Annotated in this window: 47 protein-coding genes, 2 tRNA genes and 2 pseudogenes (2 of these 51 only partly in view); 34 read left to right on the top strand and 17 right to left on the bottom strand. The window is 42.8% G+C overall.

Translation table 11 applies throughout. The annotated features are described in order from the left end of the window. The 10 genes from nadD to ACSUPM_RS01420 form a co-directional block, all read left to right on the top strand. Positions 1-313: the final stretch of a nicotinate (nicotinamide) nucleotide adenylyltransferase gene (gene nadD, locus ACSUPM_RS01465; RefSeq protein WP_101211641.1), read on the top strand. 569 nt of this gene lie to the left of the window's left edge; the window shows 313 of its 882 coding nt (coding positions 570-882); its start codon lies off the left edge, out of view; it ends in the stop codon at positions 311-313. 131 nt (positions 314-444) lie between these two features. Next, positions 445-858, top strand: coding sequence for a ribosome silencing factor (rsfS, locus tag ACSUPM_RS01460; RefSeq protein WP_037025541.1), 414 nt, complete (start codon positions 445-447; stop codon positions 856-858). A 231-nt stretch (positions 859-1,089) separates the two neighbouring features. Continuing rightward, a complete protein-coding gene (locus ACSUPM_RS01455; protein WP_101211642.1) occupies positions 1,090-1,851 on the top strand; it encodes an MOSC domain-containing protein in 762 nt (253 codons plus the stop codon). 156 nt (positions 1,852-2,007) lie between these two features. After that, positions 2,008-3,369 carry an APC family permease gene (locus ACSUPM_RS01450; protein ID WP_025651910.1) on the top strand — a complete coding sequence of 454 codons (1,362 nt, stop codon included), beginning with the start codon at positions 2,008-2,010 and terminating at the stop codon, positions 3,367-3,369. A 54-nt stretch (positions 3,370-3,423) separates the two neighbouring features. Continuing rightward, on the top strand, positions 3,424-4,305 hold the full coding sequence (locus tag ACSUPM_RS01445; RefSeq protein WP_436880119.1) for an N-acetylmuramoyl-L-alanine amidase: 882 nt from the start codon (positions 3,424-3,426) through the stop codon (positions 4,303-4,305). Positions 4,306-4,676: 371 nt separating this feature from the next. Next, positions 4,677-5,423 carry a pyridoxine 5'-phosphate synthase gene (locus ACSUPM_RS01440; protein ID WP_436880118.1) on the top strand — a complete coding sequence of 249 codons (747 nt, stop codon included), beginning with the start codon at positions 4,677-4,679 and terminating at the stop codon, positions 5,421-5,423. A gap of 39 nt (positions 5,424-5,462) precedes the next feature. Then, positions 5,463-6,215, top strand: coding sequence for a type 1 glutamine amidotransferase (locus tag ACSUPM_RS01435; protein WP_436880117.1), 753 nt, complete (start codon positions 5,463-5,465; stop codon positions 6,213-6,215). A gap of 15 nt (positions 6,216-6,230) precedes the next feature. Further along, a complete protein-coding gene (locus tag ACSUPM_RS01430) occupies positions 6,231-6,434 on the top strand; it encodes a hypothetical protein (RefSeq protein WP_436880116.1) in 204 nt (67 codons plus the stop codon). A 137-nt stretch (positions 6,435-6,571) separates the two neighbouring features. Further along, entirely contained in the window at positions 6,572-8,692 is a 2,121-nt protein-coding gene (locus tag ACSUPM_RS01425; protein ID WP_436880114.1) for an ATP-dependent nuclease, read from the top strand. Further along, complete coding sequence (locus ACSUPM_RS01420; RefSeq protein ID WP_436880113.1) at positions 8,682-10,496, top strand: UvrD-helicase domain-containing protein; 1,815 nt, start codon at positions 8,682-8,684, stop codon at positions 10,494-10,496. The genes ACSUPM_RS01425 and ACSUPM_RS01420 overlap by 11 nt, the downstream gene beginning before the upstream one ends. Positions 10,497-10,743: 247 nt before the next feature. On the opposite strand, the gene ACSUPM_RS01415 is transcribed toward ACSUPM_RS01420, so the two are convergent. Further along, a complete protein-coding gene (locus ACSUPM_RS01415; protein WP_201617181.1) occupies positions 10,744-10,926 on the bottom strand; it encodes a hypothetical protein in 183 nt (60 codons plus the stop codon). A gap of 151 nt (positions 10,927-11,077) precedes the next feature. Continuing rightward, positions 11,078-15,109 (bottom strand): phosphoribosylformylglycinamidine synthase, encoded by a 4,032-nt coding sequence (gene purL, locus ACSUPM_RS01410; protein WP_436880112.1) that lies wholly within the window; start codon positions 15,107-15,109, stop codon positions 11,078-11,080. A 377-nt stretch (positions 15,110-15,486) separates the two neighbouring features. Between purL and ACSUPM_RS01405 the strand changes: the two genes are divergently transcribed. Both ACSUPM_RS01405 and ACSUPM_RS01400 read left to right on the top strand, forming a co-directional pair. Continuing rightward, on the top strand, positions 15,487-15,981 hold the full coding sequence (locus tag ACSUPM_RS01405; protein WP_025651904.1) for a pyridoxamine 5'-phosphate oxidase family protein: 495 nt from the start codon (positions 15,487-15,489) through the stop codon (positions 15,979-15,981). A 386-nt stretch (positions 15,982-16,367) separates the two neighbouring features. Continuing rightward, complete coding sequence (locus ACSUPM_RS01400; protein WP_101211649.1) at positions 16,368-16,862, top strand: pyridoxamine 5'-phosphate oxidase family protein; 495 nt, start codon at positions 16,368-16,370, stop codon at positions 16,860-16,862. Positions 16,863-16,961: 99 nt separating this feature from the next. On the opposite strand, the gene ACSUPM_RS01395 is transcribed toward ACSUPM_RS01400, so the two are convergent. Beyond that, positions 16,962-17,756 carry a hypothetical protein gene (locus tag ACSUPM_RS01395; RefSeq protein WP_101211650.1) on the bottom strand — a complete coding sequence of 265 codons (795 nt, stop codon included), beginning with the start codon at positions 17,754-17,756 and terminating at the stop codon, positions 16,962-16,964. A gap of 284 nt (positions 17,757-18,040) precedes the next feature. After that, positions 18,041-18,721, bottom strand: a complete 681-nt coding sequence (pgsA, locus tag ACSUPM_RS01390; protein WP_025651901.1) for a CDP-diacylglycerol--glycerol-3-phosphate 3-phosphatidyltransferase — start codon at positions 18,719-18,721, stop codon at positions 18,041-18,043. Positions 18,722-19,369: 648 nt separating this feature from the next. Here pgsA and ACSUPM_RS01385 point away from each other — a divergent pair. Further along, positions 19,370-19,801 (top strand): hypothetical protein, encoded by a 432-nt coding sequence (locus ACSUPM_RS01385; protein ID WP_025651900.1) that lies wholly within the window; start codon positions 19,370-19,372, stop codon positions 19,799-19,801. Between the two features lie 128 nt (positions 19,802-19,929). Here ACSUPM_RS01385 and ACSUPM_RS01380 read toward each other — a convergent pair whose 3' ends face one another. Next, positions 19,930-21,087, bottom strand: a complete 1,158-nt coding sequence (locus tag ACSUPM_RS01380) for an NAD(P)/FAD-dependent oxidoreductase (RefSeq protein WP_436880111.1) — start codon at positions 21,085-21,087, stop codon at positions 19,930-19,932. A 232-nt stretch (positions 21,088-21,319) separates the two neighbouring features. After that, on the bottom strand, positions 21,320-23,281 hold the full coding sequence (gene acs / locus ACSUPM_RS01375; RefSeq protein WP_436880110.1) for an acetate--CoA ligase: 1,962 nt from the start codon (positions 23,279-23,281) through the stop codon (positions 21,320-21,322). Positions 23,282-23,719: 438 nt separating this feature from the next. On the opposite strand from acs, the gene ACSUPM_RS01370 reads away from it, so the two are divergent. Together ACSUPM_RS01370 and ACSUPM_RS01365 are read left to right on the top strand one after the other, a co-directional pair. Next, positions 23,720-25,036 carry an NAD(P)/FAD-dependent oxidoreductase gene (locus tag ACSUPM_RS01370; RefSeq protein ID WP_350588300.1) on the top strand — a complete coding sequence of 439 codons (1,317 nt, stop codon included), beginning with the start codon at positions 23,720-23,722 and terminating at the stop codon, positions 25,034-25,036. 176 nt (positions 25,037-25,212) lie between these two features. Further along, positions 25,213-26,274 (top strand): pirin family protein, encoded by a 1,062-nt coding sequence (locus tag ACSUPM_RS01365; protein ID WP_350588299.1) that lies wholly within the window; start codon positions 25,213-25,215, stop codon positions 26,272-26,274. A gap of 125 nt (positions 26,275-26,399) precedes the next feature. Here the strand turns inward: ACSUPM_RS01365 and ACSUPM_RS01360 are convergent, their stop codons facing one another. Then, positions 26,400-27,503 (bottom strand): alkene reductase, encoded by a 1,104-nt coding sequence (locus ACSUPM_RS01360; RefSeq protein ID WP_025651894.1) that lies wholly within the window; start codon positions 27,501-27,503, stop codon positions 26,400-26,402. 508 nt (positions 27,504-28,011) lie between these two features. Here ACSUPM_RS01360 and ACSUPM_RS01355 point away from each other — a divergent pair. Then, a complete protein-coding gene (locus ACSUPM_RS01355) occupies positions 28,012-29,055 on the top strand; it encodes a hypothetical protein (RefSeq protein ID WP_436880109.1) in 1,044 nt (347 codons plus the stop codon). Between the two features lie 140 nt (positions 29,056-29,195). Here the strand turns inward: ACSUPM_RS01355 and ACSUPM_RS01350 are convergent, their stop codons facing one another. Next, positions 29,196-30,002, bottom strand: a complete 807-nt coding sequence (locus ACSUPM_RS01350) for a DUF3592 domain-containing protein (protein WP_350588297.1) — start codon at positions 30,000-30,002, stop codon at positions 29,196-29,198. Between the two features lie 249 nt (positions 30,003-30,251). On the opposite strand from ACSUPM_RS01350, the gene ACSUPM_RS01345 reads away from it, so the two are divergent. From ACSUPM_RS01345 to ACSUPM_RS01335, 3 genes are all read left to right on the top strand, one after another. Continuing rightward, the gene (locus ACSUPM_RS01345) at positions 30,252-31,271 is read left to right on the top strand and encodes a lipoate--protein ligase (protein ID WP_025651891.1); all 1,020 of its coding nucleotides are present in this window, start codon (positions 30,252-30,254) and stop codon (positions 31,269-31,271) included. A 220-nt stretch (positions 31,272-31,491) separates the two neighbouring features. Further along, the gene (locus tag ACSUPM_RS01340) at positions 31,492-32,640 is read left to right on the top strand and encodes a PAAR domain-containing protein (RefSeq protein WP_025651890.1); all 1,149 of its coding nucleotides are present in this window, start codon (positions 31,492-31,494) and stop codon (positions 32,638-32,640) included. Continuing rightward, positions 32,621-33,097, top strand: a complete 477-nt coding sequence (locus ACSUPM_RS01335) for a hypothetical protein (RefSeq protein ID WP_436880108.1) — start codon at positions 32,621-32,623, stop codon at positions 33,095-33,097. The genes ACSUPM_RS01340 and ACSUPM_RS01335 overlap by 20 nt, the downstream gene beginning before the upstream one ends. Positions 33,098-33,234: 137 nt before the next feature. Here the strand turns inward: ACSUPM_RS01335 and ACSUPM_RS01330 are convergent, their stop codons facing one another. Continuing rightward, the gene (locus ACSUPM_RS01330) at positions 33,235-34,182 is read right to left on the bottom strand and encodes an IS256 family transposase, variant Zn-binding type (protein ID WP_436880307.1); all 948 of its coding nucleotides are present in this window, start codon (positions 34,180-34,182) and stop codon (positions 33,235-33,237) included. Positions 34,183-34,731: 549 nt separating this feature from the next. Between ACSUPM_RS01330 and ACSUPM_RS01325 the strand changes: the two genes are divergently transcribed. The 3 genes and pseudogenes from ACSUPM_RS01325 to ACSUPM_RS01315 form a co-directional block, all read left to right on the top strand. Beyond that, a complete protein-coding gene (locus ACSUPM_RS01325) occupies positions 34,732-35,118 on the top strand; it encodes a tetratricopeptide repeat protein (RefSeq protein WP_436880107.1) in 387 nt (128 codons plus the stop codon). Positions 35,119-35,163: 45 nt separating this feature from the next. Continuing rightward, positions 35,164-35,316: pseudogene (locus ACSUPM_RS01320) on the top strand (SEL1-like repeat protein); the annotation flags it as partial. A 72-nt stretch (positions 35,317-35,388) separates the two neighbouring features. Then, positions 35,389-35,505 (top strand): annotated as a pseudogene (locus ACSUPM_RS01315) (tetratricopeptide repeat protein); the annotation flags it as partial. A 168-nt stretch (positions 35,506-35,673) separates the two neighbouring features. On the opposite strand, the gene ACSUPM_RS01310 reads toward ACSUPM_RS01315, so the two are convergent. After that, positions 35,674-36,876, bottom strand: coding sequence for a serine hydrolase domain-containing protein (locus tag ACSUPM_RS01310; protein WP_436880106.1), 1,203 nt, complete (start codon positions 36,874-36,876; stop codon positions 35,674-35,676). A gap of 165 nt (positions 36,877-37,041) precedes the next feature. Here ACSUPM_RS01310 and ACSUPM_RS01305 point away from each other — a divergent pair, with 165 nt between their 5' ends. Beyond that, complete coding sequence (locus tag ACSUPM_RS01305; RefSeq protein WP_101211664.1) at positions 37,042-37,800, top strand: lysozyme inhibitor LprI family protein; 759 nt, start codon at positions 37,042-37,044, stop codon at positions 37,798-37,800. Between the two features lie 110 nt (positions 37,801-37,910). On the opposite strand, the gene ACSUPM_RS01300 is transcribed toward ACSUPM_RS01305, so the two are convergent. Both ACSUPM_RS01300 and ACSUPM_RS01295 read right to left on the bottom strand, forming a co-directional pair. Beyond that, positions 37,911-38,867: a hypothetical protein gene (locus tag ACSUPM_RS01300; protein ID WP_201578293.1), complete on the bottom strand. Its 957-nt coding sequence runs from the start codon at positions 38,865-38,867 to the stop codon at positions 37,911-37,913. A gap of 151 nt (positions 38,868-39,018) precedes the next feature. Next, complete coding sequence (locus ACSUPM_RS01295) at positions 39,019-41,154, bottom strand: FAD-dependent oxidoreductase (protein WP_436880105.1); 2,136 nt, start codon at positions 41,152-41,154, stop codon at positions 39,019-39,021. Between the two features lie 460 nt (positions 41,155-41,614). Between ACSUPM_RS01295 and ACSUPM_RS01290 the strand changes: the two genes are divergently transcribed. Then, positions 41,615-43,279: an AMP-binding protein gene (locus tag ACSUPM_RS01290; protein WP_436880104.1), complete on the top strand. Its 1,665-nt coding sequence runs from the start codon at positions 41,615-41,617 to the stop codon at positions 43,277-43,279. 258 nt (positions 43,280-43,537) lie between these two features. Here the strand turns inward: ACSUPM_RS01290 and ACSUPM_RS01285 are convergent, their stop codons facing one another. The 4 genes from ACSUPM_RS01285 to hemA form a co-directional block, all read right to left on the bottom strand. Beyond that, complete coding sequence (locus ACSUPM_RS01285; RefSeq protein WP_201577323.1) at positions 43,538-43,957, bottom strand: DUF6691 family protein; 420 nt, start codon at positions 43,955-43,957, stop codon at positions 43,538-43,540. A gap of 98 nt (positions 43,958-44,055) precedes the next feature. Next, the gene (locus tag ACSUPM_RS01280; RefSeq protein ID WP_173239535.1) at positions 44,056-44,493 is read right to left on the bottom strand and encodes a YeeE/YedE family protein; all 438 of its coding nucleotides are present in this window, start codon (positions 44,491-44,493) and stop codon (positions 44,056-44,058) included. Between the two features lie 287 nt (positions 44,494-44,780). After that, positions 44,781-45,917 (bottom strand): aminotransferase class V-fold PLP-dependent enzyme, encoded by a 1,137-nt coding sequence (locus ACSUPM_RS01275; protein ID WP_201577325.1) that lies wholly within the window; start codon positions 45,915-45,917, stop codon positions 44,781-44,783. 330 nt (positions 45,918-46,247) lie between these two features. After that, entirely contained in the window at positions 46,248-47,645 is a 1,398-nt protein-coding gene (gene hemA, locus ACSUPM_RS01270; RefSeq protein WP_025651876.1) for a glutamyl-tRNA reductase, read from the bottom strand. 533 nt (positions 47,646-48,178) lie between these two features. On the opposite strand from hemA, the gene ACSUPM_RS01265 reads away from it, so the two are divergent. The 3 genes from ACSUPM_RS01265 to ispE all read left to right on the top strand — a co-directional run bounded on the left by ACSUPM_RS01265 (position 48,179) and on the right by ispE (position 51,839). Beyond that, complete coding sequence (locus ACSUPM_RS01265; protein WP_436880103.1) at positions 48,179-50,020, top strand: tetratricopeptide repeat protein; 1,842 nt, start codon at positions 48,179-48,181, stop codon at positions 50,018-50,020. Between the two features lie 179 nt (positions 50,021-50,199). Continuing rightward, positions 50,200-50,844, top strand: coding sequence for a lipoprotein insertase outer membrane protein LolB (lolB, locus tag ACSUPM_RS01260; RefSeq protein ID WP_101211672.1), 645 nt, complete (start codon positions 50,200-50,202; stop codon positions 50,842-50,844). Between the two features lie 50 nt (positions 50,845-50,894). Next, positions 50,895-51,839: a 4-(cytidine 5'-diphospho)-2-C-methyl-D-erythritol kinase gene (gene ispE, locus ACSUPM_RS01255; RefSeq protein WP_227523229.1), complete on the top strand. Its 945-nt coding sequence runs from the start codon at positions 50,895-50,897 to the stop codon at positions 51,837-51,839. Positions 51,840-51,850: 11 nt separating this feature from the next. Here the strand turns inward: ispE and ACSUPM_RS01250 are convergent, their stop codons facing one another. Then, positions 51,851-52,756 carry a hypothetical protein gene (locus tag ACSUPM_RS01250; RefSeq protein WP_025651872.1) on the bottom strand — a complete coding sequence of 302 codons (906 nt, stop codon included), beginning with the start codon at positions 52,754-52,756 and terminating at the stop codon, positions 51,851-51,853. Positions 52,757-53,057: 301 nt separating this feature from the next. On the opposite strand from ACSUPM_RS01250, the gene ACSUPM_RS01245 reads away from it, so the two are divergent. From ACSUPM_RS01245 to ACSUPM_RS01215, 7 genes are all read left to right on the top strand, one after another. Beyond that, a tRNA-Gln gene (locus ACSUPM_RS01245) sits at positions 53,058-53,133 on the top strand. Positions 53,134-53,298: 165 nt separating this feature from the next. Next, positions 53,299-53,374 (top strand) — tRNA-Gln (locus ACSUPM_RS01240). A 110-nt stretch (positions 53,375-53,484) separates the two neighbouring features. After that, complete coding sequence (locus tag ACSUPM_RS01235) at positions 53,485-54,432, top strand: ribose-phosphate pyrophosphokinase (RefSeq protein WP_025651871.1); 948 nt, start codon at positions 53,485-53,487, stop codon at positions 54,430-54,432. A 322-nt stretch (positions 54,433-54,754) separates the two neighbouring features. Beyond that, positions 54,755-55,444: a 50S ribosomal protein L25/general stress protein Ctc gene (locus ACSUPM_RS01230; RefSeq protein ID WP_025651870.1), complete on the top strand. Its 690-nt coding sequence runs from the start codon at positions 54,755-54,757 to the stop codon at positions 55,442-55,444. Between the two features lie 205 nt (positions 55,445-55,649). Continuing rightward, on the top strand, positions 55,650-56,231 hold the full coding sequence (gene pth, locus ACSUPM_RS01225; RefSeq protein WP_025651869.1) for an aminoacyl-tRNA hydrolase: 582 nt from the start codon (positions 55,650-55,652) through the stop codon (positions 56,229-56,231). Positions 56,232-56,390: 159 nt separating this feature from the next. Next, positions 56,391-56,771 (top strand): aspartate 1-decarboxylase, encoded by a 381-nt coding sequence (panD, locus tag ACSUPM_RS01220; protein WP_025651868.1) that lies wholly within the window; start codon positions 56,391-56,393, stop codon positions 56,769-56,771. 169 nt (positions 56,772-56,940) lie between these two features. Beyond that, positions 56,941-57,671 carry the 5' portion of a calcium/sodium antiporter gene (locus ACSUPM_RS01215; RefSeq protein WP_436880102.1) on the top strand. The gene runs 247 nt beyond the window's last position, so 731 of the gene's 978 nt are visible here — the first part of the coding sequence; it begins with the start codon at positions 56,941-56,943; the stop codon falls past the right edge of the window.

Raw genomic sequence — 57,671 nt, 5'->3', positions numbered from 1 at the left:
TACAGAGCTTGTGATACCGCCTACTCGACATTTAACAGACAGTCCTATCTTGAAAAGCAGTCATCAAGGTCGCATCTATCTAGACATGCGTCCTGTCTTAGCCATATCGAGTACACAGTTACGCCAGCAGCTACAGCAGGCTGCCCATCAAGTAAATATATTGCCCGCTGCCGAAACGCAAATCACATCTATACCGCCAATAAATGATATCATTAGCAATACTGAATTCAATCCATTCGCTAAATGGCTAAATCCTGCTGTTTATCAATATATTATTGCCCATCAGCTATATTCTGCTGCTCAATTCCGTTAAAATCGCCTTATCTTTGTTTTTTTGTCTATCCTATCTCCATACATCACTGCCTATATCGGTTCAGTGCGAGATGGCAAATTGACGATTGACCCCTTTATTTTTAATATTTACGATTTAAGAGATTACATTTTATGATCAACACCATGAATGACGAACGCTTGCAAGAGTGTTTAACCCTTGTCCAAAGCGCTCTAGATGATATGAAAGCGAAAAACATTACCGTAATGGATGTCGAGAGCTTAACTGACGTAATGGAGCGCATCGTCATCGCTGACGGTACGTCTAAGCGCCATGTGCGCGCGATGGCTGATAGTGTCGGCGCTGAAGCCAAGCAAGCAGGCTTTATGCCACTTGGTCGCGAAGGCGGCATCGACTCTGACTGGACATTGATTGATTTGGGCGCTGTGGTCGTGCATATGATGACCCCGCAAGCGCGTGAATTCTATGACTTAGAAGGTCTATGGTCATCGCCTGAGCAATTGGCTGAGCTGGTCGCCACGCCGCGTGAAAAGAAAACAGCCGGTCGCCGCAATAAAAACAAATGATAGTGTTTATTACCTAATCAATAGAAAATGCAAAACCAAAAAGACCAGATACTTATTCTGGTCTTTTTTTATTTAAATTTTAGATTGTTGATAAACTCTAAAGCACTGATAAATTTTAAAATACTAAAACCGTATAATCAGATAAATGATTAGGCTAAGATAATACTCGTCATGACTCCCAACAATGACATCGCCATACCTCTAGTAAACCCCTATAGATTAGGAAAATTCATGAGCATACAATCCTTTAGCCAAAAAAATACCTCTGATTTTAACCAGCCTCTACCACTGCATATTGCCAACCTCACCTGCGTCCGTGCTGGCAAAGCCATGCCATTCGCCCGTGAACAGATGAGCGCTATCGACAAAGCGCCAATCAAAGCGCCCGTTACCGTCAACTTTATGGGCTTAAGCACCGATGAACAAGCTGACCGACGCCATCATGGTGGTCCGCTAAAAGCCGTGCATCAATTACCCATCGCTACTTATGACAAGATTAACGCTGAGTTTGGCTTAAAGGTGCGTATCGGTACTTTAGGGGAAAATCTGACGACCGAAGCGGTGAATGGTTTGCCAGAGATGGATGAATCGACTGTTTGTATTGGAGACGTCTATCAGTATGGGCAATATGATCAAGACAAAAAAGACAGTGAAGAAAGCGTGCAGTTACGCATCGTCCAACCACGACGACCTTGCTACAAAATCAATGACCAAATCGGACAGTTCACCAAAGTACCCAATATCGCTGCATGGGTGACTAAGCAAGGTATCGCTGGCTGGTACTTTCAAGTGGTACGTGATGGGCTGATTGACGCTGACTTGCCTGTCTATCTCATCGAACGTCCTTATCCGTTTGCCACCCTTGAAGCACTGTGGCAACTGTCGAACTCAAAAGAAAAATTTGACGCAGATGTCATTGAGCCATGGCTTGCGATTGAGTACTTGGAAGATAGCTGGAAAACCGTTTTGGCTAAAAAAATTCAAAAGGATTGAGAAAGCATTGCTCAGAAAAAACCGTTATGATGACTTTCTTATTTAGAATCGATAATTCTTACGCCCTCATAATGACAGCAAGGTTTTTCATGTCCCAAACTCATTTTATAATCAGCGGTATTTCGCTCTCATTTTCTAATAATCAAGGAGGATTATATGAGCGACAAGACTGAAAGTATCAGCTACCTGCAAGCGATTGCGATTAGCGTCGGCGCGATTATCGGCTGGGGTGCTTATGTCATGCCGGGCGATTTATTTTTGCCGCAGTCGCAGCTGTTAGGCTCTTCTGTTGCCATTATCATTGGTACGTTGGCCATTTATATGGTGGCGCGCGCTTATATTAATTTACTGACCCAAACGCCAGAGAACGAATCGGGCGGTATCTATTGGATTGAGAAGTATCTTAATAGAAAACACGCCTATGTTTATGGCTGGGGCGTGGCAATAGGCTATATCTCCATCGTCGCGCTCAATATATCAGCCGTTGCCTTGCTGTTAAGATATCTGCTACCGAGCAGCTTACAAATAGGCTATTTGTACACGATTGCTGGTTGGGAGGTCTACGCCAGCGAGGTGTTCCTATGTAGTGCCGCTATCATTTTATTCAGCTATATCAACTTAAAGGGTGTGCGCGTCGGGGCGAAAATCCAATTATATATCGCCCTATTTATGATTCTGTCGGTCAGCGCGCTATTTTTCGCCTCGCTTTGGGCGACGCCAACGACACAAGCATTTTTGCCCACGGATATGCAAAGTAGCTCGATCACCAGTTTGGCATGGTTGCCTATTCTGGCGGTGATGCCGTGGGCGTACGTCGGCTTTGAGACCACACCGCAGATATCCAAAGCGATTAGCGACTCAAAAACCAAGACCAAAAGTATCATCTTAATCTCGCTAGTCGCTGGTGTTTTGTTCTATTTTTTGATCAATTACTTTACCGCCCTCAATATGAACTTTGATTATCAAGCGATTAAAGACAGCAATTGGGCGACAGGTGAAGGCATAGACAATCGTATCGGTAGCATCGGTATTTGGCTGCTATCCATTGCCATGATTGGCTCGATACTGAGCGGTATCAATGGCTTTATACTATCGTCAGTCAAGCTGCTAGAATCGATGGGAGACTCGTCTTTATTACCCAGTATTTTTACTGATAAAAATCATCGATTTAGTAAGACGAAAACGGTGATGCTGATCGCTTTGGTATGTCTGTTCTCACCTTGGCTTGGCAGAAACTATTTGCTCGATATCGTTAGTATGGCTTCCTTAGGCATTACCGTTGGTTTTGCTTATGTTACGACTGCCGACCTCATCAATGAGCGCAAAAAGAAGCAAGCAGGTCTGCTAAATTATCTTTCGGTATTGATTAGCATCATCTTTATCTCATTATTACTGCTGCCCTTTTCACCCGCGGCGTTATCGCTGAATGCTTATATACTGTTAGGCTTCTTTATTATTTTGGGCGCAATTGGTTATAAGAGAATCATTCCAGTGAATGAGGGAAATAGCCTTCAATAATGCGCTAAATAAGCTGAAACAAAGCACCCTTTTACCTTTAACACAGAGCATTTCATGGCAAAAAATATTACCTCGATTGCGTTAGCATCAGTATTAACACTGTTTATGACCCTGCCACTCATCGGCTGCGTGGCAACGACAGCGCCGCGTTATACGATCGACAGCGATACCTATCAAGCTACCGGTAAAAGCCAGCGCATCAAAACCATCGTCCTACATTATACGGTCTCAGACAATGATCGCTCGATCAAAACATTGACCACGGGTGACGTCAGCGCTCACTATCTGGTTTTGGCCAATGACGATGACAAGATTTACAATTTAGTACCTGAGAGCGAGCGCGCTTGGCACGCGGGCGATGGCGGCTTTTCGGGTAGAACCATTCTCAATGACACCTCTATCGGTATCGAAATCGTCAACGCTGGCATTCAGCCCCAGTATAGAAATGCGCTAAAGAGCGACGACCTCGACTATCATCCTTACGAGCATTATGTGGCGTTTGATGAATTGCAGATTAAAAAGGTCGCGCAATTGGTACAGGATATTGCCACGCGCTATGACATCTCACCGAAGAACATCATCGGTCATGCCGATATGGCACCCTCGCGCAAGATTGATCCGGGTGCGAAGTTCCCTTGGCAACTGCTATATGAGCAATATGGTATCGGCGCTTGGTACGATGCCTTTGATAAGCAGTTCTTTATGAATCAAGACGCGTTTGCAGCGGCAACGATACCTGAGATCAAGCAAGCCTTTAGCCGTTATGGTTATCAAATCAATGATACTAATGAATGGGATAAAGCAAGCCGTGATGTGATTTATGCGTTTCAGTTGCACTTTCGACCACAGCAGCCAACGGGCAAGATGGATGTGGAGACCTATGCTATCCTAAAAGCCCTGAATAAGAAGTATGCTGGTCGGGATGACTTCTACTAAAATTAGGTATTAGGCCTTAATAATTAATTGATAGTAGATACTAAATAAAATAGATAGTTCGTATTAGGGCGTGTCCTCATTTGAAAAATGGAGATAAAAATGAAATAAATTGCAGTCAAACAAGGAAAATAGCGCAGATAATATCGGGATATTACCTAGCTCTTTGACGATGTTTAACAAAATTTAGCCATTTTTAGCCCATTTAGAGGTTTATCGATTGAATTGAGGACACGCCCTAGAACGCGTGACTGAAATAATTTTTCTGGCTTGCTGTGCCTACGCCGACAGAGGCTGCGAAACATTTATTCCAGTCACACTGTATGGTTCTTATATTGAACTGACTAGATAAACATAATGAAAAAGGAAATACTATGAGCACCCTATTTAGCGTAAATTTGAATAAGCTGGCGTTAATCCGTAACTCTCGCGGTACAGATTATCCCAATCTACTGTATTTCGTGAAAAAGCTAATTGATCTTGGCGTCAAAGGCTTTACCGTGCATCCTAGACCTGATGAACGTCACATCCGCTACCAAGACGTCTATGATATCAGTGCGTTTTTAACCGATTATAAAGGTATCGAATTCAATATCGAAGGCAATCCGAATCAGCAGTTTCTAAAGCTTATTCGTGAAGTCAAACCGCATCAATGTACCCTCGTACCTGATAGCGAAGATCAACTGACCTCTGACCATGGTTTCGATATCATCAAGCATAAAGACATGCTGTCAGAACTCAGCCATGAGCTACAAGCCTTTGGTACGCGCTGTGCGGTATTTATCGATCCTGATATCGAGCAGATCAAAGCCGTTATCGATAGCGACGTGCAAACAATTGAAGTCTATACCGAAGAATGGGCACGCACTTATGATAATGCTAAGAATGATGGGAATAATAATTTCGATGAGGTAAAACAACGCTTTAGCGATTGCATCAACCTCGCCAGTGAAAACGGTATACGCGTCAATGCGGGTCATGATCTGAACTTAGACAATTTAGCCGATTTGCTCAGTCTTGGTGACGTCGCGGAAGTATCGATTGGTCACGCTTTCACTATCGAGTCGCTTGAGCAAGGGATGGATAAGGTGGTGCGTCAGTATTTGAAGATTTGTGGCTAAGCAATTTGCTTGACTGTTTTTATGCACAAGGTATCTATTATGACGCTACGCATCCACGCGCTATTCCATACCGATTACGAATACCTGAGCTACATCAAGCAGTGGGCAATTAGTCAAAATCATAGCATGAGCTACGCCCTGCCTCACAATAATGATGTATTGCCAACACACGACAGTTTTGATTGGCTCATCGTGATGGGTGGGCCAATGAGTATCCACGATGAGGAACAATATCCTTGGTTAACCAATGAAAAACGTTTGATCAGACAAGCTATTGATGCTGGAAAAACGGTGATCGGCGTTTGCTTAGGCGCGCAGCTTATCGCGCATTGTTTGGGCGCTACCGTCCAGCCAGCTAACGTAAAAGAGGTCGGTTGGTTGCCGATTCGCTTGACGGCAGAAGGACAATCACATCCTCTATTACAGAATTTACCTAAGCAAGCTTTTACGGTATTTCATTGGCATGGCGATGGTTTTGACTGTCCACAAGGCGCAACTGCTATTGCCACTTCGGAAGCATGGGTGAATCAAGGGTTTATTTATCAAACACCACAGCATAAAGCGCTTGGCACTTGGGTTGTAGGCTGGCAGTGTCATTTTGAAGTGACCAAAGAGAGTCTCGTCAAGATGGTAACGAATGGAGCTGATTACATACAGAGTGGGCTTCGCAACTACCCTGAAACCGTACAATCACCCGCTGAAATAATCACGCTGGGCGATAAATATATCGAAGAAAATAATGCAAGACTTGCCGCTATGCTTAATCGGATAGCAGCATCAGAACATGAATAATATAAGGGGTCAGTCATGAGCCATTCACAAAATGATGAGCAACAAGCGCTTGAGAAGTATTTAGAAGCAAAGGCTAAAGAGGAGCAGGAAAGTCAGCAGCAACAGGAGACTGAGTCGCTTTCTGAATATGAGGCTTGTGTGTTGAGAGAGAGTGCTAGGGTGAAGGAGTTGATTGCTGAGGCTCGGGGGGAGGCTAAAAATAGTTCAGACGATGATTAATTATGTAGAAACGTGCTTCATTCACAATGACAATGTAGCTGTTTGAGGTAGGACTTTTTGCATGATTCTTGCAGAGTAACGTAATAACTAACGTTAGTATCATTAGAATACTCATTCATGGATAGGAAGCTTAGAAAATGAAAATAAGTAAAATAAAAATTAAGAATTTTCGAAAATTGGATGACTGTACTATATCAATCTTTGATAAAACCACACTATTTGTTGGAGCAAACAATAGTGGTAAAACATCAGCCATGTACTGTCTTATGGCTTTTTTAGGTAGTAATGAAAAAAGGTTTAAAGTTACTGATTTTCCTTTGAATAAAATCGAACTCATAGATAAATTTTCTGCTGCTTGGTCTATAGATGAAATTCAACATTTCTGTCCAACATTAGAGATATCATTGGATGATATTCAAGACAGAGACCTACCCAAAATCAAACATATAATACCGTCATTGAGCTGGAATAATGAAGAGATTTCAATAAGATTGTTATTTGAACCTAAAGATATTAATATATTAAAAGAGAAGTTTAGTGAATACGTTGGCTCTATCGATTCTTTATTAGATGATGCTGATGACTTATTATTTCCTAGGAATCTGTGGGGTTTCCTTAACATTGGTAATAATTTAAATACTTTTTTCGGTATTCAAGCATACCTTTTGGATTCAAATACAGAGACTAGTAACTTCAAAAAACTATCTAAATACCCTTTTAATGGAATATTTAAGGTCAGTATTGTACCTGCTCAAAGAGGTTTTGATGATTCTGATGATCCAAGTTCAACTGCAACAAGTTTATCGCAACACTTAGGCTCTTACTACGATAAGCATATAAACCCCAAAACTTCTCCAACTTCTGATGACATAAAGACTCTAAGGCAAGTTGAAGAGCTCCAAAGCAAATTTAGTACTCAACTTAATGACGACTTTGCAGACTTAATGATAGAACTGAGCAAGTTAGGCTATCCAGGTAGCCATGGCGACCCTAGTATTACTCTAAAAAGTGAAATAGATACAGCATCAATTCTCAAACAGAATACGACTCTATTATTTAGTACTCAGAATGCTTTGCAGACAGGTCATGAGTTACCAGAAAGACACAATGGACTGGGTTATAGAAATCTCATTTTTATATTCTTTCAATTGCTAAAGTTTAGAGACGAATGGTTAAGAAAGAACAAAGCTAAAGACTCAATAGATGAAAATAATATTGTTGAACCTATACATTTAGTTTTGATAGAAGAACCAGAAGCACATCTACACTCTCAGGCTCAGCAAATATTTATTAGGAATTCGTACACAATTTTAAATAGTGGTGCACCAGACGGCTTTACTACGCATTTAATAATTAGTACTCATTCTAGCTATATTGCTCACGAATCAGGTTTTGACACCTTAACGTACTTCAAAAGAAAAAAGACTAGTGATAACTACCCTTGCTCTGAAACTATTGGTTTATCAAAAGTATTTTCAGGGAGAGATCAAGACGCTAAAAAGACTAAAAAATTCGTTTCTCGTTATCTTAGAGTTATGCACTGTGATTTATTCTTTGCTGATGCAATAATAATGGTCGAAGGTTCAGCGGAAAGGATGCTCATACCACATTTCATTATTGAAAAATATCCTGAATTAACTTCAAAATACCTCTCGATTTTAGAAGTTGGAGGTGCATATGCTCACAAATTTAAACCTTTAATCGATGCACTAGATTTGCCCACATTGGTGATTACTGATTTAGATTCAAAAGGTTTAGATGGTAAGAAAGCGAGACCTATAAGAGGAGAGGGACAAACTTCAAACTGTGACGAATTAACACATTGGTTAAAATTGACTGACCGTAATTTGGAAGCAGTATTAGACCTAGATGAAAGTAGTAAGATTATAGACAATACAAGAATTGCTTACCAAATAGAAGTTGATGTTGAATTTGATGAAGGTTCGATACATAAGGCTATTCCTTATACATTTGAAGATGCACTGATTCTATCTAACTTTAATTTATTTAAGTCTAAAAGTTCAGATTTTATCGGTATGTTAAAGAATATGTGCGCTGCTACGCGTAAAGATAATATCGATGAAGTGTGTGAAGATATGTTTAACGCTCTATCAGGTACAAAGGCTGTTATGGCATTAAACATATTATATGAGGTTGATATAGAAAAGCTAATTGTACCGAACTACATTGATGAAGGATTAAATTGGTTAGCTAATGAATTAGCAAACACTTCTACTGGAGAAATCAGTGAACTTTGAGCTAATAGGAGTTGACAGCCAAATATACGAATATATTGAGTCTAATAGCAGCTTTTTATTATTTGCTGGCGCAGGTTCTGGTAAGACTAGAACGCTGGTGAACTTATTACAACAAATTAAAAAGACTAAAAAAGACGAAATGTTAATAAGAGGTCAAAAAGTAGCAGTTATTACTTATACTAATGCAGCATGTGATGAAATACAGCATAGACTTAAACATGACTCCTTATTCACTGTTTCAACGATTCATAGCTTTGCTTGGGAACTAATTAAGCCTTTTACTGAAGATATAAGAATTTGGAAGAGAACTAAGTTAGAAGCACAAGTGCTTAAACTTGAAGATAAAGTAACAAATGCACGAAAAGATGCTACTAAAGCTAAATATAGAATTGATAAACTGAAGAAACAAACAGAATTAGACGAATTAAATTCAGTCAATGATTTTATCTATAGCGCAACGCAACAACTTTTTGGTAAGGGTACATTGAATCATAGTGATGTTATCCAAATATGCGCCTATTTTTTAAATCAACATGAGCTGATGCGTAAAGTCATAGCAAATCAATTTCCTATCATATTCGTTGATGAGTGCCAAGATACGCAAAAAGACTTACTCCAAGCATTAATCCAAACTCAAGAACAACTACCTGAACAAATTACAATAGGCTTGTTTGGTGACTTAATGCAACGCATATATTCTGATGGCTATACTGATATTCTTGAAAATTTACCAGCTGACTGGGAAACACCTATAAAAACAGAAAACTACCGTTGTCCCAACCGTGTACGAAGTCTCATTAATAAAATAAGAATGCTCACCGATGAATTGCAACAAGCTCAACCTGTTGATACAAATATAATTGATGGAACTGTAAGGTTATTCGTGACGGACAGTGCAATCACTGATATAACACAGTTTGAACAGTCAGTTAAAAATCAAATGAACGAGATTTGTGATGATGAAAAATGGCAAAATGATATTCAAACTCTGGTTCTAGAACACAAGATGTCCGCAAAAAGAGGCGATTTTTTAGATTTCTATGAACCTCTTAGTAAACACACTAATACTAAAGATAGCCTATTACAGGGAACTGGTTCCATTATTAGTTTCTTAAGAGAACAACTTAAACCATTAATTGATGCCGTTTCTGAAAGAGATGATTTTACCATAATGCGTATCTTAGAAGCTAATTGCCCTCGCATGCAAAATAATGAATTACTTACATCAGGAGTAATTAGGGAAGTTAGTGAAAGTCTTAATAGTTTTAGTTTGAGTCTAGATATTAATCAACATTCAACTAGTGAAATATTATTGTCAATAAAACATAACGAATTGTTAGAAATCTCTGAAAAGTTATTAGTATGTATTGACTTTGACGACACTGAACAAAATATTTCTAAATCGTTGATTGTATGGAAAGAGGCTCTTAAAGCACCTTATGTGCAATTAATAAATTACTTTAAGTATATCGAGAATGGGTTAGGGTTTTCTACTCATCAAAGTGTAAAAGGGTTGGAATATCCCAGAGTTTTAGCTATTTTAAATGATTCAGAGTCTGGTGGTTCCTTTTTTAAATATGACAAAATGCTTGAAGCAACATCTTTATCTACTACTGATGAAAAAAATATATTAGAAGGTAAAGAAACAGTATTAGATAGAACACGCCGTCTATTCTACGTTATTTGTAGTCGTGCTCAAGAAAGCCTAGCTATTGTTGTCTATTCGGAAAATCCACAAGCTGTTAAAGATTATGTTGTTTCTGAAGAATGGTTTACCGAGGAAGAAGTTATTCTGAATCAATAAACGATAGTTATTCGAAGGCGCGGTTTAGCCCTGATTGCAGCGGATATACTTGGTGCAGCACAGGGTTGCAGGCGCTTGGTTAGGGACGTTATCGCTGAGTCAGGAACGACCCTAGCCTTAGCGACTGCCCCTGTGCTAGCCAAGATAGTAGCGAAAAGCAGGAATAGCTCCCCTAAAATCGTTGGGTGTCGCAAGCTCCACGCCAACCTACCCAAAACTTCTTGATGACGAAATTAGGCTAATATTTTTAATATTTAAATCGTGGCGCACGCTTATTTTCTTGTCTACAACGCACTACGAATTCATCGCTGCGAGCCATATCCGACAGTAACAATTCTTTTAAAGAAGGTTTATTTTGTTCTTTAGCAATGGCTAGTGCCTGTTTTAGTGAGGTAGATAAATCATCATAAAATTCATTGTCATTACTCATAGTTATAAACCTTTTTTGACCTAACGGATAACCTAGTCTAATCCTTATTTAACATCGATAACAATGAAATAGTATCTCAAAATCCAAATAAAAAGGTGAGCCGAAGCCCACCTTTTTTTATGTCCAAAATAATGATTTAAATAAACCTAGCCTAGCGCAACCAAGCCCGCGCATTACGGAACATACGCATCCACGCGCCGTCCTCATCCCACGCTTCTGGTTTCCAGCTATGGTTATAGGATTTTAAGTTACGCTCAGGATGCGGCATCATAAGCGTGACGCGACCGTCAGTGCTACACAGACCCGTGACACCGCCGAGCGAACCGTTTGGATTGAGCGGATAGGTCTCGGTTGGATGACCTTGGCTATCGACATAACGCATGGCGAGCTGACCGTGTTTTGCCATACCATCAATTTCAGTGGTATTCAATGTGGCATAACCTTCACCGTGCGCAACAGCGATGGGCAAGATGCTGTCTTGCATACCTTTAAAGAAGATCGACTTGGTACGCTCAATTTTGACATTGACCGTACGCCCTTCAAAACGCGCCGATTTATTAGCGATGAAGCGTGGGAAGTTGTCCGCACCTGGGATAAGATCTTTTAACTGCGCCATCATCTGACAACCGTTACAGACACCAAGTGAGAAGGTATCAGGACGGGCAAAGAAGCGCACAAACTGCATGCGTAACTCGTCATGGAACAAGATTGAGTTTGCCCAACCAGAGCCTGCGCCGAGGACATCACCATAACTAAAGCCACCACAAGCGACCAGACCGTCGAAGTCACGTAGATTAATACGACCTTCTAGCAGGTCGCTCATATGTACGTCTACCGCTTCAAAGCCTGCTTGAGTAAAGCCTGCTGCCATTTCTGTCTGACCGTTGACGCCTTGCTCACGTAGGATAGCAACTCTTGGTTTGCTGTTATCAGAATCAGCACGGCTGTTTAAGTAGGGTGCTTCGACTTTTTGATTGAGGTCAAAGTTTGGCGCTGCGATAAGACCTTGGTGGCTAGCATCGCTAATCAAGTCATATTCTTGCTGTACGCAAGCTGGATTGTCACGACGACGCGCGATTTGATAGCTGACCTGACTCCATTCTTGTTGTAATTCGCTACGGCTAAAGCTTAGAGTTTCATTACCCATGTGCAAAGGCGTTTGGATAATTAAGCTGTCTTCTTCCGAGCTTTGACCAACTAGGCTGAGCATATCGCTAACGTTAAATTCTTCTGCCAATTGCATTAATGCGGCGACGTTTTCAGGCAAGACTTGGATGACCGCACCCAGCTCTTCACTGAACAGCTGACCGAGTAAGTTATCATCAGTTAATGACAGCTTGATACCTTGACGACTGGTAAACTGCATCTCAGCAATCGTTGCAAGCAAGCCACCATCACCGATATCGTGATAGGCGCTGATGACGCCTTGCGCGTTGCCCGCTTGGATAAAGTTGAAGAAATCGATTAAATCGCTTGGTTTATCGAGGTCAGGACATTCATTGCCCAATTGACTTGCCGTTTGCGCAAGGATTGAGCCACCTAGACGTAATTTACCTCTAGATAAGTCAATACGGTAGAAGGCGCTATCACCGTTAATAAGTTCAGGCGTTAGGGTTTTTGCCACGTCAATAACAGGCGCAAAAGCGGTAATGACCAAGCTCATTGGCGAAACGACTGATTTATCCGTGCTGCCACTCTCGTCTTCATCCGTCCAGTTAGCACGCATAGATAGTGAGTCTTTACCGACTGGGATAGCGATACCGAGTGCTGGGCAAAGCTCTTCACCGACGGCATGTACGGCGTCGAACAATGCAGCATCTTCTATGTCATCACCACACGCGGCCATCCAGTTCGCTGACATCGTGATATCAGACAATTGAGCGATACGCGCACCAGCGATGTTAGTAATCGCTTCACCGACTGCGAGTTGTGCCGAGGCTTTTGGACTGATAAGTGCAACAGGCGTACGCTCGCCGACACTCATTGCTTCGCCAGTCATTGGCTGACCATCTAATGCCACTAAGCCAGAAGCCGTCACTGCACAATCTGATACAGGCACTTGATAGCGACCCACATACTGATCACGCACGACCATACCTGTGATAGAACGGTCACCAATGCTAATCAAGAATGACTTGCTCGCCACGGTTGGGTGACGCAATACATCAGTGATTGATTCAGCTAGATTCACATCACCAAGCTCTAATGCTGGTAACGTGCTCTCAGTACGCTCAAAGCTGCGTTGCATTTTCGGTGTACCACCAAGCAGTACTTGCATCGGCATATCGACTGGTTGCTCGTCCAACAGCTCATCATCAACGATTAGCTGACGGATATCCGTCGCCTCGCCCAAGATGGCATATGGGCAGCGCTCACGCGCACAGATCGCATCGAACTGATCTTTGCTCTCTGGGCGAATCGCGAGGACATAACGCTCTTGTGCTTCGTTTGACCAAATGGCCATTGGCGACATGCCAGCTTCTAACGATGGAATCTTACGCAAGTTCAGATGCGCGCCCATTTCATGGTCATTAACCAATTCTGGCATCGCATTAGACAGACCACCTGCCCCTACATCATGTAGTGAGACAATTGGGTTGCCGTCTTTACTGTTATTACTTACATCGACATCATCGCCCGTTAGTGCCCAGCAGCGGTCAAGTACTTCTTGGCAACGACGCTCCATCTCAGCGTTATCACGCTGCACGGAGGCAAAGTCTAAGCCTTCATCAAGTGAACCACTATCGACAGAAGAAGCCGCACCGCCGCCAAGACCGATTTGCATCGCAGGGCCACCAAGGACGATCAATAAATCACCCTGGCGAATGGGATTTTTCTCAATCAGGTTGCGTTTGATATTGCCGTAACCCCCTGCCAGCATGATGGGCTTATGATAGCCGCGCATCTCGCTGCCGTCTTTTGCCGCTGAAGTGTCCAATTGGAAACTACGGAAATAACCGCATAAGTTTGGACGCCCAAACTCGTTAGAGAAATTGGCTGAGCCTAATGGCGCTTCGGTCATAATCTCAAGGCTGGTTGCCATACGATCCGGCGTGCCATAATCCTTGGTGCTGACCTGACCTGACTGCTCCCATTTTTCTGCAAGCTCTGGAATATGCAGATGTGACACGTGAAAACCTGTCAGACCCGCTTTTGGTTTACCGCCACGACCGGTTGCGCCCTCGTCACGAATCTCACCGCCTGCACCTGTCGCTGCACCAGCATAAGGGGCAATCGCTGTTGGATGGTTATGGGTTTCGACCTTCATTAAAATATCGATAGCTTCTTGATGGAAGCCATACGGATGCGCTGAATTAGGATCTTGAGGATCGGTAGGAATCGGGTAAAAACGCATCCCTTCTGCCCCAGCCATCACCGCCGCGTTATCTTTATAAGCTGACAAAATACCTTGTGGATTCGACTGATAAGTATTCTTAATCATTTGGAACAGTGATTTCGGCTGTACTGCACCATCGACTGTCCATTCAGCGTTAAAGATTTTATGACGGCAATGCTCTGAGTTCGCCTGTGCAAACATCATCAGCTCAACGTCGGTTGGATTGCGCTTTAGCTCATTGACGTACGCATTCATCAAGTAATCAATATCTTCGCTCGATAGCGCAAAGCCAAATTCTGTATTGGCTGCTTCTAGTGCCGTACGACCTTGTCCAATCACATCGATATGATTAAGCGATGCTGGCTGCTCATCATCAAACAGCTTATTCACCTCATTTAAATCATAAACCAAGCTCTGCGTCATACGGTCAAACAATAATTGCTCAGCGGCTTTAGGTAACGTGTTATTGGTTGCACCTACCTCACCGTCTGTTTTTGCATCAATCGTTAGGGTATAAACGATGACGCGCTCGACACGGTTAATCTCAATATCACAGTTATTAAAGATATCGGTCGCTTTACTGGCCCACGGCGATATGGTGCCAAAACGCGGTGCAACGATAACTTGTAATTGGTTGTCTTGCGGCGCGGCAAGTTGGATATCTTGCTTAATGCCAAACAGGTCCAGCGCTTTTTTCTGCTCATCACCTTCAAGCGTCCGTGATAGCACATAAACTTGCTGAGTATGGATGTGGCTGACATTTAGCTCGGTTTTTTGCTGGAACTGACTGATGAGTTGCTGCGTCTGAAAATCGGTAAGAAACGGTTGTCCGGCGATGGTCATCATAAAGGCATAATCCGTAAGATCAAGGCATCTCTGCCATGCAAAGTAAATGGTCTGCGTATTATAACAAGAAGCCCTGTAATAAGCAGGTAAAAGCAGGATAAATTGCCAACAAAATGCGCTAACGGCTCAGACAGCTTTTTACTCAATCATTGTATATTTTACAAACACTCACATCGCATTACGGGCAACCTATATAAATGCGTGGCGTGCTATCGGTATTCTACAACGAGCTAATAATGATAATAATTAATAGCGATTGGTATTCAAAATAACGGGTGATTCGAAACAGCCGATCATTCGGAATAACTGGTCATTCAAAATAAAAAGCAGACCCTCAATTTAAAACCATCATAATTTTAAAAATATAAGGATGTACCATGAGTAAGCAAGAGAGTATCGACAAAATCCAAGCGGTCATTAAAGACGTAAAATTTGCCATGATGAGCACCATCAATAGCAAAGGCGACTTGCACGCTTGGCCAATGACCACCAGCGAGACCAGTCTTGGTGGCAAAGAGATTTGGTTCATCGGTGATAAGTCATCAGACGTGGTAAAAGACATTCAAGATAATCCAAAAGTCGGTCTATCTTATGCCACCCAAGATGATAAAAATTACGTTTCTATCAGTGGTAACGCTGAATTATCGACCGACAAAGCCAAATTGGATGAGCTATGGTCACCAGTCTACAATGCATTCTTTGAGCATGGTAAAGAAGATCCAGAGGTACAACTGATCAAGGTCGTTCCTCATGGTGCTGAGTGCTGGTTAAGCGGTAGCACTACTGTCAATATGTTCAAAATGGCTGCGGCTGCTTTACAAGATGGCAAAACCGCTGAAGGTATCGGTGAGCAATTTTCCGTCTCTCTATAACCTTTTATAATATTTTATAGCCTTGTGATATTTTTATTTAGCGTGAAACTTACTTAGCACGACTTTTATTAATATAAAAAAACATGAGCACTTTGATCGTCAGTAGGGTTTTGCCTGCTGGCGTTTTTTATGGGTCAATTTTGATTATCATGTGTGCTTAAAAAGTCTATCGTTATAAACTTACAAACCTTCACAGCCCATTACAGACCACCTGTATAGTTCTATTAGCTGATTTAGCTATATTGATAACTGGTTATAGATTTATAAGAAATGTCGTTAAAGACAAGTAATTTTTATAACGTTTCGATTTATATCGGCATCGCTTTTTTAGTTACTTTTTAATAACTTTCGAACCCTAAAATCTTAAATAGTAAAGGATAACTATTATGAATAAACAAGCGCAAATGGACACCATTCAAGCGATGGTAAAAGACATTAAATACACCATGATGACCACACGCAATGGCGAGAACCATCTGCATTCTTGCCCGATGAATACCACTGAAACCAGTATTGGTGCCAAAGAGATTTGGTTTATCGGCCATAAGCCGTCTGAAACTGTCGATAACATTAAGCAAAATGCAGAAGTAAATTTATCATATACCACGAAAGGCGATGATAAGTATTTGTCTATTTCTGGTACCGCTGAATTGGTCGAAGATAAAGAAAAACTCGATGAGCTATGGTCGGTTATGTATAACGCTTATTTTGAACAAGGCAAAGAAGACCCAAGAGTTCAGCTCATAAAAGTCACGCCACATGGAGCGGAATACTGGGCAAATGGCAATGCGATCACCAGCGCGGTCAAAATGACGGCGGCGGCAGTTACTGATACCGCGATCGAAAAAAGCTTAGGTGAGAATTTTTCGATCGAGCTGTAGTATTTTCATGATTAAGTAGAAGCAAAATAATTGGAGATACAAGTAATAAAAACGCCAGTGGCTTGATGCGACTGGCGTTTTTATTACTTGTATTCGTCACTATTGCGGTGGTTTCGCGTAGCCATCGTCTGCTGGGAAAGCTTGTGGCTGTTTTGATTTTGGTCTCGATTGCTTAGGATCATAAAGCTCATAAATGACCGTGCCAATCACCCCAGTATTTTCTATAGAACCACTATCCGTATTGGCGGCATAGGCGTTATCTGGCTTGCTGAAAATAAAAGAAGCGACAGCGCTTTGACTCTTACGGAAGCCTTCAATGACTAAATCGTCGTTAGGCTCTAACACATAACCGCTGTCATAACGGCTGGCAGTGCTACCATCGAGGACATTTAAGCCATCGACACTAGCGACGATTTCATAAGTATTGGCACTATTATTGCGATACACCAGACGGTAGGCTTCGCCTGCTTTTCCTTGCAGATAATAGTTACCAGCGTCACGATATAAAGGCAAAGTACCCATATCCGTCGCCACTGAAAAATCAACTTTACCCGCTACTAACGATCGACTATTTAGGGCACGACCTTGATAATTTTTGTCAGCATAAGCAACTTGCATCTGCTCGATAGGTTCGTCACTGGTACGACGTAGGTCAACAGTGGTCACAGCCGAGTCCACATCATCACCCCACTGAGTGCCCAAGCGCTCTGACTCCGTAGCGTCTTGTACCGATGCTTCTGCCTGTCGATTTGCAGCCATGTCTTGCGAGGCTTCTGCTTGTGTACTTTGTGCTGCATCGGCTGTTTCTTGTTGCATGCTTGGCGATGAAGAACAACCGCTTAATAACCCAAGCAATAAAAGGGCAGCGACCGACTGTTTTTTGTATATTGCCATGTCTATTTCCTTATTCTGATGACGTTTCATCGTACCTTTATCCAGTTCTCTTGTATTTTGTTTACTATTTTGAGTATAGCTTAACAATACATTCAAGCAAAGTTTAAAATAAATTGGCGATATTACACATAGGGTCAAAATATCCTAAAAACGCCACGGTATTGCTGATATATCGATATGACTTTTCGCTCACTATATTAAAACTTAAACAATAAAAAACGCCAGTGGCTCGATGCGACTGGCGTTTTTTGTGCAGACTCAAATGACTGTTAAATCAAAAAAAGCTAACCGCTTTGCTTTAAATAAGGCCACGCCGCTTTTAGATAAATAAACATCGACCACAAGGTTAAAATCACTGCCGCGACCATCAATACATAGCCGATCATTTCGAGCGATTCCCAGTTGAGTAGCAATACCGTGATAGCAATCATCTGAAAAGTGGTTTTTAGCTTACCCACATAAGACACTGCCACACTGGTACTTTTACCCAGCTCCGCCATCCATTCGCGTAATGCCGACACCGCAATCTCACGTGAGATAATCACAATCGCAGCAATCGCCATAATGATATTGGGATGCCACTGTACCAATATAATCAGGGCGGCTGCGACCATGAGTTTATCAGCGACGGGATCCAAAAAGCGGCCAAACGCGGAGACCACATTCAGCTTACGTGCAAAGTAACCATCTAGCCAATCAGTAATCGCTGCTAAGATAAACACGCCAGTCAATAGTAAGTGACGTAATAAGCTGTCGCTGAACTCACTCATACCAACCCGGGCGATGACGTTATCCGATATGGCTGGCATCCCGATACCCATGGCTGGTGGCCAGTAGGCAATCGCCACAAATAGCGGAATCATTAAGATACGCGCAATCGTCAGATTATTGGGCAAGTTAAAAATACTTTTGGTATTTTGTGCACTTGACGGTTCCTGCGTATGCACTTGCGTATGGTCAGTCATGGCAAACCCAGTTTAGTAGAGACATAATAATGGCGGATAGCTTAGCATTTTTCCAGCAGGTCGTCATGCCATCTCTTTATGTATTGTTTTTTTTCATACTCAAAAACGTCAATTACCTTTTTTTTAGAACACTAATTGTTGACCCACAAAAGCTGAAAGGCTTATAGCGCCATGTACTGCACCTAACCTTGGTACGCCATAAATACTTGTCATTGAGTAAGTGAGATTATTTATTGAATAAAAGTTTTTCAAAACATGACAATGTATGAGATCACCTAAAAACGTAATGTCATGTAACCAAAAGAGTCAAATAAGAATTATTTACGCTATGATAGCGAGGCTAATAAAACAGTTGTACACTTAGAATTGTAAGCAGATATATATACGCATTGAATTATCAATGATTACCCTAATCTCAGTTGAACAATAGCAAAGAAGACCAATAACAAGAAAACCAATAATAACAAGTTACTATCACTGCCCTGTAGTCCATCTACACGATCAGTTTTCCTCAGCCCACAGCACCTCCTCTGTGGGCTCTTTTTTGTCTGTAATTTATTGATTAATGCTTCATCTACCAAATATAGTTTGGAAATTTAATTTTTATATGCTAAAAATAGTATATCTTATCAATTAGAGGTAGAGACAATGAAATCACTGACAACTAAAGCCCTTTTATTAGCTTCATTGTTCGTATTTATCACCCCTTCTTATGCTAGCGATTACCTGTGTAGTTACACCACCAGAATTTCCGATAGTGATAAGTACAATTCAAGCGGTGCATTACTAGCGAAAAACTATAGCAATACCGCAGTTGCCAGTATTCTAAGGCAAGATAGAGCAAACTTCTATGTCTACAATAAGGAAGACAGAGAAGATGAGGCAGACTGCTTGTTTAGCACTAAAGAGGCGCGAGCAAAGATGCAAAAATCTCTCACCTCAGGTAGCATACCGCAGTATGCTAAGAAAATAGTAGTAGATGACAATCCTCTTCTTTACGTAGATGTCTATCATGACCACATCGATGTAAAAATCCTTGAATCAAACTACTATGAACCAGCCAAAAGCACTATTCGATAAGTTAATGAATGCGAGTATTTTTAATCAGCACGCAGCTTTTGCTTTGTGTGCTTTTATTAACGAACATAGTTTTTTTGACATGATGCATTGCTCATTAATTGATTAGACTAACCAAACCTTACTCATCATTACATCCCTTTAGTGACTGCTCTGATCGTCTCTGCTGCCATTTGATAACAACTTTCGATATTGCCGTGTCCACACCAGTCGCCACTCACGATCCATTGATGCCGCTGATCGACCAAAATACCCAGTCTTTTGTTATCATCGACAATCGTTGCTGCATAACGCCAGCGATGACAATCGATTTGGGTAGGTGCGGTTTGAGCACTCCAATTCAGCGCTTGTTTGGCCGCTGTTAGTAATTGCGCTTTTATGGTCTCTATATCCTCATCGACATGGGTTTCTGACCAGTCATTACGCGCATGGATAGTCACGCTTGGCAGTAGTGCACTATGAGCAGGCTTTTGATGCTCAATGAATATTCTATCTAATGGCGAATTATTGACGTAGGCTACATCCCATCTTACTGATGCCTGACTCGTAAAGATCGCAGGTAACTGTGGCACCTCATCCCAGCCTAGCATCAATGTATAACACGCCTGCATTTTTGGCTTAGTAATATCAGCTTGTCTCGTAAAGCCGCTATCTGCCATCAACTCTAGCGCCTGAGCATTTGGCGCGGTACAAATCACCCAATCAAAGCCGCCAAGACTGTTGCCCTCTTCATCGAACAGTTCCGTTTTGCTATCAGCACTATTTTTCTCTACAAAATGCGCTTTATGTAATGGCGCGACACGGGTTTTAAATGCTATGCAGGTATGCTGCAACTCATCGGCCAATGCACGCCCCCAGCTGGTCATTTTTGGGATGCTGATATAACGTGCATGCTTTGTATCCCACTGCTCTTTTGGCTCGATTTGAGGCATATGCCCATCTTCATTAGCAGCAGTCAAGTGAACCACTTGCGCAAGCCACGGCTGCAATAGGCGATTATCCAGCCAAGGACGGATAAATTGTTTAAAACGGTCTGTTTTGACTGTAAAGAACTGCGCGCCAAAGCCCCATTGCCAGTTGTTGCCCGTCTTTTCATCGGTACGGTAGCGAGTCGCCAGACGCCCCACGCTACGGGATTTTTCAAAGATGGTTATTTGTACCTTTGACTCTTGACGCTTAGCCAATTCCCGCTCAAGCAAAGTGGCCGTAAACAATCCCGTCAAACCGCCACCTATAATGGCGATTTTTGGTACTGAGGTATGTGCAGAGGGTGCAGAATGATCAGTCATAATGACAGTAGGCCTTTTACAATATCGTTGATTCAATATAAGTCGTCAGAAAATAGCATTTATAAGCATAGCATATTACTTTTGATTGGCTGGTTTTTAGATAATATTGAACCTTTAATAGGCCCTAATATCAATAACCTCTGCGTAAAAAAGCCATGCTACCTTTAATAGCATGGCTTATGTGAACATTTATAAAGTAGATGTTATTTTATTTATCAAGTGCTCATGACCACTATGCCGCACGTTCGGCTTTGACCACCTCGACCAGTTGATTAATGACTGAGCTGTCTGCAAGGGTAGACAAATCCCCCAGTCCAACATATTGCCCAGCGGCAAGATTGCGTAAGATGCGGCGCATAATTTTGCCCGAGCGGGTCTTTGGCAGCGCATCGACGATATAGATAGCATCCAAGTTGGCAATCGGCCCAATCTCTGCACGCACATGACGGTTTAGCTCCGCCTTTAGCGACTCGCTTGAGGCTTCACCCGACTTGAGAATGACAAAGGCACATATCCCCATACCGCGGATATCATGCGGCATACCGACAATAGCGGCCTCCGCAGTCGCAGGATGAGCCACTACGGCGCTTTCGATTTCTGCCGTACCCAATCGATGTCCAGAGACATTGAGCACGTCATCGACACGGCCGGTAATCCAATAGTGTCCATCTTCGTCACGCTGCGCGCCATCACCGGTAAAATAATAACCCGGATACTCTGTAAAGTAAGTCTGCAAAAAGCGCTTATGATCATTATAGATGGTACGCATCTGTCCCGGCCAGCTACTATTAATAGCCAAGTTGCCTTCAGCAGAGCCTTCGAGTGCCACGCCGTCACTATCGACGATTTCTGGTCTGATGCCATACAACGGATTCATCGCAGCGCCCGGCTTCATATTGACCGTGCCCGGTATTGGTGCCATGAGAATACCGCCCGTCTCGGTCTGCCACCACGTATCGACAATCGGACATTTGCCATCACCAACGACGTGATAGTACCAATCCCACGCTTCGGGGTTGATCGGCTCCCCAACTGACCCAAGCAAGCGCAAGCTTGAGCGATCCGACTCCCGAACGAAGGTATCCCCCTCTTTCATCATTGCTCTAATAGCTGTCGGTGCGGTGTATAAAATAGTCACATCATGCTTGTCGATAATATGACCAATACGCGCCCAAGTTGGATACTCTGGCACTCCTTCGAACATCAGCGTCGTCGTGCCATTGGCAAGCGGTGCATAGGTCGCATAAGTATGACCAGTCACCCAACCGACATCGGCTGTACACCAAAAGACATCGTCTTCTTTGACATCGAAGACGTCTCGAAAGGTCGATAGCACATAAGTAATATAGCCCCCAGTGGTATGCAGCACGCCTTTGGGCTTACCTGTCGAGCCAGAAGTGTATAATAAAAACAACGGATCCTCGGCATTCATCACTTCAGGTTCGCACTGCTCTGACTCACCGTCGACCAAATTATGATACCAAATATCACGGCGACCACTCATCGGTACAGAGTTACCCGTACGATGCACAACAACGACTTTTTCTACACTGTCTGTGCCATCCATATCCAAGGCGCGATCGACATTGGCTTTGAGCGGCGTATGCTTATTACCGCGCAGCCCCTCATCAGCTGTAATGACAATTTTGGACTGGCTATCAATCAAGCGATTGCCCAAGCTCTCAGCAGAGAAGCCGCCAAATACTACAGAATGGATGGCACCGATACGTGCACATGCCAGCATAGCGATCATCGCCTCTGGTATCATGGGCATATACAAGGTCACACGATCGCCTTTTTTGACGCCAAGCTTACGCATCGCGTTGCCTAGGCGACATACCGCCGCATGCAATTCTTTGAAGGAGATAATTTTGTGTAGGGAGGGATGATCACCTTCCCAAATAATAGCGGGTTTGTAAGGGTTGTTTTTTAGATGTCGATCGAGGCAATTGACTGAGATATTCAGCTCGCCATCTTCAAACCACTTGATACGAAAATCATCTAAATCATAATTAACGTCGCTGATCTTGGTGGGTTTTTTGATCCAATCAATCAGCTCAGCGCGCTCAGCCCAAAAAGCGTCGTTCGCTTCATGCGACTCGATAGACCTTTTATAGTCTGCAGCGTATTGCTCAGCTGTCGTATTGGCAGCAGCGGCAAACTCAGCTGCAACGGGAAATGATTTTTGAGTCATAGTCATCGTCCTCTTCTAATTATTATGACCTGTATAACGGATCGTCAATAACGAGTAGCTATAGAGGCAATAAGGGTCATCTTCCATAATGTGTGACACTCAATGATAGTTTGACAAATTAGCGCAACGGTTGCAAGGCATCAACGCTCAATCATAACAATTCCGCTGCACAACTTATCATTAGTGACTCGCTATAAAATCTATAGTCAGTAAAAAGTCATATCGATAGATCACGCACGGCTGATATCAATTTTTCTTGCTGTTTCTAACAACGTGTTTATCGCGACTTTTAACGACCTTGAGATTTAATCCTTGTAACCTCTGGTTAAATATGGACAATAGCCACTCTAAAGATTATGTTTGGCTAATATAGGCAAAACCCTAAGCTATAAAAGTAAGCTGGGCATATTATTTTTACCTTTTTAAACTTATCGCTTTATGGAACCAATCGCAATGGACAATCAGCGTACAGGACACTCTCATACCTATTATGATGTCATCATCATTGGCGCTGGTGCGTCAGGGTTGTATTGCGCGCTCACGGCCGGTCGCCGTGGTCGCCGCGTATTGGTCCTAGATCATGCCAATAAAGCGGGTAAAAAAATCCTGATGTCAGGTGGTGGACGCTGTAACTTTACCAATTACTTCGTCGAGCCTGAGCACTTTATCGGTGCCAATCAGCATTTTTGTAAGTCAGCACTGAGTCGTTATCCCAGCTGGGAGTTCATCGGTATGGTGGAAGCGCACAAAATTCGCTATCACGAGCGCGAGCACGGGCAGCTGTTCTGTGATGACTCTGCACAAGATATTTTGACCATGCTACTTGACGAATGTAGCGCGGTAGGCGTGCAAGTAAAGCTAAATGCGCAGGTTGAAAGCGTTCAAGCGGTTAAAAATGATAAAAATGCCCGATTTGAATTACTGACAACCAAGCAACTCAGCAAAAAAGACAAGCAAGAGAGAAAAGAATCAGGCAATCAAGCTAAGCTGCCGCAAACAGGCTACCGCTGCGAATCGTTAGTAGTGGCGACAGGCGGACTGTCTATCCCAACCATGGGTGCTAGCGGCTTGGGCTATGAATTGGCGCAGCAGTTTGGCCATCAGCTCATCTCCACTGATGCCAGCCTCGTACCCTTTACTTTTACGGATAAAACCGGCGATCTTATCCGTGCTTTGGCGGGTATCAGTCTGCCGGTGATTGCCAGTAATGAGCGTATCTCCTTTAAGTTGCCAATACTGTTTACCCATCGCGGGCTCTCTGGCCCTGCCATGTTGCAGTTGTCAAATTATTGGCAGACTGGCGAAAGCATCCGTATTAATTTGCTGCCAGATATCGATGTGACGGCGCTTTTCCTCGCTCATAAAAAGTCGCATCCAAGGCAGCTCATCCGTACCGTTTTGGCCGACTATACCGATAGTGCCTTACCCAAAAAGCTACTGGCGGCCCTACAGACGCACCTGTGGGACGATATAAAAGATACCGAGCTTGCCAATATTAAAGACGAACGTCTGACCGAACTGGGGGTGACGCTCAACGGCTGGCAGTTAAAACCATCCGGCACTGAAGGCTATCGGACGGCTGAAGTCACCCGTGGCGGCGTCAATACAGATGAAGTCTCGTCAAAAACCATGCAAAGCAACTTTCAGGACGGGCTATATTTCATCGGTGAAGTATTGGATGTCACAGGTTGGCTCGGTGGCTACAACTTCCAATGGGCGTGGGCCAGTGGCTTTGTGTGCGGTGAAATGGTTTGATAAAACAGGATACTTAATACTGTCGTTAAGTGACCTTTTTTAGCATAAGAAGCTTGATAACTTTGAAAATAAAAGAACAATCACTATATATTCATAATAAACTATATGTTCATAATAAAAAATATATTAGCCATTTAAACAACTTTAAAAATAAGCTTGGGCTTGCGAGGTGAACAATGCGTGCAATTAAACATATTCATGGAGATAAAGCGCCGCATTGGGTAGGTGATGGTTTTTATGTAAAAACCTTGATCAACCATCTTGAGAATGATCCCAATTTTAATTATAGCCATACCGACCCTTTTTTATTGTTTGATTATGGCGAGCCGACGAAATTTGCGCCCAACCCCGATTATCACGTACAGCCTCATGGTATCGGACAGCATCCGCACAAAGGCTTTGAGACTGTCACCATTGCTTACTCTGGTGAAATCAGTCATGTGGACTCAACGGGTGGCAATGGTGTTATCTTCGAAGGTGATGTGCAATGGATGACCGCAGGGCGCGGCATCTTGCATGAAGAGTTTCATTCGCAGGATTTTGGTCAGCGCGGTGGCGTCTTTAGTATGGTGCAAATGTGGGTGAACCTCCCCAGTGCTCACAAACTGACTAACCCGAAGTATCAAACCATCAGGCGTGCAGATATGCCGGTTGTCGAGTTGCTGGCTGATAGCAATGCTGGCGTCCAAAAAGAAGTGACCAGTCAAAAAGATGCTACCAATCAAAGAGATTCTATCAACCAAAGCGTGATTGGCAAAGCGGCTATTATCGCAGGTGATTGGCAAGGGACAACCGGCGCTGCCAGCACCTTTAGCCCTATTAACTTATGGGATATCGAGTTACAGGCAGCAGGATCGACGACGCTACAGATACCGAACCTTCATAATGTTTTGTTATTGGTGCAAGAAGGCGAGCTGTTGGTCAATGGTACGCACGTCGTAGCTGGTCAACTGATTCAGTTTGTAGCGCCTAGCAAAACCCGCACAGACTTACAAAATGAAAATACCTCTATAATCACGACCGATGCGGCAGTCAATACGGATACTACGGACACTATTGAATTGGCTTATCCAGCAACGGCTGATGCGGAAAAAGCAGTAGCACCCGTTAAATTATTGCTGCTGAGCGGGGAACCTATCGGCGAACCTATCGCCGGTTATGGCCCCTTTGTCATGAATACTCAAGCAGAATTAAAACAAACGTTTCGCGATTATCAAACCGGTAATTTTGGTAAATAGTTAAAACACTAAATACTCAAAAAATAAGCATAAAAAAGCCACCCTACTAATGATAGTAAGGTGGCTTTTTATTGTCTATAACGCTATTACTCATCTTTTCAGCATTAAGGCTGATCGATGCGACTTTACGCTTGGTTCAGGAACGGATAATCAGTGTAGCCAACCGTGCTGCCACCATAGAAGCTCTCTGGATGCTGCTCGTTGAGCGGTGCGCCCTCTTGAATACGTTCAGCGAGATCAGGGTTGGCAATATAATCACGACCGAATGCTACCGCATCGATATAGCCTGCTTTGATGTTCTTCTCAGCTTTGTCCGCATCATAGCCACCAGCGGCAATAATCAGTTGACCAAAAGCATTACGTACGTTTTGGCGGAACTCATCGTTATAAGGCGTACCCCCTGCCCAGTCTGGCTCTGACAGATGCAAATACATTAGACCACGCTTGTTGATTTGCTCAATCAGCCAAATGTTATCGTCTTCTTCGTAGCCTCCCTCAACATTGTTGAACGTGCCAAGTGGTGAAATACGAATACCCACGTGATCAGCATCCCATGCCTCTACGCAAGCATCAATCACGTCCAAGGTTAGACGCGCGCGGTTTTCGCGGCTGCCACCGTACTCATCGTCACGCTGATTGGTATGCTCGGCCCAAAACTGATGCAGCAAATAACCATGCGCGCCATGAATCTCAATACCATCAAACCCCGCTTCCTGCGCGCACTTGGTTGCATGTGCAAAGTCAGTAACCACTTGCTGAATCTCATCAAGACTGGCTGGGCGCGGCGGCGTGGCATCCGCGCGAATGGCTTGGTTGTCACTATCACGCAATGAGGTACGGATACCTACATCGACATCTGAGGCTGAAATTGGTGCACGGCGTTCAGGTTGTACGCTTTCATGTGAGACAAGTCCTGTGTGCCATAGCTGGACGACGATCTTGCCACCTTTAGCGTGGACATTGTCAACGATGGCTTTCCATGCAGTGACTTGATCTTGAGTATGTAGCCCTGGTGCGCCTGCATAGCCTTTTGCTTGAAACGATACTTGCGTCGCTTCAGTGATGACAAGGCCCGCCCCTGCACGCTGCGAGTAGTACTCTGCTGCCCATGTGATAGGGACATCGCCTGGCTCAACGGCACGCAGACGTGTCAGTGGGGCCATCATAATGCGGTTTTTTAGCGTTTGTGTGCCCATTTTTACAGGCTCAAATAAAATATCGTGTGCCATGGTATGCCTCGTTTTTCGTTATAAAAATAGAATAGTAGTTTGATTTATAATGGAGCAATAGTGCTCAGTTCTTAGCGCTAACCTAATTCAGATTACTCACTTAATGACTAAGCAGTGTATTGATAATCCGTGTTCTTTATAGGGGGCACATTCGGCTATTCCAAGGCAACTTTACAAACAAAAACACCGATATGGCATGATATCGGTATTGATAATACTCATTATTCAAGTCCTCTTATGATGATATTAAGCAAATGACTTTAATAATATTGGCTGATTATGTCATCAGCTGACATAGCCGCTGTATACTGACACTATTTAGTCGACAATGGTTATGATGGCTACCATTTTTAGGACGTACTCAAAGGATACCGCATATGCAAAAGACCACATTGTCACTCATGATGGGAGTAAGCCTATTATTTGCTATGAGCGCTTGCCAACCTCCATCTGATATGAAAAAAACTCAGACAACTCAGATAACTCAGATACATTAAATAAGTCATCAATGTCCACGCAAACGGCAAAACAGCCAAGCACGCAGCCATTAATAGAAGCAAAAACGCCAAGAGCACTCACTAATGCATTGGTCGCATTGTCTGAAAAACAGTTAACAAATAAGCTGGTGTGCACTAAGCTCAGTGCTTCTATGAAGGACATTGATGACAAAAGTAAAATTGAAGATATTCGTGGTATCCAACGACAATTAAATGCTTGCTTGCCAATGACTGCGAACGTCGAAATCCTGCAATGGCTAACAGAATATCAAGCACTGTACGGACGTTTTTTGGGTTCTAATGATTCTATGGACTATGCAAGCTTTCACGATGTAGCAGAGACTATAAATCAAGGCAAACAATTATCCGTTGAACAACTAAAAGCACTGAGCCCACGTAAACGATATCTTAGTGAATTGGTGCAGAGTAACGCTGACGTTAGCGTGCTGTATGTAGGCGAAGGCATCTTCAAATTTCATCATAATCTAAAGGCGATAGCAGACCTATTTGCTCCTTATCTACCTGCAGATCAAGCCATGTTTATTCAGCGTATGGCAAAAGACAATCAGGATATTTTTTGGAATGATGGTGCGGTGGCGGTGTCTTTTGACGAGGTGATGGCCCGCGCTGTGTTTTGGGAGAACTATGTTAAAACATACCCAGACAGCTACTTTATTGAAGATGCCAAAAATTTATTTGCGACGTACCGTTATATACTGTTTTACGGATCCAACAATACCCAATGGACAGATGACTCTATACATGAGTTTATTAATCCCAAGTACAAGCAAGCCATACAGCAGTTAGCCAAGCGTCCGAGTAGTATCTTGGCTCAAGACGCGCACACTTTTCTTGATTTTATGGCGTTGTCCGATAGTAAGCGTAAGAAAAAGTATCCCGTGCCAAACAAGGATGATAATGGCAATAAGATAGACGATTGGGAAATTCCCCGCTATCAATTAACAGAAGTATTGCAAAAACCTTCGCCATGGAAAATGGATGATAATAGAGACTGTTTAACTGGCGTGATTTGTGTCGATTATAAGGTTGAGTGAGATGGCACATTAATCCCTAGTAGCGCTGGCGTCAATCCGTCAATCCGTATGTTTTTATCACGGGACTTGCTGAGCGTAATATGGCGGCTATTCTTCAGGAATATTTTGCATAATAAAGGAGAGGTTTATGAAGAACACTCTTATTCAAAATGAATACCCCAGTTATTGCGAAGCGATTCTAGCTTGGGAATGACGCATGATTGATATTCATTGTTCGCCGCTACAAAGATCGGAATATCGTCCCCTGTTCTTTTATCACTTATAATTGAGAAATCTGTGGTTAACGATTCCCCTATCACTTTATTGCCACTTCTCGTTTCATATTCATAATGCACGATGACGCCTTGTCCTAAATTGATAATAGGAATGGCGTATTTTGGCATCATAGAAACGATACGTGCCGTAGCAACTTGCCCGTACTTGTAGAGCTTTAGCTCTTTTCTGGTGCTAATAAATAAATAAATTAAAAATGGCAGGCCAAATAGCAGGAACGGTATAGGTATCAGAAAAAGTAACGCCACTGGAAAGCGGTAAGGCTTTAAATTCTGTATGATTGATTGACCATTTAGTTCTTTAATAGCGAGATTATCGCCAACTTGGAGCGCTTCGATTCTTTCACCTTCCAGAACTTTGTATTTAGACCTAACTGCCTCATTATTTTTGAGGTACTGGTATGAGATGATTGTCGGATGAACATCGTTTATGGTTACGTTGCTTTCGACCTGAATATCAGTGACTTCAGCGCTCGTTTCTATACCTTGAGAGTCGATTAACTCATAGTCTATTTTTGGACTGTCATTACCCGTAAAAGAGAATATCAGGGTAAAAATAACGAACATCAGCAAGGCAAAAAAAGAAAATAGTAATCCAAAAAACAGTGCAATTGGCTTCTTTTTTAGAAGGCTCATGATAGTAGAGAACTTGACTTTCCTTGGTGTACTATTCATTTTTGAGTGTCACTATTTTAATAATGAGTGTTTTATGGGCGATTCTACTACGTTATAAAAAACCATTTTAGTAGGCATTAATCCAATATAAAATCGCTCAAACTTATGTTAGGTAGCATTATACCTAGTCACTCCATAAAGTCAGTAAAAGTTATAGATTTTTTTGCCAACTTTTTTTTATTTTAACCCGTATAAAATAGTTGTTAATTTTAAAACTCTTAAACTCATACCTTAAAAAAGGACAGATAAATGAAACTGCGCATCTTAAAGTCTGCCGTCACCAACCCTTGGTTTAACCTTGCCACCGAGGATTGGATATTTAATACCCTCAATCCCGACTCACACACGCTATTTTTATGGCGCAATAGCGAGACCGTGGTCATTGGGCGCTCGCAAAACCCATGGGTAGAATGCAAAATCGATAAGATGGAAGCCGACGATGTGTTTCTGGCGCGGCGTCAAAGTGGCGGCGGCGCGGTATTTCATGATTTGGGCAATACCAACTTTACCTTTTTATCGCCCAAAGCCGACTACGACCAAGAAGCGAACTTTACCATCATTATTAATGCGTTAAAGAAACTGGGCATAGACGCGGATTTATCTGGGCGTAACGACATGCAAGTCGGTGATAAAAAGATATCAGGCAGCGCCTTTAAACACGCTGCTGATCGCAGCTTTCATCACGGCACATTATTGGTCAATGCCAATATGCAAAAGCTGGGCGATTATCTCAATCCGCATCCGCTTAAGCTCAAAGCCAAAGGCATAAAATCTGTCCGTGCGCGTGTCGCCAACTTGGTTGAGTTTAATGAAGACATCAATCACGAGACTTTATCCGAGGCGATTATCGAGGCGTTTTGCGAATACTATCGTGACACTGATTATGGCGACACTGCGCCAGTAGAAGAATTGGATGAAGCCAGTCTCGCCAAGCAACCTAACCTGAATAAATACTATCAGCAAATGGCAGATTGGGATTGGCGTTTTGGTAAAACCCCTGAATTTACCCATCACATTGAGACGCGATTTGATTGGGGCATCATTGATTGTCACCTTGATGTGAAGCAAGCAGTGATACGCGATGTGGTTATCTTCTCTGATGCGCTAAACGTTGAATTAATTGACCTATTAAAAGACACATTGACGGACATTAAATACGATAAACATGAGATTAAAGCTAAGTTTGAAGAGTTATGCACAGCACATCCTGAGTTGGCAGCGCAGATTGATGACGTGTCTGTGTGGCTAATTGGAGAGATGGAAGGTTAGATTTTTGCTTGTTATTAATAATAAATAAAAGGACTCAATTTTCTTTTGTGTTCAATTTTTCAAAATCTTTCATAGTTTACGCCGACTGAGCTTGCCGTATAAATCATAAATTTAGACAAACTTAAGTTTGATATTTTACGCTTTTACCATCTATAATGTGATGCAAATAATAGATCCGCTATAAAAGTCCAAACTTTAAACGTTTAAGCAAGGTAGCACTATGGCAGCCTATATCACAGTCGGCGCAAAGACCACTCATGGCGGTACGGTCATCTCCGGCTCACCGCATACTACTCATAACGGTATCCCAGTCTCGCGTAAAGGCGATAAAGTCATCTGCAAGAAATGCAAAAAGGTGACCACTATTCTTAGTGGCGATGCTTCTTTTATCGTCGATGGCGCACCCATCGCACGCGGCGGCGATGTCACCAGCTGCGGCGCTAAACTGATTGCTAGTCAGCAGTCATTTGCAGAGTCAGGATTTGATGTGATGGGAGTTGAGCAGGCTGAGGTAATAAGGCGAGAGGCTAAAGAGTATTTCGATAAGATAATGGGTAATGACACATATAATGATGTTATTCAGCTTATTGATGAATTAACGAAACAGCCACTAAAATCACTAGAATATATTATTGAGCATGCTCAAGGATCAATAAGTGGCAAAACAGATGAAAATGGAAATACTGAAAAAATTGAGTTGTCACAAGCTGAACAAATAAAAATAAAAATACCCAGTATAGGTAATAGTACGTCGGACTTTAAAATTTTTGCACATACTCTAACGCCTATACCTGATAACACGGCTAAGCAGTTTGGAATACAAACTAAGCGAGCTTTAACATCAGGCGAAATCAGTATGGCAAGTTTAGTTTTTGCTAATTCAATTGATTATACTGATGTCTATATTCATAACGATGAATTCTTACCTTTTGGATTACAGAACGACGATACGGTAATGACGCCAAATGGCGAGATTTATTTTCCTAAAGGCTTGTATAGAGATGATTTTTCAAATTTAGTACCTCAAGATGCAGGCTTAAGACATCTATTCATACATGAGATGGTACATGTCTGGCAGCATCAGTTGGGCTATTCTGTGATGATAAAAGGCGCTCTATTACACCCGTGGTGTAAATTGAATGGGTGTGATCCTTATAACTACGTGTTAGAAAATTCTAAGACATTGAGCGATTATAATATGGAACAGCAAGGCGATATTATTGCGGATTATTATTCTTACTTTCATGATACTGATATCGATAGAATTGTGAGTCAATCAGGTATGCTTTATAGAACAAATCAAGATATTTATAAAAGCATACTCTCAAATTTCATAAAGGACTCTTCAAATGCAAATTTACTACCGTAAAATTCAGTCATTAACCCTTATAGCGGCGCTATTTTCTTTAGTTGCCTGCGAAAGTAACCCTTCTCATAGACCACCGATTGGTGGAGCTATTGGTTTAGTAAATACCGATGAAAAAGGCCTGTGTTTTTTACCAAAATTTGAAACCGCATACTTAACATCAACCAAGAAATATGATGATTTAAAGTTTATAAACTTATCTTATGTGGATGTAGTACTTGGAAACGACCCATTATCTAATAAAAAAATTTGGCAAGCATCGCCAAACTCTCAAAAATACTATAAATTAGAAGAGGGCGAAAGTATCTGTATGAATGATGATTTACTAGGATTGAAAAAAAGCGAATATGCAAATTTGACTAACGACAAATACACAGTAGTAATAGGTGGAATGGATGATAAGGAAAGATATAGATTAAGATTTATTGAAAGATTTGAGTATCCTATTCAAACAAAGTAACCTGCTTTACTTAAACCAATAAGGTAATGGCATCAGATAACAATGATAATAAAAATCTTCCTTAATAGTATTGTTGGTGTAATGGACAAAATTCATGCTAAAAAGTAGAAGGTAGTCGCTAATGGACATAATTCATGCTATTTGAGAGACTTTGACCCTAAAAAGTCTTTAATAAACCGCAACTTACGCTGCTCATTTAGACCATGATGACTGTGTAATTGTCGCTTGAGCTCGCTGAATAATCCTTCAAGAGAATTGGTGGTATTTGGTATATCTAAATGCTTATATTCTTGATAAATGAATAACCAATCACTATTGGTTCTGAGGCTACGATAAGCACTTCTAAGGCGCTTATGCGTGTACCACGTTCTACTGTTATCGTCATTGGTACTACGTTCATTGAGATAGGCTTCATGAGTCACATACCAGTGATCTAAGCGCTGTATGAACGCCTCTTTATCAAGCAGTTTTATTTCTAAAGTAAGTCGTCTAAGCTCGATACTGGCACTGTTCTTAGGTCGACGAGTGAGGTAGCGGGTCACTATTTGCACCTGATGAAACTGGCACATCTGGCAAGGGGTGCGGGTGAATAACGTACGCAGTCCTCGTCTACCATCACAGGTGATGCTTTGTATATCAACGCCTAACGATGCTAGATGATCAATTCCTTGTTTGTAGGCACTGTTGGTTTCATGACTGACTATCGCGTAGTAAAGAACGGCTTTAGTGGTATTGTCCATAAAAACCATTAAACCGAACTTACGACCGAAGTAAGTGGTGTCCATGATGATGTTAGCAGTATTCGGTCGCTTAACTTGATAGTCAATACTGACTGTGTCTAAGCGTCTTTGAATGGTTTTAAGACTACAGCTATACTTGTCAGCCAGTTGTTTGTAGGTCTGTTTGCCCTGAGTGTATTCCGTCCAAAGGGTTTGGTTATTGAGTCTTTTGCCACCTAAAAACTGCCGTTTGCAAGCTAGACATTGATACTGTTGTTTGCCTAGCTTGCGTCCGTTCTTTTTAGTGTGTTTATCACGACAAAAAGGGCAGTTTTTTGATTCATGGCTTTGATTCCTTGCAAATATAGACAGTATATAGCGTTAGACCCTACGCCAGCATGAATAATGTCCATTACACCGTATTGTTTTATTAACTTTCTCATTTCTCTACTTAATTTCCAATAAAAAATTTACCGTTATTAATAAGACAAGCGAACCGATAAGAGCTACAAACTTTCAGTATGCTAGGTTAGATACTGAGCCTACTATATCGGAAATGGAAAGTTATACGTATAGATATACTGTGGAAAACGACCAATCTAGAGTTCTTAAAGTTCACAGGAACAACCTACTAAATAAAAGCTTATATATAAGTATTGATTTTTTTTATAAACTTGCAGGTCCTGAAGAAGATAAGTATTACAGTCTAAAAGGTACGACTTTTTCTAGCGAACCTCAATACGTAAATCATCAACCTTATTGCAGTTTTAAAATCGAAGTTTATTCAAACGAAAAGACTCTCGTAACGCCAACTCGTAAATGGGGATGCATCAACCCTATGTATTATCATAAGCCTTCACTCGAACAGAGTAACTAGGTTACACACTAGTACTAAAAGGTAAAACCTATAAGCAAATGAGTACAAATCACCCTATTAAATATATAATTTCGAATAAGATTTCAATGTATCAAAAAAACATCACGCCTTTAATTCAGCCTTTAATTCAGCCTTTATTACTGGCTACAATACTATTCAGTGGTTTGTTAGCTTCTGCTTGCTCAGCGGAATCATCAAACACACCTATATTATCAAATCAAAGCACCCCTACCGAGATATACAAACTTGGGCTAGCCTACTACGAGGGCGACTCAGTTCCTGAAGATGATGACAAAGCTTTTAAACTGTTTCAAGAAGCTGCTACTAAAGGCTATGCGCCTGCTCAACATCATATAGGCATTATGTATCACGAAGGTATTGGTGTAGATCAAGATTATCACAAAGCATTTGAGTGGGTTCAGTGAGCTGCTATACAAGGATATTCTCACGCTCAAACCGACCTAGCTATTATGTACGAAAGTGGAAAAGGTATTGATCAAAACTATAAAAAGGCCATGAAGTGGTATTTGTTATCAGCTAATAATATAGATCCTAGTAGTGCTTCTGTCGATGCTCAAGGAAATATTGGTACGATGTACTATTTTGGTAGAGGCGTGCCGCAAAGCTACACCAAAGCATTGGGTTGGTACAGAAAAGCTGCCGCTCAAGATTCAGATATGGCAAAGCTTAATATTGGTGGTCTCTACGAGAATGGTTACGGCGTGCCGCAAGACTATGACACAGCTTTTGAATGGTATAAAAAAGCGGCAGATCAAGGCAATCAAGAAGCCAGTAATCGCATTGGTAGATTGGTGATGAACGATAAAATTGACGATACAGGCATCACTATCTTCAGCACCCAAGAAACTGAGTTCACATTGGGTGATATTGAAAAAATGAGCCAATGATAATGACGGTTGTATGAGTCAGTATTTTTTAGCCCATACAACCACTAATTTATGAAATGTCTAACAATCCCATCACTCCGCCAAACTATCCAACATCTTCTTCACCTCAGTGACATACTGACCCAAATCTGGCTCTAAATGAAATCCCTCTATTGGTGTGGGCAAACCTTTCTGCTTGCCAAGTCTGACGATAATTACGTTCTCTTCGGGCAGCACTAATACTCTCTGACCTAAATGACCCAGCATGGCATAAAACGGAATCGGACTGTCCATATCCGTCCACACCGAATGACCGTAAACTTGCGCTTGCCCGTCTGCAAATGCTGCGGCATTGGGCGTAATCATAAACTTAACATGTTCTTTACTGAGTAGCTGCTCGCCTTGCCACTCGCCACCGTTTAATAATAGCTGCCCAAATTTGGCAAAATCTAAAGCGCTGGCATTGAGACAGCAATATACTTTTTCGATGCTCTCTGAGCCATCAAGCGACCAATAAGCGTCACCTTGCATACCGAGTGGTTGCCAAAACTTCTCTTCTAGATAACTAGAGATGGTATAGCCATGCGGCTCTAAAGCACGCGACAAAGCTATGCCAAGCATTTGCGTATCGCCGGACGAGTATTCAAACTGGTCAACACAAGGCTCAACAAAGTCACGATTGACCATTTGCTTAACTAAATCATGACCATAATACGATTCGGCTGTAGGATTGATAGGAAAGTAATAATCTTCCGTCCAATCATAGCCCGAAGTCATCGCTGAGAAATCTGCGAGGGTACAATTTTGCGCATACTTGTTATCCGCATATTCAGGTAGCCACTTGGTAATTGGCTCATCAACGCTTGATATATAGCCATCTTCCACGGCTTTGAGATACAGCATGGTGGTGACGGTTTTTGCCATCGAGAAGCTGTTGGTATGCGAGTCGGCACTGTAACCTTGCCAATAATTTTCGTACAGCAGCTTGCCATCTTTGATAATGGCAAAGGCAACGGTTTCGTCAGTATCCAAAGCATTTTTCAAGGTAGGCGTAAGTTTGACTTGCCCAAAGTTAGCATCTTTGTCCCATTCAATAGTATCTTTTGCGCGGATAGTACGGTTATCAAAATCGACATAATCATCGATATTGGCGGTATTTTCACCTTTCAGATAAGTGAGCTGTAAGCCACGAAAAATATAAGCGTTGCCTGTCACCACTAAGCCTAAGCTGATAATAATGAGTAGCGCTACAATAGGCAAAACGATCCATTTAAACAGGGTCTTTAACACTACCATTATAAAATCCTTTTTTATGGCGTGAGTGATGAGTACGATTGAGTGTTGCTGATAGGTTTAGCGTAGCATTTATAGGTTATTTAATAGTGACAATGCTATATTCATATTCAGCTTTAGAACAATAGTATCAATTTTCGAAATTAAGCATTAAACGATGAGAATAACATGAAAAAATCAGCCGTAGCTATCATTACCACTTTAGGTGTTTGTCTACTATCTACTTATGCAAATTCAGCAAGTTTTGATTGTAAAAAAGCGACTACTTGGGTAGAAAAAACCATTTGCGAAAGCACTGAGCTATCCAAGCTTGATGAAGCGATGGCAAAGAAATATAAAAATGATCTCATTAACGAGTCAAATGATAAAGACAGTAAAGATTGGGTGATTTATGAGCAACGAACATGGCTAAAGTTCCAACGTAATACCTGTAAAGATACATCGTGTCTTATCCGTGAGTATAAAGAGTATATTGAAGAAAAAAGTCATGATGCTTTGTCTAAAAGTGATTCAAGCAAGCCGAATCGTTCCGATTTACCTAGCAAAAATGCGTTTGGTAAATTTTCAGAGTCTACTCAAATCTCAATGTATAATCCAGATACTGAGCGTTGGGATGATGCCGAAGAAGCTGAAAACTCTATATCCATTCATAAAGTCGCTAACAAGCCTTACCTTGCCATAATTGAAGGCGTTTTAATTTTTACCAATGCGCATACCTGTGAGATTGAAGTTAGTAAGGCAACATGGTCACAGAATCACTGGGTTATCAGTGATGAGCAGCAAAACGAAGCTACTGAATTGCATTTATACCCAGCATCTCATAAAGGCAAAACGCAGTTAGTGTTAACAGATCCTGATAATCAATTTAGAGAGCGGCATTGTGGTATGCGAGGTTATTTTGACGGTATTGTATTAGAACGTGAGTAAAAAGAGTTTGTCTGTTCGAACTTTCGGAGCAACGATAAGCTAAACTTTATCTATATTGAAATTAAAAATATTAAGTCAAAACGCGGGGTTAAAAACCCAGCCTACGCTTGCTAATCGCTATAACTTTCTCTATATTTAATTTTAGTCTCCAGTATCTTTTCGAGATGCTTAATAAATACTTTAGTCTCAGGTCTACTATGCTCGTCAGTAATCACTAAACCTCCTATCGAGACATAGCAGACACCACCAAACTTGGTGGGTAGCAGGTTATTCCAACTACAGTTAAGATCTTTTTCTAGTTTTACCGTTTGCCAATATTCCGACAGATAATAATCTCCTGCTAAAGATTGCCACGTACAAATTTGAGATTCAGTTATGCTTGATCGTATCGCTAATGGGGTCTGAAAAAGAGCTTCTTTATGCAGTCCATCAAATGCTCGGACAACAAAGTCAGCAGGATAATTTGGGAACATGTTTCTTTCTCTCGATCGGCGCATGTCTTGTGCCTGCTGCGTCTGGAAGGCTTGAATAGAGCTAAGAACCATTTGATCCACCATTTTAGCTTCCATATCTCTTATGGGCTTTGAATATAAGGCATCTAAAAGCCCTACGTCAGTCAACCATATGGACAAACGACCGATAATTCTTTCATCGTCTTCCTCTCTTACGCCACCATACATACTGACGCTAATTCTATAATTATCAAATACCCATTCACAGTGTTCTACTACATTATCACTATAGTAATGGCTATCGGAGGAATAATCTGATCCTTGTCCTAAATAGGCTGTAAGCTTTTTAATAACTTGTTGCCTATTGAGTAGTTGTGCTGGAATATTAATCCATATTGAATCAATCAGTCGGTCATCATCTACTGCACTAAAATGACAGTGAGCAACATTAAGAGTCCAAAACTTAGGTAGTTTTATGGTGACTATTTCAGGCATATAGCTTGCCTCATTAGAAAGAGTCATCGTGTCTTTCTCAGGGAGTTGAGACTTAACGTCAGCTAACTTGTCACCCCATTTAAAATTTACGTCACCAAATTGAAAATTTTCTTTTCTCATATCTCTTAGCCTTTACCCAAATAGTGATTTAAAGACAAATATAACTTTTTACGCTCTTCTAAAGAGCGAATAATTGCAAACTATTTAAACAAAAAAAACGGCAAGATAATTAATCTCGCCGTTTCTGTATTCACTACAAAAAATCAAACCCTCAAATACTCGCCGCAACCTCTGCCCCATCACGAATGGCACGTTTAGCATCCAGTTCAGCAGCCAGTTTCGCCCCACCAATCAAATGATATTGCGCGTCTGGCGCATCGCCAACATTTGGCATCAGCTCAACTACCGACTCTTGACCGGCACAGACGACCACGCTATCGACACGCAGCAGCTGGCTTTGGCCTTGCGGATTGGTGACCCAAATGCCCTCGTTGGTGATTTTATTGTACTGCGCACCCGATACTTGGATGACGCCGTGTGATTTAACGTGTGCGCGATGTACCCAGCCTGAGGTTTTATTGAGACCTGCGCCTAAGCGGCCTTTGGTGCGCTGCATCAGATACACTTGGCGAATTGGCTTGATGCCTTCAGGACGGATTAAACCGCCATCGCTTTGATAGTTAGTATCGTCAGTGACGCCCCACTCTGCGCGCCACTCGCTGATAGACTGCGGCTCAGGGCGGTAGCTTGGGTCTTTTAAGGTCTCAGGGCCGAGCTCATCTAAAGGCTGACCATGACGCGCGGTTAGATATTCGCTGACATCGAAGCCAATACCGCCAGCGCCGATGACTGCCACCGTATCGCCGACTGATTTTTCACCAGAGAGCAATTCGGCATAGCTCATCACTTGTGGCAGCTCAGCACCTTCTAGCTTGCCTTCTAAGCTTCTTGGTACTACGCCTGTCGCAACGATGACATGATGGAACTTGGCTTTCTCAAGCATGGCTTTATCGACTTTGCTATTGAGTTTAATCTCAACGCCTAAGTGCTCAAGCTCATTGATATAGTAGCGAATGGTCTCAAAGAATTCTTCTTTACCAGGGATGACTTTGGCGTAATTAAACTGCCCGCCTAAGATGTCTTTTGCTTCAAATAAGGTAACGTCATGCCCACGTAGCGCGGCAACGTGAGCCGCTGACATACCAGCAACACCACCACCGATGACGGCGACTTTTTTCGGCTTTTTGGTTTTCTTATAAACCAATTCTGTCTCGTAACAAGCTTGTGGATTGACCAAACACGTTGAGCGTTTATTTTCAAAAGTATGATCAAGACAGGCTTGGTTACAGGCGATACAGGTATTGATGCGATCGGCTTGGCCTTCTTTAGCTTTGTTGACCCAATGCGGATCCGCTAAAAACGGACGCGCCATTTGAATCATGTCGGCTTGCCCACTGGCGACGATATCTTCAGCGGTTTCAGGCATATTGATACGGTTGGCTGCCATCATTGGGATGCTGATATGTTTTTTAATCTCAGCAGTGAAATCTACAAAAGCCGCGCGCGGTACGCTAGTGACAATGGTTGGAACACGCGCTTCATGCCAGCCGATACCCGTATTCATGATGGTTACACCCGCTTCTTCTAGCGCCTTGGCAACGATGATAACTTCATCCATGACGTTGCCGTCTTTGACCAAATCAATGACTGACAAGCGGAATAGGATAATAAAATCTTCACCCGTCGCTTCGCGAACCGCTTTTACCACATCAACCGCAAACTTCATGCGATTTTGAATATCACCGCCGTATTCGTCAGTACGTTTATTGACATGACGCGATAAAAACTGATTGAGCAAATAGCCTTCAGAGCCCATGATTTCGACACCGTCATAACCCGCTTGTTTGGCTAATTTGGCGCAGCGTGCGTAATCTTCGACCGTTTGCTCAATGTTCTTGATACTCATTTTGCGTGGTTTAAACGGCGTGATTGGTGACTTAATCGGACTGGATGACACCGAAAATGGATGGTAGCCATAACGACCACTATGCAGGATTTGCATGATGATTTTGCTGTCATATTTATGTGCCGCACGGGTCACACGCTGATGATTGATGACGTCCGCTCTGGTATTCATGGTGCCGCCAGCAGGCAACAACCAGCCTTCGCGATTGGGTGAAATACCACCGGTAATCATCATCGCCACGCCGCCTTTGGCACGCTCTGCGAAGTATGCTGCCAGCTTACCGTAATTATAAAAACGGTCTTCAAGCCCTGTGTGCATCGAGCCCATAACCATGCGGTTTTTAAGCGTGGTAAAGCCCAAATCTAACGGCTCAAATAAATGCGGATAGTGTTCGTTGGTGCTAGCGGTCTCAATAGAATTGGCAGTGCGGCTGGCGGTCATATCATTTTCCTTATGAATGGTTTGTTGATCTAAAAACAGTCTAAAGTTTTACATGACTGGTATCGTAACACACCGCTATTATTATCAGCTACGCAGACGAGCGACTGATGAGTGAACACTATATCGACAACCCTATTTAATTGCGCACTTCTATAGCATTAAGTTAAGTAAAAGCCACAAAATCAGCCCAATATCGCCCTGTCTTTGGCTATAATGAAGACTAGGGCGTGTCCTCATTTTGAAAATGGTGTTTAAAATGAGATAAATTGCAGCCAAATAAGGAAAATAGCGCAGATAATATCGAGATACTGACTAGCTATTTGACGCAGTTTGGCAAGATTTAACCATTTTTAGCCCATTCAGACACTTTCGTTCAGATTGAGGACATGCCTTAGATACCAATAGAAAAACCCTGAGCTATAAAATAGCCACATTCAAAATGCGATAAAGGACTATCTCCATGACCGACTTTCATACAGGTCTCGGCAAAACCCCTGCCAACTATCAACCGCTAACTCCCATCGATTTTATCATTCGCAGCGCGCAGGTTTATCCTGACAAAACTGCGATTATCTATGATGACCTAGAGCACAATGACCTCACGCAGACATGGCAACAGACTTACGATCGTTGTCGGCAACTGGCTGACGGCCTGCGTAAACTCGGTATTGATAAAAATGATACCGTCGCAGTCATGATGCCGAACACCCCAGCGATGGTCGAATGTGCATTTGGTGTACCCATGTCAGGCGGCGTACTTTGTACCTTAAACACCCGTCTCGATATCAATGCGCTTACCTTTTGTCTGCAACACTCAGAAGCCAAAGTGCTGATTTTGGACAGCGAATTTGCTGAGCATGCTGAGATAATTGACGAAACTTTTCCTAACTTAATCATCATTCATGCAACCGATGCTGCTGTCGATACCGAGCATTTTGGGCAAATGACTTATGACGAGCTACTTGCCAGCTCCGACAGTTTAGACAATTGGGAAAAACCATTAGACGAATGGGATGCCATTGCCCTCAATTATACCTCTGGTACCACGGGTAAACCCAAAGGGGTGGTCTATCATCATCGCGGTGCGACGCTCAATGCGCTCTCTAATATTTTAGATTGGGATATGCCTAAGCACCCCATGTATCTGTGGACGCTGCCATTGTTTCATTGTAATGGTTGGTGTTTCCCATGGACGATCGCTGAGCGTGCTGGGGTCAATGTCTGCTTGCGTAAGATTGACGCTGATTTAATTTTGCAGCTAATTGCTAAGCATAAAGTCAGCCATTATTGTTCAGCGCCTGTGGTACATAATATGATTGCTGGCGGCAAACCTGAATATAAAGAAGCGATTAACCATGAAGTGCATGGCTGGGTCGCTGGTGCGCCGCCGTCTGAAACTATGCTTGCCGCTATGGAAGCAATGGGCTTTCATATCTCCCATGTTTATGGTCTTACTGAGGTTTATGGGCCGGTCACCGTCTGTGCAGAACAAGAAGAATGGGATACGCTTGATGTCGCGGCCCGTGCACAAAAGAAATCGCGCCAAGGCGTAGCTTCTCACTTGATGAGCGGCTTTGATGTGTTTAAGCAAGGTACGATAGAGCCAGTCAAAGCCGATGGCGAAGAAATGGGCGAGCTGGCCCTGCGTGGCAATATGGTGATGAAAGGTTATCTAAAAAGCCGCAAAGCAACCGAAGTCGCCTTTGCTGACGGCTGGTTTCGCACCGGTGATTTGGGCGTAAAATACCCCGATGGCTATATCAAAATCATGGACAGGCTTAAAGACGTTATTATCTCCGGCGGTGAAAACATCTCTAGTATTGAAGTCGAAAACATCCTATATAAAATGCCAGAAATTCAAAGCTGTGCCGTTGTCGCCGCACCGCATGATAAATGGGGCGAAGTACCCGTTGCCTTTATCGAAATTCATGAAGGCAGCACCTTACAGCGTGATACCGTTATAGAGCATTGTAAGCAGCATCTCGCTGGTTTTAAAGTCCCTAAATATGTTGTTTTTGCCGAAATACCTAAGACCAGCACGGGTAAAGTACAGAAGTTTGAGCTGCGTCAAGCCGCCAAATCATTGGCACATGAAACGCCTAAAGTCACGGCCAGTACTAAATAATAGCTTTTGAGAAACTTGCGCTTTGAGAAACATGCATAAAAAAGGGTCAGTCTAATCATTAGGCTGACCCTCTTTTCTTTAATTAAAAACATAAAACTTATTATTATAGGCGGTCCGCCATAACATGAACACAGAGATACTGGTATTAATTTTGCGCAGCCTCTGTCTGCATGGGCACAGCAAGCAAGGAAAATTAATATCAGTAGCGCGTTATAATACTGGTACTGATTTTATTTAGGACTGACTATAACCAAACGACTAATCAAGCTTAGGTTCAAGCCATTGATAAACTAGCATGCCGACGATCATCGCTGGGATAAAGACATAGGCCTGCCATTGTCCTGTCCCAAGTAGCACGATACCCGGTCCTGGGCAAACACCCACCAAGCCCCAGCCGATACCAAAGAGCATCGCCCCGACTAGCAACTTCTTATTAATATCAGTTTTAGTTGGCATCTCGATTAAGGTGCCAATCCAGCTATTCTTTTGGCGCTTAGCGAATTGCACGCCGACCATTGCCACTATCAATCCGCCACCCATCACCAGTGCTAGAGAAATATCCCATGCACCAAAAACGTCCAAGAATCCTTGGACTTTCACAGGATCAGTCATGCCTGATATCAGCAGCCCCAAGCCAAATAATAGCCCAGCCAGTAATCCAATTATATTTTTTAGCATTATTGTGTCTCGCACTTAACATGTTAATCCAAGCTGTTATAAGCAGCTTTTATAAATAGTATTAACGCCGCCTGAGCAACGTGCCGCCTATGAGCTATTTAAATCATGCCTAAGACATGCCGACCAAGATAAACCGTCATAACACCAAAGAGCATAAAGGTTACTGTTGCTACCATCGAGCGTGGTGACAGGCGTGCATTACCGCAGATTCCATGACCGCTGGTACAGCCTGAGCCCAAACGCGTACCGAAGCCGACCAGCAATCCTGCCCCAATTAATAATGGCAAAGAGGTACTCATCTCTACATCAGGTAACGGTCTTCCTAGACTATATAGTATCGGTGAGACAACCATGCCAACTATGAACAATACCTGCCACATCTCTACCTGCTTGGGTTTCAGCAGATTTGAGAAAATACCACTGACACCAGCGATACGCCCAATACCTAATAGTAGAATAACTGTCGCTACACCCAGTATCAGACCACCCACTAAGGAGATAGGCGTAAATGCTTGCCAGTCTATTTGTATATTCATAATATTTACCTAGCTTGCTTGTTTTCTCAGTTGCTTAATTGCTTAGTTGCTTAATTCATTGATAAGTAACTAACTCATATGACAGCTTTCGATTTATTAAAAAACATTATATTATAAAATATAATAAAAAGGTAAAAAAATACTGAACCTATTGTTATAAAGGCTCAGTATTTTTAAGTTGAACATACCTTTTGCAAAAATTTGAGTAGTAAGTAAAACAAGCGTAAGCACTACACCAAGTAGGCTAAGTAAGTTTTACGCAGCTAATCATATTTTTTGGATAGGTACTATTTCGCCAATACTTTATCAAGCGCGGTTTCAAAACGCGTTACCGCCCCATCAATATCAGTCAATTTATCTAGGCCAAACAAGCCCAAACGGAAGGTTTTAAAGTTTTCTGGTTCGCCAACTTTTAATGGTACACCAGCGGCGATTTGCAAGCCCGCTTCAGCAAAAGCGCTACCTTTATGCATGTCATCACGCTCAGTATAAGCCACCACAACGCCCGGCGCTTTAAAGCCTTCAGCTGCAACGCTTTCGGCGCCTTTGTCTTCTAGTACTTTACGAATACGGTTGCCAAGCTCCCACTGCGCCTCAGACAGTTTGTCGAAGCCAACTTCTTTGGCCTCATTAATAGTATCGCGGAACTGACGCAGGCCATCGGTTGGCATCGTTGCATGGTAAGCATGACCACCATTTTCATAGGCGCGCATGATGTTTAACCATTGCTTAAGATCGAGACTAAAGCTATCAGATTCTGTGCTCTCGACTTTTTTGACTGCAGCATCGCTAAGCATGACAAGACCGGCACAAGGGGTGCTGCTCCAGCCTTTTTGTGGCGCGCTGATGAGTACGTCAATGCCCAAGGCTTTCATATCGAGCCATACACAACCTGATGCGATGCAATCGATGACCAATAAGCCACCAACGCTATGGACGGCTTCGCCCAATGCTTTGATATAGTCATCTGGTAAAATGATACCGGCTGAGGTTTCGACGTGCGGAGCAAAGACAATGGCGGGTTTTTGTTCTTTTATTTTTGCTACAGCGACGTCGATATCGACTGGTGTAAATGGCTTTGGCGCTTCCGTATCTTCCGTACGATCAGCGGTTAATACCGTCGATGACTTAGCAATATTGCCTTTTTCTAAGATTTGCGTCCAACGATAGCTAAACCAGCCATTACGGATAATCAGACAATCTTCATCCTTTGCCAATTGACGCGCGACAGCTTCCATCCCATAAGTGCCAGAACCCGGCACGATAGCAACGGCATCGGCGTTATAGACTGACTTTAGCTCACTAGATAAGTCGTTCATTACTTGTTGAAAGACCTTGGACATATGGTTAAGGGCGCGGTCAGTGTAAACCACTGAATATTCTAATAGGCCATTTGGATCAATATCTTGACGTAATGCAGTCATGGAACGCTCCTAGTTTATGGTTAGATAATTTGATGGCGCTTAAGTCTCAGTACAGCCATATCCAAATATGGATAAAGCCTAGGTATTAATACCGGATAAGAAACCAGAAAGCGACTAAATAGGCTAAAAATGAATATTGATAAAGCCTATAAACACTAAGCCAATATATTCATAGCCACACGCTTAGTGAACACCAGTACGGTATCTTAATCCAAACCATTTAATTAATGAGAGCTTGATATTAGCACTGATACCGAGGGTTGACAACGATACGTCTAGGCAATGATATGACTTGCACTGTTGACCGTTTATTGGTAAATGCGGCGCTCATCAACGTCGACGATTGGTATCTTTTAGCCCTGAGACAACGAAATCTAACAATTCACTATCCCCTTCGCGCGCCGCTTTGCGCATCAGCTTGGATGGCGCATGGGTCAAGGTTTGAGTTAAGCGTCTCGACAGCTCGGTGATGATATCTTCAGGGCTAGCACCTTCAGCGTTCAGCTTAGCAATGGATTCATTGAGCAATTTATCCACTTGGTCGTGGGTACGCTCGCGATACTGCTGAATGTCTTTGCCGACTTGGCGCACTTGAAAGCGTCGATCCATTTCAACGACCAATTGACTAACGAGCAGCTCCGCATCTACTGCTGCTTGCCGACGCTGTTCAATATTGCCCGCGATGACATGTTGCAAGTCATCGACAGAATACAGATACACATCATCGATACGGCTCACGGTCGAATCGATATCACGTGGCACCGCCAAGTCTATCATCAGCATTGGCTGATAACGGCGACGTTTCAGCGCTTGCAACGTCATGGTTTTATCAATCAATAAATCCATACTACCACTACAACTACTCACAATATCGGCTTCCGCCAACACTTGCGGCAACTCTTGCAAAGCTCTGACTTCCACACGTCGTCCAGGCTTGCGCAGTTCAGCCGCTAGAGCCTCAGCACGCTCAGGATTGCGGTTACAAATAATCACCCGCCCTACCCCAAGTCCGGCAATATGAGTGGCGACTAGACGATTCATTTCACCAGCGGCGACCACCAACAGAGTACGATTGGGCAAGTCATCAAAAATCTGCGTGACCAGCTTGGCAGCAGCGAAGCTAAGCGATACTGCTTGAGCGCCAACCTTGGTCTCATTACGTACCCGTTTGGCAGCAGCAAACACCTGATCGACGATCCAGCCTAGCTGATTGCTCAAGGCTTTTTGATCTTGCGCCAGATGTACAGAGCGCTTAATTTGACCGAGTATCTGCGGTTCGCCCAATATCATAGAGTCCAGCCCAGCAGCGACGCGCAGCCAATGAGTCAGCGCATGAGTATCACGGTGCACATAAAGATAAGGGTCAATCTCTGCAAGCGACAATTGCTTAAAGTTAGCCAGCCAAGTTTTAATCTTCATGATATGGGCGCTGACGGCCGCTGAGGAGACAGTATTGTTGAGCGCCATATTGTTAGGCTTACCACTAGAGTCACTGCCAGAAGAGGATAACTTGGCATCATCGACATTTGGCTGTGCTGGCACAAACAAGGTCTGCGGCACGATGGCATAAATCTCAGTGCGGTTGCAGGTGGAGACGATCACGCTGCCATCAGTAAAGGCCTCTAATTGCTCAAGGGCAATAGTCACGTCTTCACCCACGAGCGCCAAGCGCTCTCGTAGAGCGACTGGTGCGGTTTTGTGATTGACCCCAATGACCACTAATCTCATTATTGATAGACCATAAATATAACGCTCACCTGCCAGTCAAGCATGCGTATCGTTTGCCAGAAGCAGTTTTTGTAAGTTAAAAGGCAGTTTTTAGCAGACAGCGCTTAAAGGAAAACCTAAAATCGCTTATTATATCATTATTGCCAGCTTTATTTAATACTCGCCCACCTGTGATGACTATTTGCTTGTATCTGGTTGACTGTATCTGGGCGCATGAGTAACAAATCAACTACCTCATAAACTTTTAAGACGATTATTTGAGTAACACGGGCGCTATTGTTTATCCCCTCAATCTAATCTTATAATGTTGGTCATGGGTACTGGCTACCGATGTCTGTTTTAAAATCAACACGATAAAATTGCCTTATGAATGGGTAAACAATAGGTGTATACGGCTATTTATGATTTTTTTTGAGTCATCATTTCGATCACAACTTGTGCATAACGATCAATCTAGCCTTCGCGCTTTATTACACGTCATTATTGAACGTCTATGCCAACGTTATAAGCTAACATTATCGTTGGCCATTTGCTTGTGCCTAGCCTCACCCACTCAGGCCAATCCGCTCGACCCATCTGATATTCATAACAGTCAATCCTCAGTAAACCAGCCTTCAGCCGCAATGATGAATACAGATGCGGCTAATCGCGAATGGTCTATCAAGGATTATGATGTCGATAATACATTTGCCAATGAGCCAACACAGAATGAGTCAACAACGACCGTAACCAGCGTAGCAAATGTAAATAGCTTAGCACCGACGATTGCCGCACAACCGACGCTGACAGAACCAAGCTTATATGCGCTTTTGGACGCAGAATTTGCTGCTGATCGCAACGATACACGCCGGGCCGTGACGATTTATAAGCAGCAATCCTTTAAAGAAGATGCGACCGCAGTGTTTGAGCGCGCGCTTAGCTTATCTTTGCGTAATGAAGGTATCGAGGACTCCTTGCAGTTTGCCAAAACGTGGCAAGACCAAAACCCCGATCATGTACCAGCATGGTTTTACGTGGCGCATTTGGCCTTGCGTGCGCACGACTATCTGTTGGCGGGTGAGACCTTAAATCGTATCTTGCGTTATGACCCTAGGGCAGACTTAAGTGAAATTCTTATCGGCATTTATCCCAACACTGATGATGACAAGCGTGAATTACTCGCCGCCCTACAGCCACTGGATAGTGAACAAAATGCCTCGTTGTCGGTGTTAAAAGCAGGCTTGCTTTACCAATTCAACGAACCTGAGATCGCCATCGTCCATATCAATCGCGCGCTGGAGCGTCAGCCTGACTATGTGCCTTTTATTACCCTAAAAGCCGATATATTGCGCAAAATAGAAGCGCCAGAGACGGTGATTAACTATGTCAGCCAAGCGCGCCTGCGTAACCCCGACAGCAAAAACTTATACCTATATGAGATTCGCTACTTATTGGATCTGAAACAAAGCGAGCAAGCGTGGCAGCTATTACTAGCGGCGCACAATCGCTTTAGTGATGATGCTGAGATTACCTTATTGGCCGCATTGGTCAGCTTAGACATCGAAGAATATCCTAGTGCTGATCGGCTACTCAATATGTTAGCAAAAAGCCCCGCTTACCTTGACCAAGCTTATTATTACCTTGGTATCAGTGCCGAGCGCCAACAACGCTTTGAGCAAGCCAAATACTATCTCAATGGCGTCATGCAAGAAGACTTGGTGCTAGAAGCACGTAAAAAAGTCGTTGGTTTTGAATTGCTTAACGATGACGTAGAAGCAGCCATCGCCACCCTAGAGAAACTACGCAAAGAATTTAGCGTCTTTGCCCCTGATACTTATGTGTTACAAGCTGATATTTTGTGGCAACAGAATGAGCCAGATGAAGCGTTACGTTTATTGACGCGGGCAGTGCGAAAGTATCCTAATAGTGAGATGCTACTGTTCGCCCGTGCCCAGCTGTTAGATGATAAAGACGACTACGTGGTCAAACGCACTTTGCTCAATCACTTGCAAGCGCTCGATCCTAACAACCTCTCTTATCAGCTCAGTTACGCTCAGCTATTGCTGGCCAACGAGCGTAGCTCTGCGCAAGGCTTGGCGCTAGCGACAGCGATTATCCAAATCCGCTACGATGATCCGCGTTACGATAACGAGCTGCATCTGCAAGCGCTCAACGTACTAGCAAGTAATGCCTTGGCCAATGAAGACTATCGCCAAGTGATTGACTATCTACAAACCCCTTACGACGTCTTACCGACTCTACGCTCAGGAACGCTGTTGCTGCGTGCTTATCAAGGTCTGGGCGATAATGACAAAGTCGACGCCTTACTCGCCGACCTACAGCAGCGCTTCTCGTTTGGGCAACACAATGTTAATGACCGCATACAGCTGTATTAACAGCGGTTTGGATTATCTTCAATCAATATTTTTTATAAATAATCAGTTATACCATTACGCCAGCCATTCAAGCACAAGTTATCAAAGCTACAAGGCACTTATAAGAAGCTAACAGCGGCGTATAAATGGGTAACAAATTCAGCTTAAGCTATTATCTTTGTTAATTTTGAGGAAGTATCATGTCAGTATTACAAACAATCCCTTTTCAAGCCAATAAACTGGGTCTATTGACGGCTTTGACAGCAGCCATTTTGGTGACGACTGGCTGTCAATCGTTAAAAGCTAACAGTGGCACAAACCAGCCTAGTAGTACCGTACAGGGACAAAGCGTCCAGCAACCACAAAAGCTTGAGAGCTTCAATATTACCGGTAAAATTGGCGTTACGACACCTGCTAATGATGCTAACGGTGCTCAAGGCGGCAGTGCTTTTTACGCGTGGGGACAACAAAGCGACCGCTTTGCGATTGAGTTGATTGGCGCGCTAGGCATTGGCAAAACCAACATCGAATATAATGGTCAATCAGCGACCTTAGTCAGTGAAAAGACCGGAACCTTAACTGCTGCTGATCCTGAAACCTTGCTCAAAAAAGCGACTGGCTGGCAAGCGCCGATATCCCAAATGCCGTATTGGATATCTGGTCGCCCAGCGCCTTCCGATAGCGCACCACAGCTTGATGCTCAGAACCGTTTAATCAGTTCAGTTAATGGTGAGTGGAATGCCAGCTTTACGTATAAAGGCAATGATAAACTGCCTAACAAAATCAGTGCCGTACAATCACAAGGCAATAAAGTCGTCATGACGATTGACCATCAGAATCGTTAAAGCATTGAGATATTGAGACATTCATAAATCAAATGGCGATGCAAAATAATATGAGCGCTAAAACGACCATCACTCGCTTATCCCCAGCAAAAATCAATCTGTTTTTGCACATTACTGGTAAGCGTACTGATGGCTATCATGATTTGCAAACCGTTTTTCGCCTGCTCGATTGGGGCGATTATTTGCACTTTTCGGTCACAGAGGATGCCGTCATTTCTACGGCTGATAATCGGTTAGATGCCAATAAACTTTGTCATCATCTACTGATATTGACTGGCGCAGACGCAATAACGGTCAGCATTGAAGACAATCTCATTTTTAAAGCCGCACGCGCATTGCTAGCGTTTGCCATAGAATCAACCAAACTACCTAAGCAACTAGCGTCAGTGCAAATTACTCTAGACAAGCATTTGCCGATGGGTGCAGGCTTGGGTGGTGGTTCGTCCAATGCCGCGACAACTCTACTAACATTAAATGAGATTTGGCAGCTGAATTTAACATGTGAGGAGCTTATAGAAATCGGTGCAAAAGTGGGTGCGGACGTACCCATATTTATCTTTGGGCAAGATGCGATTGCGATGGGTATTGGCGAGGAGCTGACAGCGATTGATTTGCCTGAGCAGCAGTATTTAGTGCTAACACCAAACGCGCATGTGAATACCGCCAAACTGTTCGCCCATCCTGAATTACAGCGCGATATTACGCCACTGTCAATTGAGACGATTAAAAATCAGTCTAATGACTATGATCAACATTTAAATGCGCCTTACCAAAATGTCTTTACGCCCGTGGTTATCAGCCTTGCCCCTGCTGTCGATGAAGCGCTTCAGTATTTGCAACGTTTAGAAGAGCAAGCACTAGGAACATCACGAATGACTGGCTCTGGTAGTGCGGTATTTTTGCCGTTAGATGTGAATGTTGCTAGTGATAAGGCACTCTTGGCAAAGTGGATTAAATGTGCGCCTTGTGAAGGGTATGTAGTTAGGAGTTTGTAGCTAGTCATTTTTTACAATTCAGAGCTTGGTTTCGATAATATAACCAGTACATACCAACATATTCCAGCTAAACCAAGATATAGCACTGATAGACCAAATTTATGAATGGCAAAGTGAATTATGCCAGCCAAAGCAGCACAAATGGCTACCGTCAAAAATAGAATAATTCCAATTGCACCAGCGCAACCCGCTTCATTAGCGGCTAATTCTTGAGATTTCTTTAGCGTTTGCTCTTCTTCAATAGACCTTTTAGGCGTGGCTTTTCTAAGCCGCTTATCATGTTTGTAGAACCAGTAACTAGGAAAACCAAATAGTAGGAACGTTAAAAACCATTGACGACGATCTGTACGCTGCTCTGCCCTAAAATAAGCAAGCTGATCTTCGTATCTGTATAGCTTCTTGCCATCAACACTGATTTCATATACGACATTACCAATCCAGGTACCTGGCTGATAGAGAATATTCGCGGTTTGTCCAGAATAACCATAGGCTTGACTACAACTATCACGGTCATAATATTTACAATGTAGCCTTGTATCCCTAATTAGTAATGATGATGACGTGTTCTTACCTACTCGACGGTTAAATGGCTCATCTGGAATAACCCCACTCACTTGTTCTAGCTTAGTTTTATCTTCAGCAATTTTTGTAAAAGATATACTTGAGTTAAAGAGAAATGTAATAATTATAATAAATGGTATGATACCGGTAATAACATTATACCCATTACTCGAAATAACAGGCTTAAGGTAGGTTCGCGTTACTAGAGCAGATAAAATTAAAAAGAAAAGCATATAGGCTGAAACCATAGAGTCAGCGATAAAAACACCTATCACTGGAAATACTATCGCGTAAACTAAACTTGTATAAAAAAACTGCTTAGGCGTTGGTTTAACGAACCACTGTTTTATACCCAAGAAACTATCCCTTATTGGCTATTTATATAAATATAATTATTTGACTTCTATTGTATGTAATTTAAAGAACTGTAGACATTAAGTATAAAGAATTTTTTTATATTTTAAAAAATGTTGCTCTAGACAAACCCTATCTAAGCTCACCTATGCAATCCTACAATAAAATGTCATTAACTCGTCAATTCTTATGGTCGATTTCTGCCATTCACCTATCAAAACCATCCCATTACGAATAAAAGCCATAAAAAGCCGCAAATGACTTGCAAAATCTGAAAATCTACTTATAATAGGTCGCCTCAATAGGGGTATAGCCAAGTTGGTAAGGCATCAGGTTTTGATCCTGACATCCGTTGGTTCGAGTCCAGCTACCCCTGCCATTTTTAGTTCGGATTGCTGTTTTATAGCAATTGACAACACCTTTCCTATTTCGGTATAGTTCGCAATGAACACCGTTAGGGAACGCCGTCTTAGACGGTTAATAGGTAACGACGCTAGTCTAATTTTTTATTAGTATTCAGCGCTCGTACTGCCTAGTACATTACAGGGGTATAGCCAAGTTGGTAAGGCATCAGGTTTTGATCCTGACATCCGTTGGTTCGAGTCCAGCTACCCCTGCCATTTTTTACTGTAATAGTAGTCTTCAATATTTTTCATCACTCTTTTCTATATTTGGGCAGTTAGACACTGCTTAGCGGTCGCTGCTTGATTTAATCAATAGGACTTCAGTCATGCCTTATTTGGCAATTTTTACGGGCAACGCCCATCCTGAATTAGCGAAAACCGTCGCCGACCACCTACACATCCCTCTTGGTAAAGCTGACATCACGCGTTTTTCTGATGGCGAAATTGCGGTGGAAATCAAAGAGCACGTGCGCGGTAAAGACGTGTTTATCATGCAGCCTACTTGTGCACCGACCAACGACAACTTGATGGAAATCATGATGATGGCCGATGCCTTGCGTCGCTCTAGTGCTGGCCGTATCACCGCTGTCATGCCCTACTTTGGTTATGCCCGTCAAGACCGTCGTCCGCGTTCAGCGCGTGTTCCTATCTCGGCCAAAGTCGTCGCTGACATGCTAAACATCGTCAGTATCGATCGCGTCATGACCGTTGATTTGCACTCAGATCAAATTCAAGGTTTCTTTGATATCCCAGTCGATAACATTTACGGCACGCCTGTGCTGCTAAACGACCTCAAAAAGCAAGATTATGACAATATCATGGTCGTCTCTCCTGACGTCGGTGGTGTCGTTCGTGCCCGTGCTATGGCCAAACAACTAGGTGATACTGACTTAGCCATCATCGATAAGCGCCGTGCGCGTGCCAACGAATCACAAGTGATGCACATTATCGGTGATGTTCGCGACCGTGATTGCGTCATCGTTGATGATATGGTCGATACTGCAGGCACATTATGCAAAGCTGCTGAAGCATTGAAAGCAAATGGTGCACGCCGCGTATTGGCTTACATTACCCACCCAGTCTTATCGGGTAATGCGCTAAAAAACATCAATGAATCTGCATTGGATGAGATTGTGGTCACTGATACGATTCCTTTATCTGATGCCGCCAAAGCTTGTAGCAAAATTCGTCAAGTAAGTATCGCCCCGATGCTGGCTGAGAGCTTGCGCCGTATCAATAACGAAGAATCTATCAGTGCGATGTTTGACGCTTAGGTAACGCTTAAGATTGTCCGTTACTAAAAAATCTGTTAAAAAAACGCCAAGTTTTATGACTTGGCGTTTTTTTTAATCACTTTTCGTTGTTTATTGTATATTCACTTTAAATAGCCATTTCACGTAGGTCTTTATTATTGTTAAAGAATCACGTATAATGCGCGCCTGTATTCATCATTAGCTAATCTTTATTATTTTTAGGTATTTTTATACTTAGCGACATGATTGATACTTTCTAAAGTATTTATTATCCAGTGATAGACTGGTCGCAAGTCTGTTATTACTGGTAGATACTTCACATACTCTCTATAGGATTATATCCATGAGCATTAATCATTTTGAACTAAACGCCATTGATCGTGCTGCTGAACTACAAGGTAAAGGTGCGAGCCGCCGCCTACGTAAGCAGAATCTTGTGCCTGCTATCATCTATGGTGGTAACGAAGAGCCAACAGCGATCTCTATCAAGCTTAACGAGTTGGTAAAATCACTTGAATTCGAAGCCTTCTTCTCGCACATTTTGACCATCAATGTTGACGGCGAAGAGCATCAAGCCGTTATCAAAGACTTGCAGCGCCATCCAGCTAAAGGCTTCCCAATGCATGCTGACTTCCAGCGTATTGTGAAAGGTCAAAAAATCCACATGAATGTTCCTGTGCATTTCACTGGTCGTGAAGATGCGCCGGGTACTGCTGCTGCTGGTGTACTATCAACGCTAGTATCTGATATCGAAATCATCTGCCTACCATCACAGCTACCTGAATACCTAGAAGTAGACGTATCTGGTATGGAAATCGGTGATTTGTTCCGTTTATCAGACATCAAACTTCCTGAAGGTGTTGTTATTCATGAACTTGAACTAGAAGACGGTCATGATCGCACGATCGTTAACATGCAGCCACCAACGGTTGAAGAAGTTGACGAAGACGCTGAAGAAGTGGATGCAGCTGACGTTCCAGCCACTGAGCAAGATGCTGAAGGCGAAACTGAAGACAAGAAAGACGACGAATAATAAACAATCGCTATGTAGTGACTTATCGTATGCTACGTAGATAAAGGTTTGTTTAGTTAGAAAGCAGCAGGTGATAAATATCTCCTGCTGTTTTTGTAAGTAAGGTTTGAAAAGTAGGACAACTATTGTGTAGCCTAAATATTATAGAGTCGTCTTACTTTTCAAACCTTATCACTCATTTATTACAGCTAAGAAAGGGGTTTTTATGGCCATAAAACTTATTGTCGGTCTTGGTAATCCCGGTCAGCAGTATATGTTTACGCGTCATAATGCAGGGTTTTGGTTCGTCCATCATTTGGCGCAGCAGTTCAACATCACGCTCGCCCCTGACAAAAAATTCCACGGGGTAACAGGACGCGGACAAATTCATGGGCATGACGTGCGGCTATTGATGCCACTGACCTTTATGAATAAATCCGGTCAGTCAGTGGTGCCTATGGTCAACTTTTATGGCATCCAAAATGATGAGTTGCTGATTGCCCATGATGAGCTCGATATTCCAGCGGGCAGCATCAAGCTCAAAACCGATGGCGGACATGGTGGTCATAACGGTTTGCGCGATATTACGCCGCATATTGGCAACGACTTTCATCGCCTGCGCGTGGGTATTGGGCATCCGGGACACAAGTCTAAAGTCAGCGGACACGTCCTATCAAAAGCTTCCTCCGATGAGCAAATTGCCATTGATAGCGCCTTGAGCGCCGCGTTTGAAGCTTTGCCCCTGCTGTTAAGTGGTGATATTGAAAAAGCTCGCTCTCAGATTAATAGTTTCAAAGGTCCAGAATAATAGGTCGAATGAATAACAGCGCCTTTTATTTTGGCGATATTGTCCCCATTAACCTCTTGATTTGGTTAATTAATAAGTCAGTTGATATCTCATTTTTCTAATGATAGTTTTTAATAGCAGTCACGCTCATTAATATCAGTTACGCTAAGGAAGCAACCTATGCTACTTAATATGCTTAAATGCAAGTTACACCGTGCCCGTGTTACCCATGCCGAGCTTCATTATGAAGGCTCGTGTGGTATCGATGGTGATTTACTAGATCTGGCTGGTCTACGTGAAAACGAATCTATCGATATCTATAATGTGACCAATGGCAAGCGCTTTCGCACCTATGCTATCCGTGCTGAAGCAGGCTCTGGTATTATTTCGTTAAATGGTGCCGCCGCTCATATGGCCGACTTAGGTGACATCGTCATTATCTGTGCCTATGCGCATTTTGATGAAGTGGAAGCCGAAACTTATCAGCCAAAACTGGTCTATTGCAACGAAGACAATACGGTCAAAGACACAGCGAATATCATTCCAGTACAAGTGGCTTAGTTGTAGTAACTTTCGTTTTGTAACTTACCTGTGGTAGCTTAGTTGTTAACGGCGAGACGCTGCTGTTAAGTTTATAAAAAATTGTGTTCGATAAGGAAGCTGAATCTATATAGGATTCAGCTTTTTTTATGTTTTTTTATCCATTTACGAGTCACAAGGAAACCTACTAATGTGGTTGGCAGTTATTGCAGTATTAATCGGTTTAGCCATTTTGGTATGGAGTGCCGATATTTTTATTGATGGGGCAACTGCTCTGGCTATAAAGTTACGCGTGCCAAGTTTTTTGATTGGGGTGATTATTTTAGGATTGGGCACGTCGGCACCTGAGATGGTAGTGTCGTTACTTGCTGCCTTGGAAGGCAGTCCCGAGCTGGCGCTAGGTAACGCTTATGGTTCAAATATTATCAATATAGCCTTGGTATTGGGGGCAACGGTACTGATTAGCCCCATCATCATTCATAAAGGCATCATCAGGCGCGATTTGCCGATACTGGTAGCGATTACCGCATTGGCAGCATGGCAGCTACGTGACGGGCTGCTGAGCTTAAATGACGGGCTAGTGCTATTGGCAATGCTGGTCATTGTCTTAGGGGTTCAAATTGTACTGAGCTTACGCGACGGCAATTCAGATAACGCAGATGAGACTAAAGAGGTCATCGATGCTGATCATAGTGCACCGAGTTTAATGCGGGGTTTGGGTAGTTTATTCATTGGTCTGTCAATGCTGGTAGCAAGCTCGCAAGCCATCGTCTGGGGTGCAGTAGAGTTGGCAACATTTTGGGGCTTGAGCGAGCTGATTATTGGCTTAACCATCGTGGCAGTTGGTACCTCATTGCCCGAACTGGTTGCCAGCTTATCAGCAGCGCGTAAAGGTGAGCATGACATGGCGCTAGGCAATAT

Source organism: Psychrobacter okhotskensis, assembly GCF_965638355.1.
GTDB classification, from domain to species: domain Bacteria; phylum Pseudomonadota; class Gammaproteobacteria; order Pseudomonadales; family Moraxellaceae; genus Psychrobacter; species Psychrobacter okhotskensis.
Note: the sequence above shows the minus strand (reverse complement) of the source record. Positions and strands in the feature narration are given on the sequence as shown.

Excerpts from the sequence above, each read along its gene's own strand:
- rsfS (WP_037025541.1), top strand. The coding sequence starts at position 445 with ATGATCAACACCATGAATGACGAACGCTTGCAAGAGTGTTTAACCCTT.
- ACSUPM_RS01455 (WP_101211642.1), top strand. The coding sequence starts at position 1,090 with ATGAGCATACAATCCTTTAGCCAAAAAAATACCTCTGATTTTAACCAG.
- ACSUPM_RS01450 (WP_025651910.1), top strand. The coding sequence starts at position 2,008 with ATGAGCGACAAGACTGAAAGTATCAGCTACCTGCAAGCGATTGCGATT.
- ACSUPM_RS01445 (WP_436880119.1), top strand. The coding sequence starts at position 3,424 with ATGGCAAAAAATATTACCTCGATTGCGTTAGCATCAGTATTAACACTG.
- ACSUPM_RS01440 (WP_436880118.1), top strand. The coding sequence starts at position 4,677 with ATGAGCACCCTATTTAGCGTAAATTTGAATAAGCTGGCGTTAATCCGT.
- ACSUPM_RS01435 (WP_436880117.1), top strand. The coding sequence starts at position 5,463 with ATGACGCTACGCATCCACGCGCTATTCCATACCGATTACGAATACCTG.
- ACSUPM_RS01430 (WP_436880116.1), top strand. The coding sequence starts at position 6,231 with ATGAGCCATTCACAAAATGATGAGCAACAAGCGCTTGAGAAGTATTTA.
- ACSUPM_RS01425 (WP_436880114.1), top strand. The coding sequence starts at position 6,572 with ATGAAAATAAGTAAAATAAAAATTAAGAATTTTCGAAAATTGGATGAC.
- ACSUPM_RS01415 (WP_201617181.1), bottom strand. The coding sequence starts at position 10,926 with ATGAGTAATGACAATGAATTTTATGATGATTTATCTACCTCACTAAAA.
- purL (WP_436880112.1), bottom strand. The coding sequence starts at position 15,109 with ATGATGACCATCGCCGGACAACCGTTTCTTACCGATTTTCAGACGCAG.
- ACSUPM_RS01405 (WP_025651904.1), top strand. The coding sequence starts at position 15,487 with ATGAGTAAGCAAGAGAGTATCGACAAAATCCAAGCGGTCATTAAAGAC.
- ACSUPM_RS01400 (WP_101211649.1), top strand. The coding sequence starts at position 16,368 with ATGAATAAACAAGCGCAAATGGACACCATTCAAGCGATGGTAAAAGAC.
- ACSUPM_RS01395 (WP_101211650.1), bottom strand. The coding sequence starts at position 17,756 with ATGGCAATATACAAAAAACAGTCGGTCGCTGCCCTTTTATTGCTTGGG.
- pgsA (WP_025651901.1), bottom strand. The coding sequence starts at position 18,721 with ATGACTGACCATACGCAAGTGCATACGCAGGAACCGTCAAGTGCACAA.
- ACSUPM_RS01385 (WP_025651900.1), top strand. The coding sequence starts at position 19,370 with ATGAAATCACTGACAACTAAAGCCCTTTTATTAGCTTCATTGTTCGTA.
- ACSUPM_RS01380 (WP_436880111.1), bottom strand. The coding sequence starts at position 21,087 with ATGACTGATCATTCTGCACCCTCTGCACATACCTCAGTACCAAAAATC.
- acs (WP_436880110.1), bottom strand. The coding sequence starts at position 23,281 with ATGACTCAAAAATCATTTCCCGTTGCAGCTGAGTTTGCCGCTGCTGCC.
- ACSUPM_RS01370 (WP_350588300.1), top strand. The coding sequence starts at position 23,720 with ATGGAACCAATCGCAATGGACAATCAGCGTACAGGACACTCTCATACC.
- ACSUPM_RS01365 (WP_350588299.1), top strand. The coding sequence starts at position 25,213 with ATGCGTGCAATTAAACATATTCATGGAGATAAAGCGCCGCATTGGGTA.
- ACSUPM_RS01360 (WP_025651894.1), bottom strand. The coding sequence starts at position 27,503 with ATGGCACACGATATTTTATTTGAGCCTGTAAAAATGGGCACACAAACG.
- ACSUPM_RS01355 (WP_436880109.1), top strand. The coding sequence starts at position 28,012 with ATGTCCACGCAAACGGCAAAACAGCCAAGCACGCAGCCATTAATAGAA.
- ACSUPM_RS01350 (WP_350588297.1), bottom strand. The coding sequence starts at position 30,002 with ATGAATAGTACACCAAGGAAAGTCAAGTTCTCTACTATCATGAGCCTT.
- ACSUPM_RS01345 (WP_025651891.1), top strand. The coding sequence starts at position 30,252 with ATGAAACTGCGCATCTTAAAGTCTGCCGTCACCAACCCTTGGTTTAAC.
- ACSUPM_RS01340 (WP_025651890.1), top strand. The coding sequence starts at position 31,492 with ATGGCAGCCTATATCACAGTCGGCGCAAAGACCACTCATGGCGGTACG.
- ACSUPM_RS01335 (WP_436880108.1), top strand. The coding sequence starts at position 32,621 with ATGCAAATTTACTACCGTAAAATTCAGTCATTAACCCTTATAGCGGCG.
- ACSUPM_RS01325 (WP_436880107.1), top strand. The coding sequence starts at position 34,732 with ATGAGTACAAATCACCCTATTAAATATATAATTTCGAATAAGATTTCA.
- ACSUPM_RS01310 (WP_436880106.1), bottom strand. The coding sequence starts at position 36,876 with ATGGTAGTGTTAAAGACCCTGTTTAAATGGATCGTTTTGCCTATTGTA.
- ACSUPM_RS01305 (WP_101211664.1), top strand. The coding sequence starts at position 37,042 with ATGAAAAAATCAGCCGTAGCTATCATTACCACTTTAGGTGTTTGTCTA.
- ACSUPM_RS01300 (WP_201578293.1), bottom strand. The coding sequence starts at position 38,867 with ATGAGAAAAGAAAATTTTCAATTTGGTGACGTAAATTTTAAATGGGGT.
- ACSUPM_RS01295 (WP_436880105.1), bottom strand. The coding sequence starts at position 41,154 with ATGACCGCCAGCCGCACTGCCAATTCTATTGAGACCGCTAGCACCAAC.
- ACSUPM_RS01290 (WP_436880104.1), top strand. The coding sequence starts at position 41,615 with ATGACCGACTTTCATACAGGTCTCGGCAAAACCCCTGCCAACTATCAA.
- ACSUPM_RS01285 (WP_201577323.1), bottom strand. The coding sequence starts at position 43,957 with ATGCTAAAAAATATAATTGGATTACTGGCTGGGCTATTATTTGGCTTG.
- ACSUPM_RS01280 (WP_173239535.1), bottom strand. The coding sequence starts at position 44,493 with ATGAATATACAAATAGACTGGCAAGCATTTACGCCTATCTCCTTAGTG.
- ACSUPM_RS01275 (WP_201577325.1), bottom strand. The coding sequence starts at position 45,917 with ATGACTGCATTACGTCAAGATATTGATCCAAATGGCCTATTAGAATAT.
- hemA (WP_025651876.1), bottom strand. The coding sequence starts at position 47,645 with ATGAGATTAGTGGTCATTGGGGTCAATCACAAAACCGCACCAGTCGCT.
- lolB (WP_101211672.1), top strand. The coding sequence starts at position 50,200 with ATGTCAGTATTACAAACAATCCCTTTTCAAGCCAATAAACTGGGTCTA.
- ispE (WP_227523229.1), top strand. The coding sequence starts at position 50,895 with ATGAGCGCTAAAACGACCATCACTCGCTTATCCCCAGCAAAAATCAAT.
- ACSUPM_RS01235 (WP_025651871.1), top strand. The coding sequence starts at position 53,485 with ATGCCTTATTTGGCAATTTTTACGGGCAACGCCCATCCTGAATTAGCG.
- ACSUPM_RS01230 (WP_025651870.1), top strand. The coding sequence starts at position 54,755 with ATGAGCATTAATCATTTTGAACTAAACGCCATTGATCGTGCTGCTGAA.
- pth (WP_025651869.1), top strand. The coding sequence starts at position 55,650 with ATGGCCATAAAACTTATTGTCGGTCTTGGTAATCCCGGTCAGCAGTAT.
- panD (WP_025651868.1), top strand. The coding sequence starts at position 56,391 with ATGCTACTTAATATGCTTAAATGCAAGTTACACCGTGCCCGTGTTACC.